Below are 57,373 nucleotides of genomic sequence, written 5' to 3' on the forward strand. Positions count from 1 at the left end.
CGGCGCGGATGGCCATGAGGCCCGGCATCTCGGTCTCGGCAAGGTCGATCTCCTTGCGGCCGAAATCGGCGAGGCTGACGTCCTTGACGATGTATTCGCTGGCAAAGGCCATGGTGCGGCTTCCCTTCTGCCTGACGCAAAGTGGCGCGGATGAGCTGGCCGGGTGATAGCAGCCATGCCCCGCAATTACAATAACGATATAAAGATGTCTTTATATGACAGGCACCGAGGCCGGCGGACGGCTCACTCGCCCTCGCCGAAGCGGTCCGACACCAGCGCGTCGAGCGCGTCGATGGCCGACTGCGCCTGCGGCCCGCTCGCCTCGACGAGGATGGTGGTCCCCGGCGCGGCGGCGAGCATCATCAGCCCCATGATGGAGGTGCCGCCGACCGTCTCGCCGGCGCGGGTGACGCGCACGTCGGCGTCGAAGCGCTCCACCGTCTGCACGAATTTGGCGGAGGCGCGGGCATGCAGGCCGCGCTTGTTGACGATGGCGAGCTCGCGCTGAAGGGCGACGGTCGTCACGCTCATTTCCCGGCCAGCACCCGGCTGGCGATGTTGATGTATTTGCGCCCGGCCTCCTGGGCCTGGGCCACGGCCTCGGCCATCGGCACTTCGCCGCGCACGGTGGCGAGCTTGACCAGCATCGGCAGGTTGATGCCGGCGACCACCTCGATGTCCGGCGAGGTCATCACCGAGATGGCGAGGTTGGAAGGCGTGCCGCCGAACATGTCGGTGAGGATCACCACGCCGCCGCCGCTGTTCACCACGCCGACCGCGTCCACGATGTCCTTGCGACGCTGCTCGATGTCGTCGTCCGGCCCGATCGTGATCGTCTCGATCTGCGATTGCGGCCCCATGACATGTTCGAGTGCAGCGCGGAATTCGCTGGCAAGGCGTCCGTGCGTTACGAGTACGAGACCAATCATCTTGCTCCGCCGCACGCCCGTTCGGCGCGACTGCAATGCTTCTGCCGGGGGCGTCCGAGATAGGGTAGGCCCGCCGTCCCCGTTGCGGGGCGCACATCATCGTTGCGCCGCACACGAATGGCAAGTACCGCTGGGGAAAATCGGCTGCCGGTCCTCCGGCACCACCCCGCGCGCCGCCGCCGGCGTTCAGTCCGGCATGGGCCGGGTCAGCAGCAGCGCCAGCACCTGCTGCACCACGTCGCCGCCGGCAAAAGCCGGCAGCCGCGCCATTTCGACCCCCTCGACCACGGTGCGCAGCGCCGCCGCGTCCGGCAGCCGCGCGGCATCGGTGGCCCCCAGATCGACCACCAGATCGAGGGCCGTCTCGGCGGCGAAGGGCAGGCACCGCGGCCCCACCCCGCGTATCTCGATGAGGCCGGCGAGATTGTGCGGCGCGGTGGCGAAAACCCGGTCTCCGCGCCGTGTCAGCCGCACCCGGTCATCCGCCACCAGCTCGGTCGGCGGCGCGACGCCGCCCCGTCCGGCCAGGATGAGCGCGAAGGCCAGATGCGACTTGCCGGCGCCCGAGGCACCGCGAATCAGCACGCCCTGCGCACCGACGCGGACGCAGGAGGCATGCACCGTGGCGCCGGGGGCATCGGGGGCATCGGCGGCGTCCTCGGCGCGCATGGTCAGCTCGCCGGCAGCCGGACGATGAACCGCGCCCCCGCCGGCTTGGCCGGGGAGACGGCCTCGCCGTCGGCGGCGGCGCTCCGGCTTTTCGAGCGGGGCGCCTTCGCCTTCTTCGGCGGTGCCTCGGAGGGGCGGTTCTCCGCCCAGATGCGCCCGCCATGCGCCTCGATGATCTGCCGCGAGATCGACAGGCCGAGGCCGGAATTCTGGCCGAAGCCCTGTTCTTCCGGGCGGTCGGTGTAGAAGCGCTCGAAGATGCGGCCGAGCGCGTGCGGGGGAATGCCCGGGCCGTCGTCGTCGACGATGATCTCGACCGCGTCCTTCGTCCGCCGGCAGGTGACGCGCACCTCGCCGCCCTTGGCGGAGAAGGAGCGCGCATTGTCGATGAGGTTGTTGATCACCTGGCCGAGGCGGGAATCGTGGCCGGGAACGATGAACGCGGCCGGCGCGCCCGGCGCCGGCTCGAAGGCGAGCGTCACGCTCACGCCGTCGCCGCGCACCACGTCATTGTGCACGCCGGTGACGGTGTTGAGCAGGCGCACCAGATCGACCGGCTCGGCCTCCTGGCGCTGCAGCTCGGCGTCGAGGCGGCTGGCGTCGGAGATGTCGGTGATGAGGCGATCCAGCCGCCTCACATCGTGCTGGATCACCTCCAGCAGGCGGCCGCGGGAATTGTCGGTCTTGGCGAGCGGCAGCGTCTCCACCGCCGAGCGCAGCGAGGTGAGCGGGTTCTTCAGCTCGTGCGAGACGTCGGCGGCGAAGCTCTCGATCGCCTCGATGCGCGAATAGAGCGCGTCGGTCATGTCGCGCAGCGCGCCCGAGAGATGGCCGATCTCGTCCGAGCGGCTGGTGAAGTCGGGAATCTCGACGCGCGAGCGGGTACGCCGGCGCACCCGCTCGGCGGCATCGGCGAGCTTGCGCACCGGGCCGGCGATGGTGCCCGCGAGCAGCAGCGACAGCACCACCATCACCGCCATGGCGACCAGGAAGACGCGCACGATCACCAGCCGTTCGGCCGCCACCGCCTCGTCGATCTCGCCGCCCTGGGTGGAGAGCAGCAGCGCGCCGAGAATGGCGCGGAAGCGCTGCACCGGCACGGCGACCGAAACGATGACCTGGCCGCGGTCATTGACCTGCACCGCGCTCGCCTTCTGCCCCTGCAGCGCGTCGACGACGGCCGTGTAGCCCTTGCCGTTATTGGGGCCCAGCTCCTTGTAGAGCGGCAGGTCGCCGCGCTCGAACCACATCTTCATGCTGTTCCAGCCACGCTCCATCCAGTTCGGCTTGGGCGTGTTGGGGGCGGGCATGTCGAAGCGCAGGATCTCGCCGCGCGAATAGAGCGAGCGCGAATCGAGGAGGAGCGCGCCGTCGCGGTCATAGATGCGGGCGCGCGTCCCGGTGGGCTCGACGAGGCGCTTGAGGACCGGGGCGACGCGCTCGGGATTGATCGGGAATTCGAGCGGCGCGAAGCCTTCCTCGCCCGGGCCATAGCTCTCGCCGGCCTGCAGTTCGAGCAGCCGCTCGGGATCGATGGTGATGGCGTTGGTCTCGACCTGCGCGTTGGCGGCGATGGCGCCGGCGATGATCTCGCCCTGCACCAGCAGGCTCTGCACGCGCGCGTCGATCAGCCCGGCGCGGAACTCGGAAAGGTACAGGATCCCCGACACCAGCACGCACATGCCGACGAGGTTGAGCAGGACGATGCGGCGGGTGAGGCTGGAGAAGCTCTTGAAGGCGACGAAGTTGCGCGCCCGGCGCAGCGACCCGAGCAGGCCGACGCCGCGCAGGCCGGCGCCGAACAGCCCGGCGCCTCGCGCGCCGCGCCGTTCCTCGCCCTCGCCCGTGCCGGATGCTTCCACCATCTCCTCGGCATCCGCCGCGGCCCCGTCGGCGTGCGCGGCCCGGATCGATTCGGGATCGAGCAAGGAGTCGCTACTCCTTGAAGCGGTAGCCGACGCCATAGAGCGTCTCGATCATCTCGAAATTGTCGTCCGTGACCTTGAACTTCTTGCGCAGCCGCTTGATGTGGCTGTCGATGGTGCGGTCGTCGACATAGACCTGGTCGTCATAGGCCGCGTCCATCAGCGCGTTGCGGCTCTTCACCACGCCGGGGCGGGTGGCCAGCGCCTGCAGGATGAGGAACTCGGTCACGGTGAGGGTGACGTTCTCGCCCTTCCAGGTGCAGGTGTGGCGCTCGGGGTCCATGCGCAGCAGGCCGCGCTCCAGCACCTTGGCGCTGTCGGTCTCGCGCGGCAGCGTGCCGTCCTTCGGCGCCACGCGGCGCAGCACCGCCTTGACGCGCTCGACGAGGAGACGCTGCGAGAACGGCTTCTTGATGAAGTCGTCGGCGCCCATCTTGAGGCCGAACAATTCGTCGATCTCGTCGTCCTTCGAGGTCAGGAAGATGACCGGCATGTCGCTCTTCTGCCGGAGGCGGCGCAGCAGTTCCATGCCGTCCATGCGCGGCATCTTGATGTCGAAGATGGCGAGGTCCGGCGGATTGGTCTTGAAGCCGTCCAGGGCCGTCGCGCCATCCGTATACGTCTGAATCCGATAGCCCTCTGATTCGAGGGCGATGGAGACAGAGGTGAGGATGTTGCGATCGTCGTCGACGAGAGCGATGGTCGGCATCTGCACACTTTCCTGTTCGGCGGCGGTACACGAAGCGGTGAACCGCGCCGACGTGGCCACAATGTGACACGCAAACTGATTCAACCGAAAATAGCGCGTTTCAAGACACATAGCCAATCAGACGGCGCGGTGCTTGACGACATGCGGGTTCGCGCGCACCTGTTCAGCATCAGGGTGGAGTGTCTTCCCATGTCACCGACCGCACAGAATCCCGATGAATTCGACGCCGCCGGCACCGTGCGCCGGCTCATCCGCGAGACCCAGACGGGGGCGCTGGCGACCCTCGACGAGGATGGCGGGCCCTATGCCTCGCTGGTGCAGCTCGCGACGCTGCCGGACGGCGCGCCCCTGCTCCTGCTCTCCGGGCTCGCGCGCCACACGCGCAACCTCGCCCGCGATCCGCGCGTGTCGCTGCTGGTCGACGAGCACCGCCACGGCGACGAACTGCAGGGCGCGCGCGCCGGGCTGAGGGGCCGCATCGCGGTGCTCACGGAGACGGACGCGATCGCCACCGCCCGCCATCGCTTCCTCGCCCGTCACCCGGACGCCGCCGGTTTCGCCGGCTTCACCGACTTCGCCTTCTACCGGATCGAGATCGAGAGCGCCCATCTGGTCGCCGGCTTCGGCCGCATCGTCGATGTCGACGGGGAAGCGTTGCGCACCCGGGTGGACGACGCCGCCGAGGTCCTCGCCACCGAGCAGGGCGCGGTCGAGCACATGAATGCCGACCATGGCGACGCCGTGCAGCTCTACGCCATGCATCTGCTGGGCACCGGCCCCGGCCACTGGAAGCTGGTCGGCCTCGACCCCGAGGGCTGCGAGCTGATGGATGCCGGCCATGTGCGCCGGCTCGGCTTCGGCCGGCGCGTCACCACCGCGCGCGAGATGCGCGAGGCGCTCGTCGAACTCGCCAACCGCGCCCGCGCCGCGGTGGTCTGAAGGCAGGGCAGGATCGACGCGCGCGAGATGCGCGAGGCGCTCGTCGAACTCGCCAACCGGGCCCGCGCCGCGGTGGTCTGAAAATACCTCAAGGGTGGGGGCAACCATCGCATCGGCCCGGTTTGGCCACAGAAACGGCCAGAAATCTCAGCCAAAAGGCCCGACTGCCCTCTCATGGTGCCGCCTCTTGTCATGCGTCAGGAGGAGCCGACCTTGAACCAGACCGGCACACGTAACGAGCAACACGGCGCCGAGGCGATCGGGCTTTCCGGCACCGGCCGGGTATTCTGGAATCTCGGCCCGGCCGCGCTTTACGAGCGTGTCGTCGCGCGCGGCGAGGCGCGGCTCTCCGACTCCGGCGCGCTCGTCGTGGCCACCGCCCCGCACACCGGCCTCAGCCTCGACGACCGTTACATCGTCCGCGACGACGCCGACGCCGACGATACCGGGCAGGAAAGCCCCGGCACGCTGTCGCGCGGGCAGTTCGAGGCGCTCAAGGCCGACCTCCTCGCCCATGCCGGCGGCCGTACCCTGTTCGCGCAGGACCTGCATGCCGGCGCCGGCGCGGCCGACCGCATCGGCGTGCGCGTCCTCGCCGAGCATGCCTGGCACGCCCTGTTCATGCGCAACATGCTGCGCGCGCCCGACGCCCCCGAACTCGCCGACTTCGTGCCCGCGCTGACCGTGCTCTGCGTCCCCGGCTTCAAGGCCGATCCCGAAAAGCACGGCGTGCGCACGCCGACCGCCATCGCCTGCGATCTCGCCAACGGCCTCGTTCTCATCGCCGGCACGCTGCATGCCGGCGAGATCAAGGAAGCGGTCTTCGGCCATCTCGCCCATGTGCTGCCCGCGCGCGGCGTGCTGCCGGTGAACGGCGCGGCGAATGTCGGGCCGGAGGGCGACGTCGCCCTGTTCCTCGGCGCCTCCGGCGCCGGCAAGACCACGCTCGCCGGCGACCCGGCGCGCGCGCGGCTCGGCGACGGCGCGCAGGGCTGGAGCGCCGACGGCCTCATCGCCTTCGAGGATGGTTGCTATCCCGGAACCCTCGGCCTGGCGCCGGAGGCCGCTCCCGCCATCCATGCCGCCGCCCGGCGCTTCGGCACCGTGCTGGAGAACGTCTTCATCGATCCCGACACGCGCGTGCCGGACTTCGGCGACGCCTCGCTCACCGACAATCCGCGCGCCGCCTATTCACCCGATGGCGTCGCCGACGGCCGCGTCGAGGCGAATAGCGGCGTGCCGAAGAACATCTTCCTGCTTGCCGCCGACGGCTTCGGCGTCCTGCCGCCGCTCGCCCGCCTCACGCCGGCGCAGGCGCTGTATCACTTCCTCTCCGGCTATTCGGCGCCGCCCGGCGACGGCGAGAGGCCGGCGCGCTTCTCCGCCGGCTTCGCCGCCGCCCCCCTGTCGCGCGCGCCTTCCGAGCATGGCGACCTGCTGCGCGATCTCATCGCCGGGAACGACACCCGGTGCTGGCTGGTCAACACCGGCTGGATCGGCGGGCGCGCCGGCGCCGGGCAGCGCGTTCCGCTGGCGACCACGCGGCGCCTCGTCGCGGCCGTGCTCGGCGGCGAACTCGAGGCCGCCAAATTCCGCACCGACCAGTATTTCGGCTTCGCCGTGCCGGTCGCCGTGGAAGGCGTCGATCCCAGGCTGCTCGACCCGGCCCGCGCCTGGCCGACGCGCATCGACCATGCGATGGCGGCACGCCGGCTGGTGGGCCTGTTCACGGCCAATTTCGCCCGCTTCGAGACGGCGGTCGACGACGAGGTGCGGCGTGCCCAGCCGGGCATGGCCATCGCGGCGGAATAGGGCGACACTCAGCCGTCTTCGCATCGAGCGGAGGGAGACATGACCCGTGCCGCGTATCGCCTGAATCGTGGCTGCGCCGCCCTCGTCCTCGGCGCGGCGCTCCTGCTGCCCGCCGCCGCGCAGGCCGCATCGAGCGTCACCTTCGTCGCGCCGCAGAACTACCGGGACGGCAACCTGTCCTGGGGGCCGGTCGAGCAGCGCCTGACGCTGGAAGGACTGGAACGCATCATCACGCGTCTGGCCGCCAAGCGGCTTCCGGCCGGCTACGAGATCGACGTCGCCGTGCTCGACCTCGATCTCGCCGGCAGGATCAACCCGCTGCGCGCGCGCAGCGGCGAGCTGCGCCTCATGCGGCAGGACACCTGGCCGTCGATGACGCTGCGCTACACGCTGCGCAGGGACGGCCGGGTGGTCGCGCGCGGCGAGGAGACGCTGCGCGCGATGAACTATCTGATGGACCCTGTCGCCGTGCGCTCACGCGAGGCGCTGCGTTTCGAGAAGGCCATGCTCGACCACTGGTTCCGCACCCGATTCGCCAGATTGCCGGCGAGCCGGCCTCTCGGCTGACGGCGGCGCGGCCGGCTCAGAGGAAATAGAGCCAGGTTAGCAGCGCGAAGCAGGGCAGCAGGAAGATGGCCGACCACGCCATGTAGCCGAAGAAGCTCGGCATGGCGACGCCGCGGCTCCGTGCGATAGCCAGCACCATGAAGTTGGGCGCGTTGCCGATATAGGTCAGCGCCCCCATGAACACCGCACCCGCCGAGATCGCCTCCAGCGTCACCGCATATTTCGTCATCAGCTCCTGCGCGTCGCCGCCGGCGAGGTTGAAGAAGACGAGATAGGTCGGCGCGTTGTCGAGGAAGCCGGAAAGCAGGCCGGTCATCCAGAAATAGCCGGCATTCACCGGGCCGCCCGCCTCGTCGGTCACCAGCGCGACCAGCGGCGCCAGCGCGCCGCTCGACCCCGCCTTGAGGATCGCGATCACCGGGATGATGGTGAGGAAGATGGCGGCGAAGAGCTTGGCCACCTCGCGGATCGGCTCCCAGTCGAAGCCGTTGCGCTCGCGGATGAAGGCGGGCGTGATCCAGACCGAGATGCCGGCGAGGACCAGCAGGCTGGCGTCGCGCACGAGCGAGGGCAGCGGCACATGGGTGCCGAGAATGTTGAACTCGATGCCCGGCTTCCACAGCGCGCTCATCAGGATGGCGGCGATGACGCCGGCCAGCAGCGGCAGGTTGCGCAGCCCGCGCAGGCCGAGCCTCTCGGTCTCCGGCGTCGGGTCGGCCTTGTGCGGCAGCGTCTCCTCGCGCGCATAGAAATAGCGGTCGAGCAGATAGAAGACCCCGAGCAGGATGGCCGCCACCACGGTGGTGTCGTGGAACAGGTGCTGCGTCGTCCAGAAGAAGTCGACGCCCTTCAGGAAGCCGAGGAAGAGCGGCGGGTCGCCGAGCGGGGTCAGCGAACCGCCGATGTTCGACACCAGGAAGATGAAGAACACCACGGTGTGGACGTTGTGGCGCCGCTCGTCATTGGCGCGCAGCAGCGGGCGGATCAGCACCATCGAGGCGCCGGTGGTGCCGATGACGCTCGCCAGCACCGTGCCGATCGCCAGCAGGCAGGTATTCACCCCCGGGCTGCCCTTCAGATTGCCGGTCAGCAGGATGCCGCCGGAAATGGTGAAGAGCGAGAACAGCAGGATGATGAAGGGGATGTATTCCAGCTGCGCCGCATGCGCGACCTCATAGACCGCCAGGCCCGGACCGAAGGTCGCGATGAAGGGCACGAGGAAGGCCAGCGCCCAGAACAGCGCCACCTTGCCGTAATGATGGTGCCAGAAGTTCCCCGCCAGCAGCGGGATGACGGCGATCGACAGCAGCATGCCGACGAAGGGGATGCCCCAGAGCAGCGGCAGGGAGGCGCCGTCGATTCCCATGCCCTCCGCCGCCTCGGCGGGCGAGCCGGACGACATCAGCAACAGGATCGTGAGGAACGCGGCGGCATGGGCGGCGGCTTTCGTCGTCGTCATCAGACTCCCCGGCAGTACATTCTTGGCGTGCCTCCGGGTTAGCAATGCCCTACCCCGGTGTCGAGCAAAACCGGGCCGCTCTTGCACCGATGTGACCGGCCACGCCCACCCGCCCCTTGGCGGGTGGTGCGCGCCTGCGCTAGACGAGACGCTGCCGGCCATGCCCGCCGCCGGCCATGAGGAAGCCATGTCCCGCGCCGTCGCCGGCCCCGAGATCGAACGCCTGATCCAGTTGCTCGCCCGTGTGCCGGGGCTCGGCCCGCGCTCGGCGCGCCGCGCCGCGCTGCATCTCATCAAGAAGCGCGAGCAGCTCATGAGCCCGCTCGCCAGCGCCTTCGAGGACGTGCTGGGCAAGATCTCGACCTGCCGGGTCTGCGGCAATATCGACGTGCGCGACCCCTGCTCGATCTGCGTCGACGAGACGCGCGATCCGGCGCTGCTGATCGTGGTGGCGGACGTCGCCGACCTGTGGGCGCTGGAGCGCGCCGGTGCGGTGAATGCGCGCTACCATGTGCTCGGCGGCACGCTCTCCCCGCTCGACGGGGTGGGGCCGGACGACATCAACCTGAAGTCGCTCATCGAACGCGCGCATGACGGCACGATCAAGGAGGTGCTGCTGGCGCTCGGGGCGACCGTCGACGGCCAGACCACCGCGCATTACATCACCGAGCTGCTGCGCGACGCGCAGGTGAAGGTCACCCGCCTCGCCCATGGCGTGCCGGTGGGCGGCGAGCTCGACTATCTCGACGAGGGCACGCTGGCAGCGGCGATCAGGGCGCGAACGTCGCTGTAGGACGCGCCGGCTACCGGGCGGCGCGCGCCAGCCCGTGCGCCACCAGCCGGTCGATGATCTCGGAATAGCTCACCCCGCTGGCCGCCATCGCCTTGGGGTACATGCTGATATTGGTGAAGCCGGGAATGGTGTTGAGCTCGTTGACGAGGATGCGCATGTCGTCGGTCACGAAGAAATCGGCACGCGCCATGCCGTCGCAGCCGAGCGCGCGGAAGGCGTCGGCCGCCATTTTCTGCAGCTGCGCCTCGACCTCCGCCGGCAGCTGCGCCGGCACGATGATCGCCGCGCCGTCGGCGTCGATATATTTGGCGTCGTAGCTGTAGAAGCCGTGGCTCTCCGCCGGGCGGATCTCGCCGGGACGGGAGACGAACAGGCCGCCCTCCGGGTCCTCCAGCACGCTGAGCTCGATCTCGCGGCCGCGGATGAACTCCTCGGCGAGCAGCTTGCGGTCGTGCCGGAAGCCCAGGGCGAGCGCCGCCGCGTAGTCCGCTTCCGTCGCGACCTTGCTCACCCCGACCGACGAGCCCTGCCGCGCCGGCTTGATGAACACCGGCAGGCCCAGCGCATCGGCGAGCGCCGCGAAGCTCGGCTCCGCGCCCGGGCGGATGGTGATGGCGTGGGCGGTCGGCAGGCCGGCCTGGACGCAGAGCCGCTTGGCGATGTCCTTGTCGAGCGCGGTGGCCGAGCCGAGGACGTCGCAGCCGACCAGCGCCACGCCCGCCACATCGGCAAGGCCCTGCACCGAGCCATCCTCGCCGGGCAGGCCGTGCAGCACCGGAAAGAGCAGGTCGATCGCCGGCAGCTCATGCGGCACGCCCTCCGCCGGAATCGCCATGAGCCGCCCCCTGCCGCCCGGAACGAGGCACAGTTCCGTGCCGCTTTCCGGCGTGTCGAGGACGCCGCCTTCGAAGCGGCTGGCAAGCCAGCGCCCGTCGCGGGTGACGAAGATCGGCACCGCGTCGTACTTCTCCGGGTCCAGTGCCCGCATCACATTGGTGCCGGACATGATCGAGACGTCGTGCTCGGCGGAGCGCCCGCCGAAGAGCACCACGATGCGCAGGCGGTTGGAGGAAGCGGTCACGGGAGGCTCCGATGGCAGGCGGAATGGAGACGTCGCAAGAGGACACCGAACCCGCATGGACGGATGGCCCTTTCGGGGCCGCAGATGCGGGTCCGGAGGAACGTTCGAGCCGCATCGGTTAACGCCGGATTAACGCGCCCGCCCGATCGCCAGGGGCGCTACGAGGCGGCCGGCGTCGCCAGCTGGCGGAAATGCCCGCGGGCCTGCAGATAGGCCAGCAGCGCGAGGCCCGGCAGCGCGGCGAAGGCGGTGACAGCGAAGAAGACGAACCATCCGGTCTCTTCCGCCACGAAGCCCGCGCCCGAGGCGAGGAAGGTGCGGCCCACCGCGGCAAGCGCGGTGAGCAGGGCATATTGCGTGGCGGTGTGGGCGCGGTTGCCGCACAGGGCGGAGATGTAGGCGACGAAGATCACCGTGCCGATGGCGCCGGTGAAGTTCTCTACGATGATGGTCAGCGTGAGCGCGCCGAGATCGACGCCCATCCAGGCCTGCCAGGAGAAGACCAGATTGGACGCCATCTGCAGCAGGCCGGCGATCCACAGACTGGTCACCAGCGGCAGCGCGCGGGCGATGAGGCCGCCGGCGAAGCCGCCGAGGATCGCCGCCGCGAAGCCGACGCCCTTGACGATGCCGGCATAGGCCGCCTTGTCGAAGCCGATATCGATGACGAAGGCGCCGGTCAGCACGCCGGCGAAGGCATCGCAGAACTTGAACAGCACGACGAAGCCGAGGATGGCGATGGCGCTGCGGCGCGAGAGGAATTCGCCGAAGGCGCCGACCGCCGTCTCGGCGATGCGCTTGAACACGCTCTCCTCGTGCTGGATCACCGGCTCGCCGGCCGGCTCCTTCGCCATCAGCGAGGCGAACAGCCCGACGCCGACCAGCAGCGCCGCGAAGACATAGCCCCAGCCCCACACCTGATCGCGCGGCACGCCGAGCACCTCGAACCAGGCGACGAGCAGCACCACGCCGGCGCCGGAGGCCAGCATGCCGACGCGATAGGCGGCGACATAGCCGGCCATGCCGGCGGCCTGCTCGCGCGTCTCCAGGCTCTCGACGCGGAAGGCGTCGACCACGATGTCCTGCGTCGCCGAGGCGCAGGCGACGAGGAAGGCGCCGAGCGCCACATGCCAGGGCGACAGCACCGGGTCCTGGAAGCCGAGCCAGACGATGGCGAGCGCCAGCAGGAGCTGCGTGAACACCAGCCAGCCGCGCCGCCGCCCGAGCCAGCGGCCGAGCAGCGGCACGTCGAGCGCGTCGACCAGCGGCGCCCAGACGAACTTGAAATTGTAGGGTACGCCGACCAGCGCGAAGAGGCCGATGGTGGCGAGGTTCACCTTGGCCTCGGCCATCCAGATGGTCAGCGTGGCGCCGGAAAGCGCCAGCGGCAGGCCGGAGGAGAAGCCCAAGAGGATGACGATGAGAACGCGCGGGCGCAGATAGACGGCGAGACTGGCGAGGAAGCCGTCATTGGCGTCGCGGGCATCCGGTCGACGGGCATCGGGGCGGGCGGCGTCGGTCATGTCGGTTGGCTCGGATCATCGCTCGGATCGTGGCGCGATTCGCGCCGGGCATGTCGCTATGTCTAGCCCGCGCGCGACCGCCTGTCGCGAGCGGCTACGCCTTCCTGCCTTCCGCCTCGGACCCGGGCGGGATGGGAATGACGTCGACCTCGACGTTCAGCTTCTGCTTGCCCGAGCCGAGCACCACGCCGCCGATCGGCGCCACGTCGGTGTAGTCGCGCCCCACCGCCAGCACGACATGGTCGGTGGCGACGATGAGCGCGTTGGTGGGATCGAGCCCCTGCCAGCCAATGTCCTCGCCGCACCATACCGCGACCCAGGCATGGGTGGCGTCGGCGCCCTGCAGGCGCTCCTTGCCCGGCGGCGGCTCGGTGCGCAGGAAGCCCGACACATAGGCCGCCGGCAGGCCCAGCCCGCGCAGCCCGGCGATCATGATATGCGCGAAGTCCTGGCAGACGCCGCGCCGCATCCCGAACGCCTCGATGGGCGGGGTCGAGACATCCGTGGCGCGCGGGTCGTAGGTGAACTCTTCGTACAGACGGTTCATCAGGTCGGTGCAGGCGGCCAGCATCGGCCGGTCCGGCGGGAAGCTCTCCGCCGTCCACTCGGTGATCGGCTCGCTCAGCGGCACGGCAGGGCTGGGAAAGAGGAAATGCGCCGGCGAGAGCGGCGACAGGTCGAGGCTCTCATCCGCCGCCTCGCGCACCTCCTCCCAGCTCGGCCCCGACATCGGCTCGACGGCCGGGGGCGCTTCCACCTCCACCCGCGCCCGGGTCTTCACGGTGAAGCTGGTGTGCGGCGTCTCGATGCGGATATGCACCACCTTGTTGCCGAAGAAGTCGCGCGTCTCGGTCCATTCCACCGGCTCAGGCTCGACGACGAAATGGCTGGCGACGACGCGCTGGTTCGGCCGGTCCACCGGCACCATGCGCACCACATGGCGCGCCACCGGCACCGGCGAGGCGTAGGAATAGGCCGTGGTCTGGTGAATGTCGTATTTCATTCCAGCAGATCCCAGGGCGTCTCCACCGGCTGGCGGTGGATGAAGTAACGCTCCGCCACGTCGTTGGAGAGCTCCATGAGCTCGGCTTCGATCTCGCGCAGCCGCGCATCGTCGAATTCGGCGGCGCCGAAAGCCTTCATCGAGGCGGACAGGCGGGCAGCGAGGCGCTCCTCCGGCGGCGGCAGGTCGTTGCCGAGATGGCCGGGAAGCACGTCGAGATGGCCGACGATGGCCTCGATCTGGAAGGCCAGCGAGCGCGGATTGACCGGATCGAGCAGCACGAGGTCGAGCACCGGGGCGCGGCTCTCCACCATCACATAGCGCGAGCGGTAGGTGATCTGGCTGTCGCACAGCTCCAGCAGCACGTCGAGCGTGCCGGCGGTCGGCGCCGCGCCGACCAGGGTGCGGGCGAAATGACAGACGGCGATGCCCCGCTCGATGCGCCGGCCGAGATCGAGGAAGCGCCAGCCGGCCAGCCGGTTCATGTTCTCCGAGGCGAGGCCCGAGAAGGCGGCGAGCGCGCGCAGGGCGCGGTCGGTGCGCTCATAGGCATCGGGCTCGGCGCTCGCCACCGGCACCGGCTCGGCCATCATCAAGGCGAGGTCGGCGAGCGTGCGCCAGGCGTCCGGCGACAGGCGGTCGCGAATGACCGAGGCGGTCTGGCGGGCGGATTCGATGAGATTGGGCAGCGCGCCCGGCAGGTCGCGGCGCGACAGCGCGGCGAGCACATGGCGCACCGGCCGGGCGCGGCTGACATCGTTCGGCGTCGCGCCCCAGGTCTGCAGCAGGTCGAGCAGCTTGGGCACCGAGACGCCGCCGCCGTCGGCGGTCGAGGACAGCCGGCCGGCGAGCGTCCGCAGGAGACGCAGCGTGCTCTCCGCCCGTTCGACATAGCGGCCGAGCCAGAAGAAATTGTCCGCCGCGCGACTCGGCAGCGGCCCCATCTGGCGCTTGATCTCCACCTTGTCGGGAGCGGGCAGCAGCGAGGTCTGATCGACCGGGCCCGCCTCCAGCACCCAGACATCGGCGGAGCGGCCGCCGCCCTGCATGGAGACGGCGCGCGCGTCGAGACTGTCGGAGACCCGGCAGAAGCCGCCGGGCATCACCGTCCAGCCGGATTCGGTCGCCGCCACGAAGATGCGCAGGATGAAGGGGCGCGGCTCCAGCCGCCCGTTGCGCCAGACCGGCATGGTCGACAGGCGCACCGCCTCCTGGCCGACGATGTCGACGCCGCGCGTGCGGATGGCGTTCTCGACTGCCGCGCGCCTGGCCGGGTTGAGATCGGCGCCGATCACCGGCCCCTCGTCCAGCAGGCCCGGCAGGGTGCGCCGGAAGGCCGGCGCGATCACCAGATCATCGAGATCGTCGAGCACGCGCTCGCGCTCGGCCGCCTGCCCGCACCACCAGGTGGCGATGTTGGGCAGGATCGGGCGTTCGCCCAGCACCTGCGCGCCGAGCCGCGGCAGGAAGCCCATCATGACCGGCGCCTCGGCCACGCCGGCGCCGAGCGCGTTCACCATCGCCACGCCGCCGGCACGCACGGACTGCATCAGGCCGGGAATGCCGAGCTGCGAGCCCGGGTTGAGCTCCAGCGGATCGGCATAATCGGCGTCGAGGCGACGCAGCAGCACGTCGACCCGCTTGAGGCCGGCCACGGTGCGCACATAGACGATGTTGTCGCGCACGGTGAGATCCTCGCCCTCGAGCAGCACGAAGCCGAGATAGCGGGCGAGATAGGCGTGCTCGAAATAGGTCTCGTTGAGCGGGCCGGGCGTGAGCAGCCCCACCCGCCCCTCGCCGGAACGGTCCAGCCTGGTGAGACCGGCGCGCAATCCCTGGAAATAGCCGGCCAGGCGCATGACGTTGAGCGAGCGGGCGAGATCCGGCAGGCCGCGGGCGATGGCGATGCGGTTCTCCAGCGCATAGCCGGCGCCGGACGGCGACTGCGTGCGGTCGGAGAGCACCCACCAGCGCCCGTCCGGGCCGCGCCCGATATCGGCGGCGTAGATCTTCAGGAAGCTGCCGCCATGCGGGTCCACCCCGACCATCGGCCGCAGGAAGTCCGGGTTCCCCGCCACCGCGGCCGCCGGCAGCGCGCCCGAGCGCACCAGCCGCGCCTCGCCATAGAGGTCGCCCAGCACCGCCTCCAGCATCTGGGCGCGCTGGATGAGGCCGCGCTCCAGCGCGTGCCATTCGGTGGCGTCGATGACCAGCGGCAGATGCGAGATCGGCCAGGGCCGCTCGCCGCCATTGGGGTCGTCATAGACGCGGTAGAACACGCCGGAGCGATAGAGATGGCGGTCGGCGGCGCGAAAGCGCCGGTTGACCTCGTCGACGCCCATCTCGGCGAGCGCCGCCAGCAGCGCGGTCCAATGCGCGCGCGGACGCCCCTCGGCATCCACAAGCTCGTCATGGACGCCGGGCAGCGGCTGATATTCCGCCAGTAGCGCCTCGACCGCCGCCGCCTGGAAGCGGCGCGTGCGGGCCTGCGGCTCACTGCGACCGGCCATGACTCCCTCTCTGCCTCGCCAAGGGCGGCAGATGCCCCGTGCCTGTCGGCCTCGCACGGCGCCCTGCGCGCCACATGGACGCGCGGGGCGCCGAAGCACCCGACATATCACGAAGATCGGTCATGCGCCGCGTCAGATCCGCGCCGGGCGCCGCAGATCGAGCGTGGCGGGGAATTCGACGGAGGTCTCCTCGGGTGGCACGAACATGTAGCCGGGCGTGTGGCCGTAGTCCTGGAAGCGCGCCAGGCGCCGGGCCTGCGCCTCGTAGGAGTTCACCGGAAACGTCTCGTAGTTCCGGCCGCCCGGATGCGCGACGTGATAGACGCAGCCGCCCAGCGAGCGGTTCGACCACTGGTCGACGATGTCGAAGGTGAGCGGGGCATGCACGGGAATGGTCGGGTGCAGGCCCGAGGCCGGCTGCCAGGCCTTGAAGCGCACGCCGGCGACGAACTCGCCGAAGCGCCCCGTCGGCAGCAGCGGCAGGCGCCGGCCGTTGCAACTGACGATGTGGCGGATCGGGTTCAGCCCCTCGACGCGCACCTGCAGGCGCTCCACCGAGGAATCGACGAAGCGCACGGTGCCGCCGACCGCCCCTTCCTCGCCCATCACATGCCAGGGTTCCAGCGCCTGACGCAGCTCCAGCGTCACCCCGCCGCGCTCGACCTGCCCGAAATAGGGGAAGCGGAACTCGCGCTGCGCCTCGAACCAGAGCGGATCGAAGCGGTAGCCCGCGCTTCCCAGATCGTGCAGCACGTCCATGAAGTCGGCCCAGACGAAGTGCGGCAGCATGAAGCGGTCGGCCAGCGCCGTGCCCCAGCGCGCCAGCGGGCCCTCCTGCGGCTCGCGCCAGAACCAGGCGATGAGCGCGCGCAGCAGCAATTGCTGGGCGAGCGACATGCGCCAGTCCGGCGGCATCTCGAAGGAACGGAACTCGATGAGGCCGAGCCGGCCGGTCGGCCCGTCCGGCGAGAACAGCTTGTCGATGCAGATCTCGGAACGGTGAGTGTTGCCGGTGACGTCGGTCAGCAGGTTGCGGAACAGCCGGTCGACCAGCCAGGGCGGCGGCGCCTGCCCGGTGCCCGGGGCCGGCACGTTCGCCATGGCGATTTCCAGCTCGTAGAGGCTGTCGTGGCGGGCCTCGTCGACCCGCGGCGCCTGGCTGGTCGGGCCGATGAACAGGCCCGAGAACAGGTAGGACAGCGAGGGGTGGCGCTGCCAGTAGGTGACGAGGCTCTTGAGCAGGTCGGGCCGGCGCAGGAAGGGGCTGTCGGCCGGCATGGCGCCGCCGACCACCACATGGTTGCCGCCGCCGGTGCCGGTGTGGCGCCCGTCGATCATGAACTTCTCGGTGCCCAGGCGCGACAGCCGCGCTTCCTCATAGAGGTCGCGGGTGATCTCGACGCAGGTCTTCCAGTTCGCGGCGGGATGGACGTTCACCTCGATGACGCCCGGATCGGGCGCGACGCGGATGACGTTGAGGCGCGGATCGACCGGCGGCGTATAGCCCTCGATATGCACCGGCAGCTTCAGCTCCGCCGCCGTCACCTCGATCGCCGCCAGCAGTTCCAGATAGTCCTCGAGCCGCTCCGTCGGCGGCATGAACACGCACAGACGCCCGCCGCGCGGCTCGACGGTGAGCGCGGTGCGCACCGAGCCGGTGCCGGTGAGCACCTGATCGACCTGCTCCTGCTGGCCCTCGTCGACCGAGGTGCGCCGGTAGAGCTGATGCAGCGCCTCGGCATCCGGCAGGTCGCCGGAGATGGTCATGGGATCGGCGGGATTCACATAGGGGTAGGCGGCGGGCGGCACCCAGGGCAGGCTCGCCAACGGAAGGCGGTAGCCCGCCGGCGAATCGCCCGGCACCAGGAACATCCGGCCGCGCCGGAAGCGCCACTTCTCGCTGACCCAGCCGCGCGAGGAGCGCGCCTGCCAGCGCTGCACCGGCAGCACATAGCCGCTCGGGCGGCCGAGGCCGCGCTCGAAGACGCGGGCCATGCGCGCCCGCGCCTCGGCATCCTCCAGCTTGGAATCGAACGGGTCGACATTCTCCGGCAGCTCGTTCTCCTTGAGAATCCAGTGCGCGGGATCCTCATAGGCCGGCTCGGCGAAACCGGCCCCGACGCCGAGGCGGTCGGCCAGCGTCTCGATGAAGGTGCGCGCCTCCTCCGTCGTCGCATTGGTGAGGTTCTCGGTCGCGACCAGCTCCGGGTCGCGCCAGATCGGCTTGCCGTCCTTGCGCCAGTAGAGCGAGAAGGTCCAGCGCGGCAGGCTCTCGCCCGGATACCACTTGCCCTGGCCGTAATGCATCATGCCGCCCGGCGCGAAGCGCCTGCGCAGCCGGCGGATGAGATCGTCCGCGCGCATGCGCTTGGTCGGGCCGACGGCGGCGGTGTTCCACTCCGCGCCCTGATAGTCGTCGATGGAGATGAAGGTCGGCTCGCCGCCCATGGTCAGGCGCACGTCCTGCGCGGCGAGATCGGCATCGACCCGGTCGCCCAGCGCGTCGAGCGCCGCCCAGGCCTCGTCGGAGAAGGGCAGCGTGACGCGCGGCTTCTCGGCGACCCGGGTCACGCGCATGTCGAAGTCGAACGTGGTCTGCGTGGCCTCCTCCGCCGCGAAGGAGCCGGTGATCGGCGAGGCGGAGGACGGGTTCGGCGTGGCGCAGAGCGGCAGATGGCTCTCGCCGCACAGCAGGCCCGAGGTCGGGTCGAGGCCGATCCAGCCGGCGCCGGGCAGATAGACCTCGCACCAGGCATGCAGGTCGGTGAAATCGACATCCGTGCCGGTCGGCCCATCCAGCGCCTTCACGTCCGGCTTGAGCTGGATGAGATAGCCGGAGACGAAGCGCGCGGCGAGGCCGAGCCGGCGAAGGATCTGCACCAGCAGCCAGCCGGAATCGCGGCAGGAGCCGGAGGCGAGGGAAAGCGTCTGATCGGGCGCCTGCACGCCCGGCTCCATGCGGATGAGATAGCCGACGCGCTGCTGGATCCGCTGGTTGAGGGCGACCAGATAGTCGACGGTCGGCGTTCCCTCGGGTGGGCGGACCTCCTCGACGAAGGCGTCGAGCAGCGGACCGCCCTCCTCCCGCTCGAGATAGGGGATCAGTTCCTTGGCGAGGTCCCGCGGATAGGCGAAGGGCAGCTTCTCCGCATACTCCTCGATGAAGAAGTCGAACGGATTGTAGACCGTCATGTCGGCGATCAGGTCGACCTCGACCCGGAACTCCGTCGCTTTCTCGGGGAAGACGAAGCGGGCCATCCAGTTGCCGAACGGGTCCTGCTGCCAGTTCACGAAGTGGTTCGAGGGGGTGACCTTGAGCGCGTAGCTCTTCACCGGTGTCCGGCAGTGCGGTGCCGGCCGCAGCCTGATGATCTGGGGGCCCAGCGCGACCGGACGGTCATATTTGTAGGCCGTGACGTGATGCAGGCTCGCGAGAATTGTCATAGGCACCAACTGGCAAACGAACAGCCCCCCGCGCGAGCCCGGGACGGGCGGGGCGGAGCGAAACTGCTGGGATGGACGCAGGAATCGTGCCGCGCTGCGATGGCGGATGCGCGGCGCCCGGACCCTGGCGTCGCCGCCCGGCCGCCGGCACACATTGTATCCAGTCTGCGGCGAGCGCCTAGAGAAACGTCACCCCGGTGCCGCGAATTGAGGCGATGGCTCCTCACGCGGGACGACGCGGTTCCGACGCCCGCCTCAGGACGCCGGATGGGCGGCGCCCTCGCCCGCATCCGGGCCGGGAGCGGAGCCGGAAGCCGGGCCGGGAGCCGACTTGTCGCGCGAGCGCCATTCCTCGAAGCGCTGCAGCACCGTGTAGAAGGACGGCACGAACAGCACCGCCAGGCAGGTCGAGGCGAGCATGCCGCTAAACACGGCGATGCCGATCGACTTGCGCGACGCCGCGCCCGCGCCGGTCGCCAGCACAAGCGGCAGAACGCCCAGGATGAAGGCGAAGGAGGTCATCAGGATCGGCCGGAAACGCAGCCGGGCGGCCTCGGTGGCGGCCTCGATGACTTCCATCCCCTCGGCCCGCTTCTCGCGCGCGAACTCGACGATGAGAATGGCGTTCTTCGCCGACAGGGCGATCAGCAGGATGAGGCCGATCTGGGTGTAGAGGTTGTTCGACACCCCGAGCCCGGTCAGCGCCGCGACGGTGCCGAGCAGCGCCAGCGGCACCGCGAGCAGCACCGCGAAGGGCAGGATCCAGCTCTCATACTGGCCGGCGAGCACGAAATAGACGAGCAGGATGGCGAGGCCGAAAACGAAGTAGACCTCGTTGCCGACCACGACCTCCTGATAGGACATCCCGCTCCATTCGTAGCCCATGCCGCTCGGCAGGGACGCCTCGGCGATCTGGTCCATGATGCCCAGCGCCTGGCCGGACGAGAAGCCGGCGGCCGGCGCGCCCTGAATGGTCGTGGCCGGGTAGAGGTTGAAGAGCGTGATCAGCGGCGGGCCGAAGGCGGGCGTCACCTCCGCCAGCGTGCCGAGCGGAACCATGATGCCGTCCGGCGTGCGGATCTTCAGGTTGAGGATTTCCTCCGGCGTGCGGCGGAAGCCGGACTCGGCCTGGATATAGGCCTGGAAGGTCTGGCCGAACTCGTTGAACTGGGTGACGTAGCTCGACCCCACATAGCCCTGCACGGTCTCGAACACCTGGCCGACCGTCACCCCGAGCGTTTCGGCCTTGACGCGGTCGATCTTCAGGTAGAGCTGGGGAACATTGGCGCGGAACGAGGTCGACAGGTGATCGAGCGCCGACTGCGTCGAGGCGTTCGCCATGATCTGCTGCGTCACCGCCTGCAGTTCGGGGAAGTCGAAGCTGCCGTCCTTCTGCTGCACCATCATGGTGAAGCCCGAGGCATTGCCCACGCCCTGGATCGACGGCGGCACCAGCACGAAGGTAAAGGCGCCCTCGACCTGCTGGAGTTCCTTGTTCAGCGTTTCATAGATCCAGCGCAGCCCCTGCCCCGCCTTGTCGCGTTGGTCCCACGGCTCGAGCATGACATAGGCGACGCCGCCATTGGGCAGGGTCGCGTTGTTGTCGAGCACCGAGACGCCGGAGATGGCGATGACGTCCTTCACCCCCGGCGTCTTGCCGGCGATCTCGGAGATCTGGCTCATCACGTCGATGGTGCGCTGCAGCGAGGCCGCGTCGGGAAGCTGCGCGCCGATCAGCACATAGCCCTGGTCCTCGGTCGGCAGGAAGCCGGTCGGCACGCGGGTGATGCCCCAGATGGCGATGCCGATCAGCACGAGGCCCACCGCGACGACGACATAGCTCGCCTTGACCATGTGGTGGATCAGGCCGGCATACCAGTGCTCCGCCCTGTTGTAGACGGCGTTGAAGCCCCGGTAGAAGAAATTGCGCTGATCCTCGGGCACCGGCTTGCGCAGCCAGAGCGCGCACTGGGTCGGCTTCAGCGTCATGGCGTTGATGGCGGAGATCAGCGCGGTGGCGGCGATCACCAGGGCGAACTGCTTGTACATCTGGCCGGTGAGGCCGGGCATGAACGCCGCCGGCACGAACACCGACATCAGCACGAGGGTGATGCCGATGATCGGCCCGAACAGCTCGTCCATCGCCTTTTCGGCGGCCTGGCGGCCCGGCAGCCCGCGCTCGATGTGGCGCGCCACGCCCTCGACGATGACGATGGCGTCGTCGACCACGATGCCGATCGCCAGCACGATGGCGAACAGGGTCGAGAGGTTGACCGTGAAGCCCATCGCCGCCATCGCGGCGAAGGTGCCGATGATGGTCACCGGCACGGTGGTCGCCGGCACCAGCGTCGCCCGCCAGTCCTGCAGGAAGACGAGGATGACGATGAGCACCAGGATGCCGGCCTCGAACAGGGTCTTGTAGACCTCCGTCACCGACGCGTTGACGAACACCGTCGTGTCGAACGGCACGGCATAGGCGAGGCCGGGCGGGAAGCTCTTGGCGAGCTGATCCATCTTGGCCCGCACCTCGGTCGCCACCTGCAGCGAGTTCGCCTCCGGCAGCTGGTAGATGGCGAGCGCCGCCGCCGGCTTGTTGTTGTAGGTGAAGACCTGGCTGTAGGTCTGCGCGCCGATCTCGACGCGCGCCACGTCGCGCAGGCGGGTGATGCGGCCGCCATCGGCGTTCGACACCTTGACGATGATGTTCTCGTAATCGGCGGCATCGTTCAGCCGCCCGTCCATCAGCAGGGTGAACTGGAAGTTCTGCCCCTTCGGCACGGGCGGCATGCCGACGACGCCGGACGCCACTTCCTGGCTCTGCTGCTGGATCGCGTTGATCACGTCCTGCGGGGTGAGCTGGCGGGCCTGCAGCTCGTCCGGATTGAGCCAGACGCGCATGGCGTACTGGCCGGCGCCGAAAACGCTGACATTGCCGATGCCGTCGAGGCGGGCGATCTCGTTCTCGAGGTTGATGACGCCGTAATTGGCCAGGAACAGGCTGTCATAGCGCCCGTCGGGCGAATAGAGGTTCACGAACTGCAGGATCGCCGTCGACTTGATCTGCGTGGTCACGCCCTGGACCTGGACCGCGTCCGGCAGCGAGGCCAGCGCGATGGCGACGCGGTTCTGCACCAGAACCTGCGCCATGTTCGGATCGGTGCCGATGGCGAAGGTCACGGTCAGCGTATAGGTGCCGTCGCTGGCACTGGTCGACTGCATGTAGAGCATGTCCTCGACGCCGTTGACCTGCTGCTCGATGGGCAGGGCGACCGTGTCGACGAGCGTGCGGGCGCTGGCGCCGGGATAGAGCGTGGTGACCTGGATGGTCGGCGGCACCACGTTGGGATATTGCGCGACAGGCAGATTGAACAACGCCACGCCGCCGATCAGCACGATGACCAGCGCCAGGACGTTGGCGAGAACCGGCCGTTCGATGAAGAAGCGTGAGATCATTGTGCGGGCCTTCGGTTCAAGCGGTCCGGGTCGGAAGTCGCGGGATCAGTTGCCGGTCTTCGCCGCAGGCTCGGCGGCGGGCTTCGCCTCGGGCGCGGCCGCGGGCGCCGTGCCAGCCGCCGCGGCCGGAACCGGAGCCGGAGCCGTACTCTCCACCGGTTTGACCTTGGAGCCCGGCGTCGCGCGCTGGATGCCGCCGACCACCACCTGGTCGTCGGCCGACAGCCCGGATTCGATCACGCGATAATTGCCGACCTGCTGGCCGACGGTAACGATCTTCTGCTCGACCTCGTTGTCCTTGTTGACGACGAGCAGGTACTTGCCCTGCTGCGCCGTCCCGATCGCCGTATCGTCGACGAGGAAGGCATCGGCGATCTTCTGGACCGGGATGCGCACGCGAACGAACAGACCCGGCAGGAGCGCCAGCTTCTGGTTCTCGAAGACGCCGCGCACCAGCAGCGTGCCGGTCGAGGGATCGACCTCGGGCGACACGTAGTCGAGCTTGCCCTTGTGCGGAAAGTCCGTCCCCTCGTTCTGCAGGCCGATGTCGATCTCGATCTGCTTGACCTCTTCGATCGTCCGGCCTTCCGCAGCCAGCGCGTCCTTGATGCGCAGGACCTGATTCTCGCTGATGTTGAAGTAGGCGTAGATCGGGTCCATCTGCACGATGGTCGCGAGCTTGGTCGGCTCGTTGTGCCCGACGAGCTGGCCGACATCGGCGAGGTGGCGCGTGACGATGCCGTCGAACGGCGCGATCACGCTGGTGTAGCCCAGATTGATGGTCGAGATCTCGATATTGGCCTTGGCCGCATCGACCGATGCCACGGCCTCCTCCATGGCGGCACGGGCCTTGTCGACCGTCGCCTGCGAGGAGAAGTCCTGCTGGCCGAGCGTCGCCTGACGCTGATATTCGGCCTGGTTGTTGGTGAGCTGGGCGTTGGCCGAGGCGAGCTGCGCCTTCGCCTGGTCGAGATCGGCCTGATAGGTGTCCTGCTGGATGAGGAAGAGGCGGTCGCCCTTCTTCATCACCGCGCCGTCCTTGTAGTCGATCGACATCAGGAAGCCTTCGACGCGGGCGACGAGGTCGACCGTGTTGATCGAGGCGGTGTTGCCGGTGAACTCAAGGTAGCGCGTCACCTCCTGCTGGACCGGCTTGGCGACCGTGACCTGGGGAGGCGGGGGAGGAACATAGGTGTTCTCTTCCGAGCACGCCGCAAGCAGCAGGGCCGCCATCCCGACGCCGAGCGAACCGGCTCCAAAACGACGTCGACCGGCCTGACACACGCTCGGACCCATTCCGTTCCCCCGTGGCACATATTTTCCGTACCCGGAATATACCGGCGGTGATCGACTTGTCTAGCTTGAGCGATTTCCATGTATTTCTGTACGTCACATTGTAAATATAACGAACAACTCGCCCATATGGATCATTTCACCACCCCCGTTTCGATTCCGGACCGTACCTATCTCCGCCCGGCCAGCGTCCGCCGCTAAGAGCTGCAACGCTATACCTCTCCCCTGCACGCCGCTCCGGAAGCAATACGCGCCTGGCGCGCCGGCAGAGCCGCCTTCCGACGAATGGGAGAGTCGATCACTTGCGGGTATTTGCCCTCCTTTGGCCGGCCGCCCCTCGGCCGTAGCGGAACGGCACACAGGCACCGACGCCGTCTCGACTTTTGTCGCGCATGCACTAGGCTACCGGGCACGGCGACCCGAACAGAGACGTCGCGGTCCGGACGCCGTAACGGACCGCGCGGGGCACTCCATGAACCACAAGGCTAACCGGGCATTCGCCCTGCTGGCGGCAATGTCGCTGACCTGCGCGACTGTCGGGGTGGCGACCGCCCAGCCCGCCGATTCCGGTCTCACGCTCACGCAGGGCGACATCTTCACCAACGATGTCGGCACGGTGATCGGCGTTTCCGTCACCAACCGCACCTCCGCGACGGTCGGCTCGGTCGGGGTCACCTGCGCCTTCACCGTCAAGGGCGCGCCGGCCGGCTCGGCCAGCACCACCATCTTCAACATCGTCGCCGGCGAGAAGGGGCAGGACCAGGTCCACCTGATGGGCCCGAAGGCCGATGCCGCGACCTGCTCGATCACCTCGACCGCCCCGCCGCCGCCCTGAGTCGCGCGTGTCGTCCGGCCGGATCCGGCAGAATTCGACGCCCGGCCCGCATGCGGTTCCCCGCCCCGGAAGCCCGCGCGCAGCGCGCCCCGCCGCCGGGCGGGCGCCGTCTTTTCCCCAGCTCCGGACGATCCGCGCGCCGTTCACGCGCGACCGCTTGCCAGAGTGGTGGTCTTCGCTATATTCCGCGCCTCTTCGACGGATCGGCGCCGGCAGGACCGGCACGCGACGTCGGGATCGCCGGGCTTCAGGGCTCGGGGAACGGAGGGGTGGCCGAGTGGTTGAAGGCGCACGCCTGGAAAGTGTGTATACGGGAAACCGTATCGCGGGTTCGAATCCCGCTCCCTCCGCCAGTTCAGTCCAAACCGGGCACGCCGAGCGTAGCCGTTCTCCCTTGTGAGGCGGCGGTCCGCTTTCGCAGCAGGTTTCCCTTCGATCCGACACCGCCTTCTTGCCCTCGATTGATTGCTCATCGGGCGCGCGGAGCACAAATGCCGGCCGGCGGGCGCCGGTCTCGCAACGAGTTATGTTCCCTCACGCGCTGATCATCGCCTTGCGCGTCGACGTAAAATCAAACGCCCCGCCCCTGCGACGGAAGCTTCACCGTCGCCTCGAACCCGGACACCCGGCCCCGGCGCGGCGACGACAGAACGAGCGAACTTCCGATGCGCTCCGCGATGGCGGCGACGATGGCGAGGCCGAGCCCGCTGCCGTCGGCGCCGGCGCGCTCGAAGCGGAGAGGCAGGCGTTTCAGCGTTTCGGACGGCAAGACAGGCGCCTCGTTCGCCACGGTGAAGGTGCCGTCCGCGTTCAACGCCACCTCGACGGGGGCGGTGTCGAGGCCGTAGCGCAGCGCGTTCTCGACGAGGTTCCGGCAAAGGATGCCGAAGGCGTCGGGGTCGAGGTCCGACATCACCGGCTCGTCCGGAAGCGTCAGCGCGATGCGGCCCGGCGCGCCGGTGCGCCCGATATCCTCGACCACCAGGCGCGCGACGGTCCGCAGATCGGCGGTGCGGTCCAGCCGAAGCCTCCCGCCCTCCGCGCGGGCAAGCTGCATGAGGCGCTCGGACAGGCGGGTGAGCCGCTTGAGCGTCGCCTCGATGTCGGTGGCCCGCGCCCGCGCCGCCGGGTCACCGGTCTCCGCGCGCAGACGTTGTGCCTGCGCGATGGCCCCGGCAAGCGGCGTCCGCAGCTCGTGCGCGGCATTGGCAGCGAAGCTGCGTTCGGCGTCGAAGGCTGCCTGCAGCCGCTGCAGAAGGCCGTTCAGCGTCCCGGCGAGGGGGCCGATCTCGGAGGGGAGGTCACCGCCGGGAACGGGCGACAGATCCCTTCCGTCGCGCGCCTGCAGTCTTTCCCGAAACCGGCGCAGCGGCGCCAGACTCGCACGCACCGCAAGGACGATCGCCAGAAGCGCGACCGGGATCACCACGAAAAGAGGCAGTCCAAGACCCATCTGGATCTCGCGGGCGATCGCCGCGCGATGATCCAGCGGCTCGGCCACGGTGATCCGGACGCTGCCCTGCAAGGCTTCGTCGCTGTAGAGCCTGTGGGTCGCGGTCTGGCGGAAGCCGGGTCCGTCATAGGCGGGGAAGATGGCGGGGTCGGCGGCGTGCGACTGCAGCAGGATGCGCCCCTGCGCGTCGCGGACGATGTAGGTGAAGAACTCGTCATGCCCGCGGAGCGCGCCGAGCCGCTGGGTGACGCCGTCATCCTCGCGCCCGACGATGTCCACCACGGCGAGCGGCAGCAGACGCTGCGCGGTTTCCTGCAGCGAGGAATCGAAGACCTCGTCCATCTCGTGCCGGAGGACCACCGCCGTCACGGCGGCGGCGGCGATCCACAGGACCGTCAGCAGGACGCCGATGGACAGCCCCAGCCGGGCCTGCAGGCTGCGCGGCCACCTCATGGTGCCCCCAGCCGGTAGCCGAGGCCACGCTCGGTCTCGATGACGTCGGTCCCGAGCTTCTTGCGCAGCCGGCTGATATGCACCTCGATCGTGTTGCTCTCTATCTCGGCGTTGAAGGCATAGAGCTTTTCTTCCAGCTGCGCCTTGGAGAGAAGCTGGCCGGGGCGCGCCAGAAACGCTTCGAACAGGGACCATTCGCGCGCCGTGAGCGGGATCGGCCTGCCGTCCCGGCGGACGCTGCGCGCCGCGAGATCGATGTCGAGCGCGCCGTGGGTGATGATCGGGTTCGGGTTGCCCGTGTAGCGCCGCCCGACCGAGCCGATCCGGGCCGACAGTTCCGCCAGGTCGAACGGCTTGACGAGGTAGTCGTCGGCGCCGGCGTTCAGCCCCTCGATCCTGTCGGAGACCTGATCGAGCGCGGTCAGGATGATCACCGGCGTCACGTCGCCCCGGGCCCGCAACGCCCTGAGAAATCCGATCCCCCGGCCATCCGGCAGCATGAGGTCGAGCAGGATCAGGTCATAGGTCGCGCTCGTCATCGCGTCGCCCGCCGCATCGAGGCGCGTGACCCAGTCCACCGAATGAGCGTCGCCGGCGATCTGGTCCCTCACGGCGGCACCCAGAACGGTATCGTCCTCGATCAGCAGAATGCGCATGGCTTTCCGTTCCCCCGGTCTTCATGCACGCTTTTGTTCGCTTGGGCTGACGCGAAGCTGACGGGTTGCGGGTCCCGCGCTTCAGGATCCCGTCAGCTTCATCGCGCATGGTTGGCTCAAGATGGCCGTTGCACGGAGTTTGGCCCATGCGGAAAATACTGACAATTCTGGCTTTTCTCACGGCGTTGCCGATGGGACCGGCCTTGGCCGACGACGACTGTTTCGTGCCCATGGCCGATTGGCAGCCGCGCGAGGCCGTGGCCCGGCTGGCCCAGGCGAATGGCTGGACCGTCCGCAGGATCAAGATCGACGATGGCTGCTACCAGATCGACGGCCGGGACGCCGAGGGGCGCCGGATCGAGGTGACCGTCCATCCCGCGACGCTTCAGGTGATCGAGATCGAGCACGAGGGCCGCGACAAGGACTGACATGTCGGCGACTGAAATGCCGGCCGCCCACCCTTTGCCCACCCTTCGCCCCGACAGAGCCCCGCCCGACCGGCGGGGCTTTTTCTTTCCTGACGGCAAGCTGAAGCGGAAATCCTCTCCCTGTCAGGCAGCCCTCAGCTGGCGGCTTCAGGGTGCTCTCCGCAGACAAGGAGATCCTGCCATGAGAAAGATCCTCGCCCTTCTCGTTGCCTCGACGTCCCTGGCAACCGTCTTCGGCCTTCCGGCATGGAGTGCCATGCGCAGCCCCGCGGGAGCCGACGACCGCCCGATCGCGACCGTCCTCGACGACGAACGGGCCGCGCTCCCGCTCATCCTCGCCCGTGACGACGACGATGACGACGATGCCGATCGCCGCCACCCCGGCAACGGCCGCGATGACGACGACGACGATGATGACGACGACGACGATGACGGCGCGGGTCGCGGCGCCGGCAATCCGGCTCCGGCCGGCACCGTCGCCCCGCCGCAGAACGGGCTGTTCGGAAACGGCGCGCCGCCGCAGGTCAAGGTGAACTGAACCCGGCCGCCCGCATCCCCGTTCCGGAAGAAGGTACTCCCGATGAAGTCCATCCTCGCAGCTCTCGCGCTGACCACCGCGCTCACGGTTCCCAGCCTCGCCATGGCGCGTCCCGTCACGCTGACCACGACGCTCACCAATTACGGTGGCAACGGCGCCTACCTCGCCTTCTACGTGACGGACGCGAAAGGCGCCTATGCCGGCAGTCTCTGGATGGCCGGCGGCAAGTCGAAGTACTACCAGCACCTCACCGACTGGTATCGCGCGACCGGGGGCGCCCCGGCCCAGATCAACGGCATCACCGGCGCCAGTGTCGGCGCCGGCCGGACGCTCAAGATCACGCTCGATCTCGCCGACGCCCTGTTCGACGCCGGCTACACGCTGCACGTCGACGCGGCCGCGGAGGACATGCGCGACAGCCCCAACGACGTGTCGGTGCCGCTGACGACGACCGGCGCGGGCAAGCCGGTGCGCGGCCGGCGCTATGTCGCCGACTTCAGCTACGGGCTGTGAGGAGGCCGGGGCCATGATCCGCGCTCTCCACCGCTGGCCGGGTCTGCTGGCTCTGGCGCTCGTCACCGTTCTGGCGCTCAGCGGCGCGGCTCTGTCGGTCTTCCCCGCGGCGGAGCGCCTTGCCGCGCCGCCCGCCGCGGACGGGCTCACCGTGGCCGCTCTCGCCGCCCGCATTCAGGCCGTCCATCCGGGCGTCGAGCAGATCCGGCGCGCGCCGTCGGGCCGGATCACCGCCTACTGGTTCGAAGGCGGCACGCCGGGCGCCGCCGTCATCGACCCCGCCACCGGGCAAGCGATCGCCTCGGCCGACCGCAACCCGGCCGAACGCTGGCTGACCAGCCTGCACCGGTCGCTTCTTCTGGACGATGCGGGCCGGATCGCGATGGCGGCGGGCGCGGCCGCGATGCTCGTCCTGTCGCTCTCCGGCGCGCTGCTGGTGGCGCGGCGGGTCGGCGGATGGCGGCGCTGGTTCGCTCAGCTGCGCGGTCCGCTTGCGGGACGGCTGCATGTCGAGATCGCCCGCGTCGCCGTCGCCGGCCTTGCCCTTTCCTCGGCGACGGCGCTGTGGATGACGGCTTCCACCTTCGACCTGCTGCCCCATGGCGCGGCACTGGCCGTTCCCACCGTGGTCAGCGGGAATAGCGGCATGCCGATCGCCGGGATGGAGCGGCTCGCCGCCACGCCGGTCGCGGAACTGCGCGAGCTGGCCTTTCCCTATCCCGGAGACGCCACCGACGTCTTCACCCTGAAGACCGACCGGGGCACCGGCTATCTCGACCAGGGAACCGGCGCGCTGCTCGCCTGGGCCGATCTGGGCATGTGGGAGCATGTCTCGGAAACGATCTACATGCTGCACACCGGCAAGGGCGCCGCCGTGCTGGGGCTCGTGCTGGGGCTCATGGCCCTGGGTGTGCCGGCGATGGGCGGCACCGGGCTCGCCCTGTGGTGGGCGGGCCGGCGCGGACGGCCGCGTATCCGGAACAATGCCGCTTCCGGCCGCGCCCGGACGATCGTTCTCGTCGGCAGCGAGGGCGGAAGCACCTGGGGCTTTGCCGCGACGCTGCACAAGGCGCTGTCGGAAGCCGGCCAGAGCGTCCATGTGGCGGCGATGTCGAGCTTCGATCCGGCGCGCTACGCCCGCGCCGAGCGCATTCTCATTCTCGCCGCGACCTATGGCGAGGGCGACGCGCCGGCGTCCGCGAAGGGGTTCCTCGACCGGCTGGCGCAGCTCGAAACCGCACCCGCCGCGCGTCTCGCGGTGCTCGGCTTCGGCGATCGCGGCTTCCCGGCCTTCTGCGCCTTCGCGCAGGCGGTGTCGGCGGCGGCGCGGGCGAAGGGCTGGCGGCAGCTTGTGCCCTTCGACACGGTGAATTGCCAGTCGCCGCAGGATTTTGCCCGCTGGGGGCGCGCGCTGGGCGCGGCGACGGGGATTTCGCTGGAGCTCTGCCACCAGCCGGTGCCGCCCGCCTCGCATGCGCTGACGCTGGTCTCGCGCCGCGATTACGGGGCACAGGTGCAGGCGCCGACCGCGATCCTGCGCTTCGCCCTGCCGAGGGTTCCCTTCTGGCGACGCCTGACCGGACGCGGCTTCGGCTCTTTCCGGGCGGGCGACCTGCTGGGCATCCTGCCGGCGGGCTCGGCGGTGCCGCGGTTCTATTCGCTCGCCTCGGGAAGCCGCGACGGCTTCGTCGAGATCGTGGTGAGGAAGCAGCCCGGCGGCCTGTGCTCCGGGCAGCTCGTGGAGCTCGAGCCGGGAGACGCCGTGACCGCCTTCCTGCGGCCGAATCCGGCGTTCCGGGTCGGTCCTGGCCGCACGCCGCTGATCCTGATCGGCGCCGGCACCGGGATCGGCCCGCTCGCCGGCTTCATCCGCGCCAACACGGCGCGGCGCCCCGTGCATCTGTTCTTCGGCATGCGCCATCCCGACAGCGATTTCCTCTATGGCGAGGAACTCCCGGCCTGGCGGAAAACCGGCCGCCTCGCGCGGCTCGTCACCGCGGTCTCGCGCGGGGCACGCCCCCATTACGTGCAGGACGCGCTGCGCACGGAGGGAGCGCAGGTCGCGCGGCTGATCCGGGGCGGGGCCCGCGTGATGGTCTGCGGCGGGCGCGACATGGCGGCCGGGGTGGCGGAGGCGCTGGCCGACATCCTCGCGCCGTCCGGGCTGACGCCGGCCACGCTGAAAGCCGAGGGACGCTATGTCGAAGATGTCTACTGATCGCCTGCGCCACGCCTTGAGCGGCCCCACCATGGGCACGCGCTGGTCGGCCCTGTTCCATGCCGCTCCGGGCCTCGACGTCGCTCCGGTCGAGGCCGCGCTTCAGGCGGCGACCGATGAAGTGGACGCGCAGATGTCCAGCTGGAAGCCGGACAGCGACCTGATGCGCCTCAACGCCGCGCCACCCGACCTCTGGATCGACGTGCCGCCGCGCCTCATGACGGTGCTGGAGAGCGCACTGGCGGTCGGGCGCGCCTCGGACGGGGCCTTCGACATCGGCGTCGGCGATGCCGTCAACGCCTGGGGCTTCGGCCGGACCGAGGCCAGTGCGGCCAGCATCCGCGCGGCCCTCGGCAGGCCGAGACGCCAGACCCATGATGCGCTGGAACTCGACCCGGCGAACGGCCGGGTACGCAAGCATGACCCGTTGACCCTCGACCTGTCGGGCATCGCCAAGGGCTATGGCGTGGACCGGCTGGCCGAGGTGGTGCGCGCATCGGGCATCGCGAGCGCCCTGGTGGCCATAGATGGCGAATTGCGCGCCAGCGGGCTTCAGCCCGACGGGGCCCCGTGGGCCGTGGCCATCGAGCGCCCGGACCACTTCGCACGCGCCCCTCATGCGATCCTCGCCCTGCACGACGCCGCCGTCGCCACCTCGGGCGACTACCGCCACTGGGTCGACGTCGGCGGCCGGCGCCTGTCGCACACCATGGACCCGGCGCGCGGCGGGCCGCTCGCCGCGTCGCCCGCCTCCGTCACCGTCGTCTGCGCGACCTGCATGATCGCCGACGCGTGGGCAACGGCACTGATGGTGCGCGGAAGCCGGGAGGGCGCGGAGCTGGCGCGCCGGCACAATCTCGATGCCCTGTTCATCGAGCGGGACGGCGAGCATCTTCGCGAAACGCCGGTCGGGCGTCTGTTCGAGACCCGCCTGGACCCGGCCCCCGCCCCAGGCCCAAGCCCAAGTCCAAGCCCAGGCCGCGCGGCGTGAGCGCGGGATGCGCGCCGATCGACCGCAGTGTTGCAGGCCGCCCGCCAAGGGCTTCATCAGGTGCCGACGCTCGACTTTTCCGAACGTAATTCTTTAAAAATACGACGATCTTGTAATATCTCCACTAGAGTCGCATATTAATGCAGTCGATAAACGGCAAGATGAACGCCTGTCTCGCGAATGCTTTTTCGGGTCATTTTGTTCTCTTTTCCTGAAAATGCGATTTCGACGGCCTGCGTTTTCGCAGGCAAGCCAGACTTTTAAGTACGAAAGGGTTTCCCATGACCACGGGAACCGTAAAATGGTTCAATGCCCAGAAGGGCTTTGGATTCATCGCCCCGGATGACGGCGGCAGTGACGCGTTCGTTCATATCAGTGCCGTGGAGCGTGCCGGCATGAGTGACCTGCGCGAAGGTCAGAGGGTGGGCTTCGAGCTCGTCACCGACCAGAGAAGCGGCAAGATGTCCGCCGACCGGCTGCAGGCACTGAGCTGACGGCATGATGTCGGCATCTCCGGATTGCGGAGTTTGCCGAGAGCGCATCGCCAGACCGGCCGACCACGGATGTACTGGCGGCCGGGACGGGCGGTGCCGAAGCGATCGGAGGCGCCCGGCGCCTGCCAGCCCCGCGCCTCCCCGAGGTTGCGGGGCTTTTCGTTCCGTCGACCGCAGTCCACGCGACATGGAGGAGACGATCATGGCCAAGAGCCCGCGACGCAGCAACCGGGAAGCGAAGAAGCCGAAGAAGGTCAAGGAGCCCGTGGCCGCCATTCCCACCCTTGGCAGGGGCCTGTCCACGCCGATCGAGCGGCCAGGCAAGAAGGGCTGAGGTGCCGTCATGCCCATCAGGACCCGCGAAACCACGGTCACCTTCAATCATCCGTTCAAACTGAGCGCGACAGACCACCCGCAGCCTGCGGGCACGTATCGCGTGGTGATCGACGAGGAAGAGATTTCGAACATCTCCTTCCTCGCCTATCGGCGCTGCGCGACGATGCTGCACACGCCGGCCATCGGCACGCCCGGCAGTTCCGGCCAGGTCTTCGAGGTCAGCGCCGACGAGCTGGCGAAGGCGCAGGAAGCCGGCCCTCGAACGTAACCCCTCGCCCGACAGGGAGACATCGGCCATGGACTATCTCGGCGGACTTCGCGGGACCGGCCTTCTCCTCTGCGGGAACGCCTCGGTCGCACCGACGCAGTATGATTTCGACGGCTATCTCTCGAACACCGGCCAGGTGACGAGCTGCGGCGAGATTCGCCTGCCGGCATCGACGCTGGAGAAAGTGTTCGGCCGCACGGATGTGCGTCTGCGCACGACGGATGGCCGGCTGCTGAGACTTCGCTTTTCCGAAAAGCGCCTGTCGCGGGAAGGCGATGCCGCGCATGTCGATGTCGACGGCGAGTTGCCGGCGGCGGCCGACTGGCGTCGCCGATCGGGATGGCGGGCGCCTCGGCCCACGGGAGCGGCGCGGTTCGCGGGCCGTCCGACCCATCAGAGCGTCGCGCGGGGATAGCCGGCACGCCGCGGCCGGACCGGCCTCCGGCTCCGAGCCATCGTCCGTTCATGCGCCTCGCGCCACTCCGGACCGGAAGCCCATATGAATCCGATCGCCGATCTCCACCGCCGCTGCGGGGCCAAGCTCTCCAAGCTCTCCTCGTACGGGCTCTCCTCGTGGAGGAACCGCGCGTGGCAGGGTTCCGTCTGGGACGACGCCTCGCCGATCCGCGAGGAGATGTTCGGCGCCGAGCGGCTGGAGCAGCACGCCCGGAGCCTGGCGACGGCCCAGTCGATCACCTTGCGGCCTCCCGCCGTCCCTTCGCTGCATGCCCGGCTCAAGAGCAATGCCGGCGTGCTGCTGGCGGCCTATCGGGCGACCGCCGCCGTCGCCGAAGCCGGGCGCCCCGTGGTGCCCGCCGCCGAATGGCTGCTCGACAATTATCATCTCATCGAGGAGCAGATCCGCGAGATCCGCGACGACCTGCCACCGGGCTACTATCGGCAATTGCCGAAGCTCGCCGGGGGGCCTTTCGCCGGCTATCCCAGGGTGCTGGGCCTCGCCTGGGCCTATGTCGCCCACACCGACAGCCATTTCGATCCCGAGATGCTGCGTCGCTTCATAGCGGCCTATCAGCAGGTCGAGCCGCTGACCATCGGCGAGCTGTGGGCCGTGGCGATCACGCTGCGCATCGTGCTGATCGAGAACCTTCGCCGGCTGGCCGACCAGATCACGGACGGGCGTCGCTCGCGCCAGGAGGCGGACCTGCTGGCCGACCGGCTCCTCGCCTCGGGCGAAGCCCGCGCCGCGCTCGACGCGGACATCCTGATCCGCTCGCCGGAAGCACTGGACGAGGTATTCGCCGCCCAGCTGGCCAAGCGGCTCCGGGACCAGGACCCGCGCGTCACGCCGGCGCTCGGATGGCTGGAAGTGCGGCTGGGCGCCCAGGGCGCCTCGGTCGACGGCGTGGTCCAGCACGCCCAGCAGCGGCTGGGCGCCTCCAATGTCACCGTGCGCAACGTCATCACCAGCATGCGGCTGATCTCCGACATCGACTGGGCCGAACTGTTCGAGAGCGTCAGCCTGGTCGATGACCGGCTGCGGGCGGGCAGCGCCTTCGCCGCGATGGATTTTCCCACCCGCAACCTCTACCGCAGCGCGATCGAGCAGCTCGCGCGCGGCTCCCGAACGTCCGAGCTCGACATCGCCGGGCTGGCGCTGCAGGCCGCGGCCGAGTCTGCCGCCGTGCGCGAGGCCGCGACCGAACCGGCCGCCGATCCCGGCTATTATCTCATCGGCAGCGGCCGGAGCGTGCTGGAGCGGACGATCCATTTCCGCCCGCCGGCCCGGCTCCGCTTCAGCCGCCTCAGCATCCGGCTGGGCATCGGCGGCTATATCGGCACCATCCTCGCCGTCACCCTCGGCCTCATCGCGCTGGCGCTCTGGGCCCTCGGTGCCGCCGGCCTTTCCAGCGGCTGGCTCGCCTTGTTCGCGCTGGCCGGCTTCCTTCCGGCGAGCGAGGTGGCGACCGCCCTGGTGAACCGGGGTGTGGCATGGATGTTCGGCGCCACCAGCCTGCCCGGCCTCGAGCTTGCCGGCGGCGTACCGGGCTCCCTGCGCACCCTCGTCGCCGTGCCGACGCTGCTCACCAGCGAAGCCGATCTTCAGGAACAGATCGAAAGGCTCGAGGTTCACTTCCTTTCCGGGGCGGGCGGCGATCTCACCTTCGCCCTCCTGTCGGACGGCATCGACGCCGATTGCGAGGTCCTGCCGGGCGATGCCGCGCTCTTGCAGTGCGCCGCGGAGGGGATCGAGCACCTGAACCGGCGCTACGGCCCCGGCCCGGCGGGCGCGCGCTTCCTCCTGCTGCACCGCCATCGACGGTTCAATCCGGGCGAGGGCAAATGGATGGGGTGGGAGCGCAAGCGCGGCAAGCTGCACGAGCTCAACCGGCTGCTGCGCGCGGCGGACGATACCTCCTTCATGGCGGTTGACGGGAGCCCTCCGCAGGTCCCGGCGGATGTGCGCTACGTCGTCACGCTCGATGCCGATACCCGCCTGCCGCGCGACGCCGCGCTGCGGCTGGTCGGCAAGATGGCGCATCCGCTGAACCGGCCGAAATTCAGCGCCGCCGAACAGCGCGTGGTCGGTGGCTACGGCATTCTCCAGCCCCGGGTCACGCCCTCGCTGCCGATCGGCCGCGAAGGCTCGTTCTACCAGCGGGTCATTTCCGGCGGAGGCGGTATGGACCCTTACGCCGCGGCGGTTTCCGACGTCTATCAGGACCTGTTCGGCGAAGGCTCCTACACCGGCAAGGGCATCTATGACGTCGACGCCTTCGAGGCCGCGCTGGCCGGGCGCATCCCGGACAACACGCTGCTCAGCCACGATCTTTTCGAGGGCGTGTTCGCCCGTGCCGGCCTCGCCTCGGATATCGAGGTCGTCGAGGAGTTCCCCTCGCGCTACGACGTCGTCGCCAGGCGGCAGCATCGCTGGATGCGCGGCGACTGGCAGCTGCTGCCGTGGATGTTCGGCGAGGGAACCGGACGGCGCGGGCTCACGCCGGTCGGTCGCGGCAAGATGTTCGACAATCTGCGCCGCTCCACGCTCGGCCCGCTCACCTTGCTGGCGCTGGGCCTCTCATGGCTGTTCCCGATGCCGGCGGCGCTGATCGCCACGCTGCTGATCAGCGCCACCATCGCGGTTCCCGCCTTCCTGCCGATCCTCTTCTGCCTGGTTCCCGGCCGCCCCGACATACGCCTGCGCAGCCACCTCGCCCGGCTGCGGGCCGATCTGCGGCTCGCCGCCGCACAGACTTTCCTGTCGCTCACCTTTCTCGCCGATCAGGCCTGGCGGGCCGCCGATGCCGCGATCCGCACCCTGCTGCGTCTGGTCCTGACACGCCGCCATCTGCTGGAATGGACGACGGCGGCGACGTCCTCGGCAGGGCCGCGACTGGGTCATCTCGGCTTCTATCGGCAGATGGCCGGCGGCACCGCGCTCGCCCTCGTGCTCGCGGTGGCCGCACTCGCCCTGGCGCCGTCCTCCTGGCCGCTCGTCCTGCCGTTCGCCCTGCTCTGGCTCGGCGCGCCGCTGATCGCGCAATGGGCGAGCCGTTCGCCCAAGGTCTCGGTGCGCCTTGCGGTCGGGGACGCGGAAGCGCGCGATCTGCGGCTGATCGCCCGGCGCACCTGGCGCTATTTCGAGACCTTCGTCACGCCGGCCGAGAACATGCTGCCGCCGGACAATTTCCAGGAAACGCCGAAGCCGGTCGTCGCGCATCGGACCTCGCCGACCAATATCGGCCTCTATCTGCTCTCGGCCGTCACCGCGCGCGACTTCGGCTGGGCCGGCACGATCGAGACCGTCGAACGGCTGGAGGCGACGTTCGAGACGCTGAAGAAGCTGCCCCGCTTCCACGGACACTTCTTCAACTGGTACGGCACGCAGGACCTCGCGCCGCTGCCGCCCGACTATGTCTCGTCGGTGGACAGCGGCAATCTCGCCGGCCACCTCATCACCCTGGCCAATGCCTGCGAGGAGTGGGCGGACGCTCCTGCCGGCACCAACATTCGCCAGGGCATGGCCGACACACTCGCCCTGGCGCGCGGCGCCATGGAGGAACTGCCCGCCATGGGCAGCCCGCAGGCCCGGGCTCTGGCCGACGCGCTGGACGAGATCGACGCCCAGATGAACGGCGTGCAGGCACTGGAGGCGACGGCGCCGGTGCTGAAGCGGCTGACCGACAAGGCCGGCAGGATCGCACAGGAGATCGTCCCGGCGACCGGCGACGACAGCTCCACCGACGTCACGTTCTGGATCGAGGCGCTCGGCCAGGCGGTGAGCGGACATGAGCGCGACCGCCTCCAGCTCCTGGGGACGCCGGCCGCCGTGACGGACCGGCTGACCGCGCTCGCCGGCACGGCGCGGTCCATGGCGATGGACATGGACTTCGCCTTCCTGATCGATCCCGAGCACAAGCTGCTCTCGATCGGCTTCTCGCTGCTCGACAACGGCCTTGATCCGAGCTGTTACGACCTGCTGGCCTCGGAGGCGCGGCTCGCCAGCCTGTTCGCCATCGCCAAGGGCGACGCGCCGACCCGCCACTGGTTCCGGCTCGGCCGGCTGGCGACGCCGCTCGGCAACGGCTCGGCGCTGATCTCCTGGTCGGGCTCGATGTTCGAATATCTCATGCCGTCGCTGGTGATGCGCGCGCCCGCCGGCAGCGTGCTCGAACAGACCACCCGCCTCGTGGTCGAGCGGCAACGCTCCTATGCCCGCTCGCTGGGCGTGCCGTGGGGCATGTCGGAATCCGCCTACAATGCGCGCGACATCGAATTCACCTACCAGTACGGCAATTTCGGCGTGCCCGGCCTCGGCCTGAAGCGCGGTCTCTCGGAGAACGTCGTGGTCGCCCCCTACGCGACCGGACTCGCCAGCATGGTGGACCCCGACCGCGCGCGGCAGAACTATGCCCGCCTCGCTGAACTAGGTGCGCTGGGGCGCTACGGTTTCTACGAGGCGCTCGACTTCACGCGCGCGCGGGTGCCGGAAGCCGACGACGTCGCGATCGTCCGCAGCTTCATGGCGCATCATCAGGGCATGACCATCGTTGCGATCGCCAACACGCTGCTGGGCGGCGAGATGCGCGCGAGATTCCATCGCGAGCCGATGATCCGGGCGAGCGAGCTGCTGCTGCAGGAACGTTCGCCACGCGACGTCGTCGTGGCGCGCCCGCGTGCCGAGGAGGTTCGCGCCGCCGCCGTCGACAGCCGCGGCGACGGGGCCACGGTGCGCCGCCTGGCGGCACCCACGGCCGGCGCGCCGATCACGCACCTGCTCTCCAATGGCAGCTATGCCGTCATGCTGACGGCGTCCGGCGGCGGCTACAGCCGCTGGCGCGACATCGCGGTGACGCGCTGGCGCGAGGACGCCACGCGCGACGGCTGGGGCTCCTTCATCTTCCTTCGCGACAAGCGCAGCGGCGGCGTCTGGTCCGCCACCACCCAGCCGATGCCCGCCAGCGCCGGCGAAAGCGACGTCGTGTTCGGCGAGGACTACGCCGAGTTCATCCGTCACGATGTCGGCCTGACGACGTCGATGGATGTGATCGTCTCGGGCGAGCACAATGGCGAGGTCCGGCGCGTTTCGCTGACCAATACCGGTCGGCGGACCCGCGAGATCGAGATCACCTCCTATGCCGAGCTCGTCCTCGCCGCGCCCGCTACCGACGATGCCCATCCGGCCTTCGCCAAGATGTTCGTCGAGACCGAGCATCTGCCGGAATTCGGCGCCCTCATCGCCACAAGGCGGCTTCGCGCGCCGGGCGAGCCGCAAATCTGGGCGGCGCATTTCGCGGTGGTGGAAGGCGAGATCGCCGCCGATCCGCAATACGAGACCGCCCGCGCCCACTTCATCGGCCGCGGACGCAGCATCGGCGCGGCGGAGGTCATGTCGGAGGGGCAGCCGCTGTCGAACACCGTGGGCACCGTGCTGGACCCCGTCTTTTCACTGCGCCGGAGCCTGCGCATCGCGCCTGGCAAGGTTGCCCGCGTCGCCTTCTGGACGATGGTCGCGTCGTCGCGGGACGAACTGCTCGACCTCATCGACACCCATCACGACCGCAACGCCTTCGACCGCGCCCGAACCCTGGCGTGGACGCAGGCACAGGTCCAGCTCCGGCACATCGACGTGGACCTGGAGGAGGCCGCCGATTTCCAGCGGCTCGCCGCCCCGCTGCTCTATGCCGACCGCCGTTTCCGGTCGTCCTCCGACATCATCCTGCGCGGCGCCGGCCCGCAATCGGGCCTCTGGCAGCATGCCATCTCCGGCGACCTGCCGATCGTGCTGCTGCGCATCGACGATATCGAGGACATCGCCCAGGTGCGTCAGTTGCTGCGCGCGCGCGAATATTGGCGGATGAAGCGCCTCGCCGTGGACCTCGTCATCATCAACGAGCGCGCCTCCTCCTATGTGCAGGACCTGCAGGTCGCCGTCGAGACGGCGGCGCGGACCAATGCGTCCCGCCCCCTGCACGGCGACGAGCCGGCGATGGGATCGGTCTATGTGCTGCGTGCCGACCTCATGAGCGTTGAGTCGCGGGCGCGGCTGCAGTCGGTCGCGCGCGTCGTGCTGCTGGCGCGCCGTGGATCGCTTGCCGACCAGCTCGCGCGCACCCGCCGCAAGCCGGAGCCTCCCGCAACGCGCCGCCCGATCCGCAGCCTGGCGGCGCTGCAGGCGCCTGCCAGGACGCACGAACCGCCGGTGCTGGAATTCTTCAACGGCCTCGGGGGCTTCGACCGGCATGGGCGTGAATATGTCACCATCCTCGGGCCGGGCCAGGCCACCCCGGCGCCCTGGATCAACGTCGTCGCCAATGCCGGCTTCGGCTTCCAGATATCCGCCGAGGGCTGCGGATACACCTGGGCGCAGAACAGCCGCGAGAACCAGCTCACCCAATGGTCGAACGATCCCGTCTCCGACCCCGTCGGCGAGGCGATCTATGTGCGGGACGAGGTGAGCGGCGATCTGTGGAGCCCGACCGCGCAGCCCATCCGCGACGGCGGCACCTATGTCGCCCGGCACGGCTTCGGCTACAGCCGCTTCGAGCATGAGGCCAACGGCATCGGCCTCGACCTGCTTCACTTCGTGCCGCTCGACGATCCGGTCAGGATCTCCCGCCTGAGGCTGACCAACCTGTCCGGCCGGCCCCGCCGGCTCTCCGTCACCAGCTATGCCGAATGGGTGCTCGGCACCGCGCGCGGCACCTCCGCGCCGTTCATCACCACCGAGATGGACGCGGAAACCGGCGCGCTGCTGGCCCGCAATCCCTGGAGTTCGTCCTTCGCCTCCCGCGTGGCCTTCGCCGATCTCGGCGGGCGGCAAAGCGCCTGGACGGCGGACCGCACCGAGTTCCTCGGCCGCAACGCAGGACCTGCCTCGCCCCTCGGCCTCGCCGGCGGGACGCCGCTCTCCGGCACCACCGGCGCGGGGCTCGACCCCTGCGCCGCCCTGCAGGCGGTGGTCGAACTCGGCATCGGCGAGAGCGTCGAGGTCGTCGCGCTCATGGGCCAGTGCGCCTCCGTCGAGGAAACCCGCGCGCTGATCGCCCGCTACCGGGCGGCCGACCTCGACACCGTTCTCGCCGCGGTGACGGCGCACTGGCAGACGGTGCTCGGCACGGTCCAGGTGAAGACGCCGGACCGGGCGATGGACATCCTGCTGAATGGCTGGCTGCTCTACCAGACGCTCGCCTGCCGCATCACCGCGCGCTCCGCCTTCTACCAGGCCAGCGGCGCCTATGGCTTCCGCGACCAGCTGCAGGACGGCATGGCACTGACGCTGGCGCTGCCGGCGCAGACGCGCGCGCATATAGTGCGCGCCGCCGGGCGGCAGTTCGTCGAGGGCGACGTCCAGCATTGGTGGCTGCCGCAATCGGGACAGGGCGTGCGCACCCGCATCTCCGACGATCCGGTGTGGCTGGCCTTCGCCACCGCGACCTATATCGACAGCTCGGGCGACGCGGCGATCCTCGACGAGATCGTGCCCTATCTGGACGGGCCGCCCTTGCAGCCCGGCGAGCACGACCATTTCTTCCAGCCGATGCCGGCGGACGAGACCGGGTCCCTGTTCGAGCACTGCGCCCGCGGCCTCGATCACACGGTTTCGCTCACCGGCGCGCGCGGCCTTCCGCTCATGGGCACCGGCGACTGGAACGACGGCATGAACCGCGTCGGCGAGGGCGGCAGGGGCGAGAGCGTCTGGCTCGGCTGGCTGCTCATCCGCACCATCGAGCTGTTCGCACCGTTCGCCGATGAACGCGACCCCGACCGCGCCCGCCGCTGGCGCGCCCATGCCGCCTCGGTGCGGCGCGCCATCGAGCGCTCGGCCTGGGACGGCGAGTGGTATCGCCGCGCGACCTTCGACGACGGCACCTGGCTCGGCTCGAAGGACAGCGGGGAATGCCGCATCGATTCGATCGCGCAGTCCTGGGCGGTGCTGTCGGGCGCCGCCGATACGCTGCGCGCCGCCACCGCCATGGCCTCGCTCGAACGCCATCTCATCCGCCCCGACCAGCAGATCGCCGTGCTGTTCACGCCCCCCTTCGACAAGACGCCGCTCGATCCCGGCTACATCAAGGGCTACCCGCCCGGCCTGCGCGAGAATGGCGGGCAATACAGCCACGCCGCCATGTGGGCGGTGCTCGCCTACGCGAATCTGGGCGACGGCGACAGGGCGCACGCCCTGTTCGCCCTGCTCAACCCGATCAACCATGCCCGCACGCCGGAAGACGCCGAGCGCTACAAGGTCGAGCCCTATGTCGTCGCCGCCGACGTCTATTCCGTCGCGCCCCATGCCGGGCGCGGCGGCTGGTCCTGGTACACCGGCTCGGCGGGCTGGATGCACCGGGCCGGGGTCGAGGGCATCCTCGGCATCCGCCGGCAGGGTGACGTCCTCATCGTCGAGCCCTGCCTGCCCCCGGCATGGCCCGGCTTCGAGGCGACGCTGACGCTGGGTGACGCGGTCTGGACGATCGAGGTGCGCGTGCTCGGCGAGGGCGAGGCGGGCGAGCCGCATTGGGTGCTTGACGGGATACGCTCCGCCTCGCCCGGGCGAGCCGCCCGCCTCCCCCTCGATGGCCGGAGCCATGATCTGCTGATGTTCAGCCGCCCGCCAGGGCCTGCTTCAACGGCATCGACGCCGATCGACAGGCCCGGAGCGTAGCTCGCAGCCATCGCCTGTCCGCCCAGGTGTCGGTCGGGGCGTTTTCAAGGCGTGAAGGCCGGTCGACCTTCGCGGAAAAGGTTCTAGGGCTGCCAGTCCGTCATCTGGAGAATGTTGCCGCCCAGCCGCTGGAAGGCCCGCTGGCGGCAGGAGAAGACGATGATCTGCTGGTCGCGCGACTGGCGGTGCAGCGCGTCGAACATCTTCTCGATGCGGTCGTCGTCGGAATAGACCAGCGCGTCGTCGAGGATGACCGGCGCCGGCCGCCCGTCGCGGGCGAGCAGCCGGGCGAAGGCCAGCCGCGTCAGCACCGAGAGCTGCTCGCGCATGCCCCCGCTCAGGCGCTCGACATCCTCCTCATGGCCGTTGCGGCGGATCGTCTGGGGCAGCAGCGTCCTGTCGTCGAAGGTGATCGCGACATCGTCGAACAGCAGGCCGAGCAGCGGGCGCAACTCCGCCATCACCGGCTTGAGATAGAGCTCGCGCGCCTGCGACCGGGCGGCCTCCAGCGCCGATGCCAGCCGCTGCAGCACGCGGACCTCGCCGGCGAAGGCCTCGACGCGGGAATTCGCCGCCGAAAGCGCCTCCCTGGTCTCGCCCAGCGCTTCCTCGACGGCCTCGTCGGAGCGGGCGCGGATCTCCGCATTCAGGCCGGCGACGGTCTCGCGCAGCGTCGCCGCTTCCTTCTCGACCGCGTCCTCGACCGAGCGGGCGCGCTTCAGCGCCGCCTCGGCCGATTCCAGATCGACCACCGCCGCGCGCAGCCGCAGCGCCTGCGCATCGGCCTCGGCGAATGTCCTCTCGACCTCGCCGAGACGGTCCGACAAGGCGCGCTCGCGTGCGCCGCGCGCCTCTTCCGGCCCGAGGATCGCCTCCAGCTGGGCCCGCTCGGCCTTCAGCGACGCCAGCATCGTCTCGGCCGCGACGAAGGCCTCGTCGGCACTCGCCCGCCGGGGCTCCACCGCGCGCAGCGACTGCCGGGCGAGCGTCCGCCGCTCTTCGGCCTGCGCGAGAGACGCACGGACCTGCGCCGGGTCTTCCTTCAGTTCGAGCCCCTCGGCACCGATCGCGTCCTGCGCCGCCACCGCCTCCCGGAGCTTGGGCAGTCCCTCCGGCGCCAGCAGGGTCAGCCGGCCGCGTAGCTCGCGCAGCTCGGCGTCGATCTGCTGCGCCCGCACCTGCCGCGCCCGCGCGGCGGCGAGATCGTCGACCCCCATCGCGGCGAGCAGCGCCCGGCGTTTGCCTTCCGCCTGTTCCAGGCGGTCGTCGCTCCGGGCCGGGCGGTTCGAGCGCAGCGTGATCGTGCCGATGCCGGGAATGACGAGCTGCGCCTGCCCGTCATAGCCGCGCTCCTCGCCCTCGCGCAGCGCGGCGGCGTCCATCGTCACGGCGACAGCCGCATCGGCCGCATAGGCGACCGCCACCGAAGGGCGCGCCGCCTCCTCGACCGCACGCCGCTTCACGATCTCGATGTCGAGCGCCTGGAGCTCGTCGATGGCGCCGGACGCTATCCTCTCGACCGCGAGCGTCGCCTCGCCGGCTTCGAGCGCCCGGCGGGTCGCTTCCGCCTGGGTCAGCCGCTCGTTCAGCGCGGCATGGCGCTCGCGGGCCTCGCGCGCCCTCATGGCGGCATCGAGGCGCGCCAGCAGGTCGCGCGTTTCCTGCTCCCCCGCCTCAGCAGCCACGACCTGCGCCTGCGCCTGCTCGATCGCCGCGATGGCCTCGCGGCGCTGGCCCACGGCCTCGTCCCGGCGCCGCTCGGCCTCCTGCAACGCGGCCCGCTGCGCGATCGATGCCGCCAGGGCGGCCCGGAACGCGATCAACTCCCTGTCGGCGGCCTCGCGCCGCTCGCGCGCCAGCTTCAGTTCCGATTCGGCGGCGCGCAGCGTCTCGCCCTGTGCCTTGGCGGCATCGAAGGCCGCCTGCGCCGCCTCGACCGCCTTGCGCCGCGCCTGCCGGTCCTCGGCCCTCTCAAGCTCGGCGAGGCGCTTCACCGCGACGGCGCGCCCGTCCAGCGCCTCGCGCAGGGTCCGAACGTCGCCCGCCAGCCGCTCTTCCTGCGCCGCCAGCCGGTCGCGCGCCTCGATGGCGGCGGCGTAGCGCCCGTTGGCCTTCGGCTTTCCGCCGGGGGTGACCAGTTCCGCCAGCGCCTCCTGCGCGGCGGCCATGATCTCGGCCATGCGGCGCCCGCCGGTGATCGCCTCGACCTCGCCCTGCACGGATTCGAGCAGGCTGGCGCGCACCTGCTTCTCGCTGTCCTCTTCCGACTTGCTGCGCTTCTCGATGCCGGTGATGCCCTGGCGGACCCAGAGCAGCCCGGCCGGCCCCGCCGTGCCGCCGCGGATGAGGCCGGCGATGAAGTTCTCCGCCTCGTCGGCCTGCGCCACCAACCGGCCGGTCGCGAGATCGGTCACCCGTGCCGAGCGGCCGCCATAATACTGCTTGGTGAGGCGGAAGCGGCCCCCGGCGGTGGCGATGTCGGCCTCCACCAGCGGGTTGCCGCCGCTATAGGGACGCAGCCGCTGCACATCGCCGGGCGTGCCGGAATGGGGCTGGAAGAACAGCGCGTGCAGCGCCTCGAAGCTCGTCGACTTGCCGAACTCGTTGACGGCGCACAGCACGTTGACGCCGTCGCCGATGCCCTCGATCGCCACCCCGCGACCGGCGAAACGCTTCACGTTGAACAGGCGCAGCGCCTCGATCTTCATGGCGCGATTGCCTGTGCGTAGGAATAAAGCCGCGCCAGCGCCGCACCCGCGACCTCGCGCTCGGCGGCCGAGCGGCTCGGGTCCTGCGCTTCGGCGAGCAGCGCGTTCGCGGCATCGCGCAGCGCCCCGCCGCGGTCGATCCGGTCGAGGTCGTCCGGTTCGCAGGCGGTGGCGAGGCCGGTCTCGTCGAGCGCGAGGTAGGCGAAATCCGGCGCCGCGGCGTCGATCGCGCCCGCCAGCGCCGCATGCCCCGCCAGCCGGCTGCGCCCGGAGGCGACCACGCGGGCGAGCGTCTGCCGGCGGTGCCTTGCCTCCGGCAGCAGCGCCTCCAGCGCCGGCACCGGGTCCTCGCCCTCCAGCAGATGCAGTTGCAGCGCGCGCCAGGCGAAGCTCGCCGTGGCCAGCGCCGTCACCTCCGGCAGGGCGGAGGGGCCGGCAAGGCTGACCAGCAGCGCCTCGCCGGGGCGCTCATGCTTGAAGCGGTCGGGCTCGGGCGCGCCGCTGTACCGGGTGCGCGGGTCGACCTCCATCGCGCCGTGCCAGTCGCCCAGCGCGAGATAGCCAAGGCCCGCCCGCCGCGCCCGGTCGGGGGCGATCACGTCGGCGGCGACGGCGTCCTCGGAGAAGCTGCGGATGGCGCCATGGGCGAGGCCGAGGCGCGCCGTGCCCTCGGGAGTTGCCTCGCCGTCCATCCATTCGGTCAGGTCGCGGCCGGGCCGCCGCGTGGTGCAGGGGGCGGGAAGCAGCACCACGTCCGGCGCCAGTTCCACCGGGCGGGCTTCCATGGCGAGGATGACGTTCTCCGGCGCCTCCGCTCTCAGCGTCGCCCAGAGCTGCGCCGCCTGAAGCGAATCATGGTTGCCGGGCAGGATCACCCAGCGCAGGGGCGCGTGATGGCGCATCTCGGCGAGTGCCTGCCGGCGCACATCCGGCGCCGGCGTCTCGGTGTCGAAGGTGTCGCCGGCGAGCAGGACGGTGCCCGCGCCCTGCTCGCGCGCGTGCTGCGCCAGCCGGGCGATCACGCCATGGCGCGCCTCGCGCAGCCGGCTCGGCAGGTCGCCGGAGAAATTGCCGAAGCGCTTGCCCAGATGCAGGTCGCTCGAATGGAGAAAGCGGAACATGGTCAGCCGGCGGCCTGATTCATTGCAGCGTGTTGGCGGGCTCTGGCGAGCGGGATATCGGCGATGGCCCGGCGGGCCGCCTCGCTGCCGGGAGAACGGCGGGCAAGGATGGCGGAATCCATCCGCTTCTTCCAGATGAATTTGCCGCTCATTTCCACCGTCCGGTCCAGGCCGTACAGGGCACCTCGACAGCCGCACGCGAAGGGCCATTCCCGATCGACCCGGAAGCCGGACGGATCGGCGATGCGACAGCCGCGATCATCGAAGCCTCCGGGCGAGCCGGCATCGCGCGCCGGCACGGCGACCGCGCCGGCAGCTTCGGTTTCTGTGCGTTATCGGAAGAACCGCGGCGACAGCCCGCCTAACCGTTGCGCTTCGAAAGGCGCGGGCGACGTTGAATGACGCAGACCTCACATGGGCGATTGCGGCGCTGTGGCAGATTTGGTCGCGTCGGCTTGTGCGCGGCACCGCGCATGGACTCGGGCCTCGCGTGAAAGAAACCCACGTCAGGGCGACCCGGCCTCGACCTCCCGGCCGCCGGCCCTTCATTCACAGGAGCAGACGATGAAGATCGATCTTTCAGGAAAGTCCGCCCTCGTCACCGGCTCGACCGAGGGCATCGGCTTCGCCATCGCGAAGGGGCTGCACGAGGCCGGCGCGCAGGTCGTCGTCAACGGGCGAACCCGGCCGAAGGTGGACGCGGCGGTTGCCCGTCTCGGCGGCGCCGCGCGCGGCCTCGCCGTCGATCTCGGCACGGCGGAAGGCGCCCGCGCGCTTGTCGCGGCGGAACCGGCCTTCGACATCGTCGTCAACAATCTCGGCATATTCGAGCCGTCCGACTTCTTCGAGACCGACGACGCGGTGTGGGAACGGCACTGGCAGATCAATGTCATGTCCGGGGTGCGCCTCGCCCGTGCCTATCTGCCGGGCATGGCGCAGCGCGGCTGGGGGCGGATGCTGTTCCTCGGCTCGGAATCCGCCTTCAACATTCCCGTCGACATGATCCATTACGGGGTGAGCAAGACGGCGGACGTCTCGCTTTCCCGCGGCCTTGCCAAGCGCATGGCCGGCACCGGCGTCACCGTCAATTCCATCCTGCCGGGACCGACCCTCTCCGAGGGCGTGGCGGCGATGCTGAAGGCCGAGGTCGCGGCGGGGAAGACGCTGGAACAGGCCGGCGCCGATTTCGTAAGGGCGCATCGGCCGACCTCCCTCATCGGGCGACCGGCCACGGTGGAAGAGGTCGCCAGCATGGCCGTCTACATCGCCTCGCCGCTCGCCTCCGCCACCACCGGCGCGGCCCTGCGCGTGGATGGCGGCGTCGTCGACTTCATCGTCTGACGCCTCATACATCGGAGTACGGCCATGAGCCCTCGCATCCTCGTCGTCGGCGGCTCGATCGGCGGCCTTTTCGCCGCCGTGCTGCTGCACCGCGCCGGCTTCGACGTCACGGTGACGGAGCGCTCGGTCCACGGGCTGGAGGGGCGCGGCGCGGGGCTCGTCGCCCAGCGCGAGGTCTTCGACATGCTGCGCGCGGTCGGCGTCGAGCATGTCGCCGATGTCGGCGTGATGGCGCGGGAACGGATCTATCTCGACCGCGAGGGCGGTATCATCCACCGCCAGCAATCGCCGCAGACGCAGCTGTCCTGGGATGTCCTGTTCCGGACCTTCCGGGAGTTGCTGCCGGATGCCCGCTACCAGGCCGGACGGCGCGCCGTCGCGGTGGTGAACGAGCCGGGCGGCGCCCGGGTGCGCTATGCCGATGGCGGCGAGGAAAGCGCCGATCTGGTGATCGGCGCCGACGGCATCGGCTCGGCGGTGCGCGCGGCCGTCTCGGGTCCGGCCTCCCTGCCAACCTATGTCGGCTACGCAACCTGGCGCGGCCTCGTTCCCGAGGAACGGCTCCCCCGCCCGGCCGCCGAGCAGCTCGTCGAGCGCTTCGCCTTCTTCGAGATGCCCGGATCGCACATCCTCGGCTATCTCGTCCCGGGGCCGGACGGCTCTACCGACAGCGGCCGGCGTCGCTACAACTGGGTCTGGTACCGCCGCTACGCGCCCGCGCAGCTCGACGCGGTGCTCACGGATGTCGACGGGGTGCGCCGCCCGTTCTCGCTGGCGCCGGGCCGCGTTCGGCCGGAGACGGTCGCGGCGCTGCGGGCCGACGCGGAAGACATCCTGCCCTCTTCCTTCGCGGCGGCGGTGGCGGCCGAGCCCCGGCCCTTCCTCCACGCCATCTTCGACTACGCGCCGGCCCACATGGTGGCGGGGCGGATCGCGCTGATGGGGGATGCCGCCTTCGTGGCGCGGCCGCACACGGCGATGGGGGTCGCCAAGGCCGCGGGCGACGCCTTTGCCCTGCGCAAGGCGCTGCGCGGCATCCCCGACCTCGATGCGGCGTTGGCCGCGTATGAGGCCGAGCGCGGGCCGGCGGACCGCGCCGTCGTCGCCTACGGACAGAGGCTCGGCCGGTCCCTGGGCTGATCCCGCCGGCGCCGAGGCGACGGACAAACGAAGGTACTACCGTCAACGGCCAGCGTATAATTTGACTGCGTGTCCGCGTGTCTATGCTCGGCGCCGACTTCCACGGGGCGAAGGGGCACGACGACGCGATGAATGCGGCATCCGATCTCCATCTCGGGGAAGGGCCGGGCCCGGGTGCCTGGCTGCGGGCGGCGCCGGAGCCGTTCGCCCCGCCGGTGCCGCCCGCGCTATCGGCTATGTGAAGCCGCGTTCGTTGCACCTTTTCGCGAGTTCCTACGTAGTGAATGGGATAAACCCGCCCGAACGGACCAATCTTGCCGGCGCGTGACATCGGCCTATCTGCTGGGTTTCAAGCCGCGGGAGCTGCATTTGAATCGTCGCGAAGTTCCGATCGATCCGCTTTCCGCCCTTTACGAGCCGATACTCCGGCACCGGCGGTCGCCCTTCGTCATGGCCCAGCTGGGTCAGTCGCTCGACGGGCGGATCGCCACGCCGACAGGCAAGTCACGGGACATAAACGGCTTTTCCGGCCTGGACCATCTGCACCGCCTGCGCGCGATGGCCGATGTGGTCGTCGTCGGCGTCGGCACCGTCCTTGCCGACGACCCCCGGCTCACCACGCGGCGCGTTCCCGGCCGCAGCCCGGCGCGGGCGGTGATCGACCGCACCGGCCGCTCGCCGCGCGGCTCGAAATGGCTGCTGGCGGATGGCTGCCGCCGCATCGTTTTCTCGGAAAACACGGCGGGATGGCCGGACGACGTCGAGCGCATCGGCACCGACCACGACCCCGACATCTTCGAGCCGACCCGGCTGATCGAGGCGCTGGCGGCGCGAGGCCACCGGACCATACTGATCGAGGGCGGGCCATCGACGATCTCGCGGTTCATCGACGCCGGGCTGGTCGACCGCCTGCATGTCTGCCTCGCCCCGATCATTCTGGGGTCGGGGCAGCCCGGCCTCAGCCTCAGGCCGATCGACGAACTCGATGACGCGCTGCGCCCGCAGGCCCACGCCTATCTTCTCGACGACGGCAATATCCTCTACGATTGCGACTTCCGCAGCGTCGCCCGGGGGGGCCCACATGTCGGACTCTGACGGCGGCGCGGCACCCGCCCGCTACGGCTTCACCGCCCGGCTGCTGCATTGGGTGATCGCCGCTTTCGTGGTGTGCATGATCCCCCTCGGGCTCTACATGGTCGCCCGCGGCGAGACGACGAATTTCGACGCCGTGACCGGGTCGCTCTACAGCCTGCACAAGCTGCTCGGTTTTCTCGTGCTTTGGCTGATCGTCCTGCGCGTACTGGTGCGCATTCGGCGGGGGGCGCCGCCGCCCGTCGCGACCCTCACCCCGTTCGAGCGCGTGGCCTCGCATGCGGTGCACGCGGCGCTCTACCTTCTCCTGCTCATCGTGCCGCTGCTCGGCTGGGCCGGCATCTCGGCCTATCCGGCCCTGAACGTGTTCGAGCTGTTCGATCTGCCGGCCATCCTGTCGCCCGACGAAGGGCTGGCGAAGCGCATCCTCGGCCTGCACGGGCTGCTGGCGCAGCTTCTCGGCCTTCTCGCCGCTCTGCACATCGCCGCCGCGCTGCGCCACCGCTTCATCAAGCGCGACGGCGTGATGCGGCGGATGTGGCCGCTGAACTGACGGGAACGCTCAGGCGAGAGCGAAGACGTCGCGATGCCCGATCGTGACCGCCTCCGCCTGCAGTTGGGCCGAAGCCCATGTCGCCAGCGCCTCGCGCCACGCCGGTTCGATCTCGCCGGCGGCCTGCGCGTAGCCGGCGGCAAGGGCGGCGACGAGACTTGGCTCCTTCGCGGTGAGCCGCCAGGGGCTCTCGCCCGACCAGGCCGAATAGCCCTGCTGCTGCAGGATCCGCATCAGGGCCTCGCCGGCGGCGGGGCCCAGCGCCGGGCCGAACCCCTTGTCGCCGCGCTGGTGACGGTTGAAGGCGGCGACGATCCGTTCGTCGAGCCGGTCGGCGGGGTGCCAGTGCGCCGCCCCGTCATAGTTCAGCACGGCATAGAGCGGCACATGCCGCGCGGCCAGGGACGCGACAAGGCGTTCCAGCCATGCCTGCGATACCAGGTCGAACAGCGCTGCGGCCGTCACCAGCTCGGCACCGATCCCGTCGAAGGCGAGGTCGCGAACGGTCAGGTCGGCGCATTCGAAGCTCACCTCGATCCGGCGGTGGTCCTTCTCGAGCCGCAGGCCGGTCGCGGTCGGGCTCGCACCGTCGGCCCAGTCGGCGAGGCACTGGCGCGCGCGCGTCAGCAATTCGGCATCGCCGTCGATCAGGTGCCAGTGCTGGCGCGGCGGCAGGGCAGGCGCGAGGGCGCGCAGATTCGAGCCCGTGCCGCAGCCGAGATCGACGATCGTGAGAGATGCGCGGCCGGCGAAATGGCCGTGGACCCGCGCCGCGATCTCGGCGTTTCGCGACACATGGTCGACAGGCTCGCGCAGCGCCAGCCACCCGGCATCGAACCCGCTCATCGGGGCATCGCCTCCAGCGTGGTCATGATGGCCGCCGCCGTCTGCTCCCAGCGCGGAAGGGACTGCGCGTGGCGCCACGCCCCGTCCGCCATCCGGCGCCGCCGGTCCGGCTCGTCCAGCAGCCGGCGGATGGACTCGGCGAGGCCGGCGGAATCGTCCGGCGCCACCAGAACGGAGGCCGCCGCCGGGACCGTGTCGGGAATGGCGCCGGCGCGGGTCGCCACGATGGGGAGCCCCCGGGCAAGCGCTTCGGTCAGGCCCATGCCGAACCCTTCGAACAGCGACGCCGTCACGAAGAGGTCGGCCGCGTCGAACTCCTGCGCCAGCGCCTCCTGCGTGATCGCGCCCGTCAGGCGGATACGTGTCTCCAGCCCATGCGCCGCGATGCGCTGCTGCACGGCGGCCGTCTCTCCCGCGTCGCGATCGGTGGCACCGACGATGTGGCAGGTCCAGTCGCGCGCGGACAGCGACGCCAGCGCGTCGACCAGTACGCCATGGGCCTTGCGCGGGATCACCGCGCCGACGCAGAGCAGGCGCGGAGGGTGCCCGGTGCCGCGGGCGCGGGGGCAGGGATCCGTGCCGGGCTGCGCCACGGCCAGCCGCCCGCCGGCGACCCCATATTCCTGCGCGAGAAGGCGCGCGGTCGCGGGGCTGGTGGCGATCACCGCCATGGCCTCCGCCAGTGCGGCCCGTTCGCCGGTCCGGAACTGCGCCCTTTGCCGGTCGTCCAGCCCCGTCTCCAGCGCCAGCGGATGATGGACGAGGACCGCCAGCGGGCGCCGCAATCCGCGCAGCAGGGGGGCGGGGAGCGCGCCGAAGGCGAGACCGTCGATCAGCACGGGCTCGCCGGGCGGAAGCGAGCCCAGCATCCGTGCGCTTTGCTCAAGCTCTTCCGACGAGGGAAAGGGAAAGCCAGCGGGCAATGCGAGATGGCCGACCGCGCACCCCGCGCGCCGGCACTCGGCGATCACCCGGCGGTCATAGGCATAGCCACCGGTGGCGAGGCCGATGTCGCCCGGGATGGCGAAGGTGAAGCCGGTCACGGCGCGCGCCTCAGCCGAGGCCGGCTTCGTAGCTGGCGCGGGCGAGATCGGTCTCGTGCAGGGTGACGCGGATCTTCGACAGGCCGTCCGCATCCTCGCCCAACGCGCCCGCGCGGGCGGCGGCGGCCATCGCATCGAAAATGTGCCGGGCGAGAAACTCGGTGGTGGTGAGCTGGCCCGCGAACACCGGCAGCGCGTCGAGATTCTGGTAGGCGAGCGGCTGCAGGGTCTTCTTGAGCACATCGAGCGCGGCGCCGATGTCCACCACGACGTTCACCGCCGTCAGCTCCTCGCGGTAGAAGGCGACGTCGACGACGAAGGTCGCGCCGTGCAGGCCCTGGGCCGGGCCGAAGAACGGGTCGGGCAGCGAATGGGCGATCATGATGCGATCGCGGACTTCGACACAGTACATGGCGTCCCTCATCGGTAGTCGAGCAGGATCGCCAGGGCGTCCTCCCCAGTGGTCAGAAGTGGCGGCAGCCGCAATGGCGCCTGTTCGAACGGCACGACATGCGTCACCAGCCGGTCGAAGCGCGCATCGTCCAGCAGCGCGAGGGCTTTTGCGAGCCGGCGCGCATGCGGCCAGCGCGGCCGCCTCGAAGGAGATACGGCGCCGACCTGCGAGCCGATCAATTGCAGGCGGCGGCTGTGGAAACTCTCGCCCAGAGGCACGGCGGGGGCGCGGTCGCCATACCAGCTCACCTCGACGATCCGTGCCTCGAAGCCGCCCGCCGCCAGCGCCGTCTTCAGCCCTGCGGCGCTGGCGCTGGCGTGAAACACGATGTCGGCATCGTCGCCCACGGCGTCCGGCAGGGCGAACCCCGCGCCGAAACTCTGCGCCAGGGCCTCCCGATCCGGGCGCACATCCACCAGCGTGACCTCCGCCCCCGGCAACGCCGCGGAAAGCGCGGTCAGCAGCAGGCCGACCACGCCGCCGCCGACGATGGTGATGCGGTCGCCGGGCCCGGCGCCGGAATCCCACAGGGCGTTGAGCGCGGTCTCCATGTTGGCCGCCAGCGTCGCGCGCTGCGCGGGAATGCCCTCGGGCACCGGCGTCACCGCCGACACGGGGAGCCGATACAGGTCCTGATGCGGATGGAGCGCGAAGACGGTGCGGCCGAGCCAATCCTCCGGACCGGCCTCGACGACCCCCACGCTCTGGTAGCCATGCTGGACGGGAAAGGGGAAGTCGCCGTTCTGGAACGGCGCGCGCATGCTCTGATGTTCGCTCGCGGGAACGCGGCCTTCGAGCACGAGCCGCTCCGTGCCGCGGCTGATGGCGGAAGCGAGCGCTCGCACCACCAGCGATCCGGCCTGTCCTTCATCGAGCGGCGCATCGCGCAGTTCGTAACGCCCCGGCGCCACGCACCAGAGCTGTCGCGCCGCGCTGCGAGACGGGTTTGCCATCGCCGATTGCGCTCCCCTTTGTCGCACCGCACGTCCATAGCAGGCGCGGGAGCATCCGAGATCCCCACTTCCACGTGAACCACGCCCGTTCGGCCGCGTACAAGCTAAGGTAGGACGTGGCGGAGCGCGTCCCGTCTGCGGATCAGAGTACAGGCATGAGTTTGGATGAAAAGACTGCGGAGGGCCTGATGCCCGCCGCCGAGGTCGCGGACGGGGCGACGCCGACCGGCGTGCAATCCCTGCGGCAGCTCTTCCGCCGGCGGGCGTTCGTGCTCGCGCTGAACGCGGCGACCTATGCCGGGCTCGTCGCGCTCTTCTCCCAGCTTCTGGCACATGACGGCTTCACGCTGCTGGACGGATTGCTGCTGCTGGCGTTCTGCCTCTCCACGCCGTGGACCATCCTCGGCTTCTGGAACGCGCTGATCGGCCTGTGGCTGCTGCACGGCCCCGGCGACGCGCGGCGGTCGGTCTATCCCTATGCCGGCCGGGCGGCCGACGATGCGCCCGTCACCGCGCGGGTGGCGATGGTGATGACGCTGCGCAATGAGGACCCCGCGCGCGCCTTTGCCCGCCTGCGGGCGATGCATTTGGAGCTTGAGCGTAGCGGCACCGGCGATCGCTTCGCCTGGTTCGTGCTGTCGGACACCACGGATGCCGCCATCGCCGCGGAGGAAGAAGCCGTCTTCGCGGCATGGCGCTCCTCGCTCGCCCCCGGGGCGCCGCTGCATTACCGCCGCCGCAGCCACAATGCGGGCTTCAAGGCCGGCAATGTCCGCGATTTCCTCGATCGCTGGGGCGGCTCCTACGACCTCATGCTGGTGCTCGACGCCGACAGCTTCCTCGGCGCGTCGAGCCTCCTGCGCATGGTGCGGATCATGCAGGCCAATCCGAGGCTCGGCATCCTGCAGAGCCTCGTGGTCGGGATGCCGTCGCCCTCGCCCTTCGCCCGCATCTTCCAGTTCGGCATGCGCCACGGCATGCGCTCCTACACGATGGGCGCGTCCTGGTGGGCGGGCGATTGCGGGCCGTATTGGGGGCACAACGCGGTGATCCGCGTCGCCCCCTTCAAGGCGCATTGCGCGCTCCCGGTGCTGCCCGGCACGGGCCCGCTCGCCGGGCACGTCCTCTCGCACGACCAGATCGAGGCGGTGCTGATGCGCCGCGCCGGCTACGAGGTGCGGGTGCTGCCGGAGGAGACGGACAGCTTCGAGGAGAACCCGCCGCACCTGACCGAGTTCACCCGCCGAGACCTGCGCTGGTGCCAGGGCAACATGCAGTACTGGCGCCTCATCGCCCTGCCGAGGCTCAAGCCGATGAGCCGTTTCCAGATCGCCTGGGCGATACTGATGTATGTCGGCGCCTTCGCCTGGATCGCCTTCATGATCCTCGCCGCGCTGAAGGTGTTCGACACCGAACGGTTCGACACGCCGTTTCCGGCCGAACTCGGGCTGACCCTGTTCGCCGTGACCTTCCTGATGAGCCTCGCGCCGAAGCTTGCCGGGCTCATCGACATCCTGCTGCGTCCGGGGGAGCGGCGGCGCTATGGCGGCAGCGGCAGGCTGCTCGGCGGCGCGTCCATCGAGTTTTTCTTCTCCGTGCTTCTCGGACCGGTCGTCGCCCTGCGCATCGCGATCTTCATGGTCGGCCTGGCCTTCGGCCGGACGGTGACATGGGAAGCCCAGTCGCGCGATGCCGAGCGCCTGTCCTGGCGCACCGCCATTGCCGGGCTGTGGCCGCAATTCGGGTTCGGGGCGCTGCTCGGCGGCCTGCTTTACGTCCACGCTCCCGCGGCGCTGATCTGGGCGCTGCCGGTGCTGGCCGGCCTGCTGGGCGCCGTGCCCTTCGCCGTGCTGACCTCCGAGCCCGTCCTGGGACGCTGGCTGGGCCGCGCGGGCCTGTGCGCGACGCCCGAAGAGCACGCGCCCACCTCTGGCCTGGCGTCGCTGAATGCCGAGCGGAAGCCGCAGTGAAGGCGCGAAGCCGCGCCGTCACCGTCGCCGCCGGTTCACGACAGGTCGATGAGGATCTTCAGCTCCTGCCCGGCTGGGCTGAGCAACTGCTCGAAGCCGTCCGCCACCACGTCGTCGAGCCGGATACGGCGGGTGACGACCTTCTCGGCCGGCAGGATGCCGGCGCCGATCATCGCGGCGACGCGCGGCCACATCAGCGTCGAGTAGCACCATGAGCCGCGCACATCGATGTCCTTGAAGGTCACGGCGAATCCGTCCACCCCCGGCTTGCCGACATGCAGGCCCACCTGCACCACCGTGCCCTGGCGGCGCACCGCCTCGATGCAGGTCGCCAGCGCCGCTTCCGCCCCCACGCATTCCAGCGCCACGTCGACGCCGACATGGCCCTCCGTCTGGTCGCGGATCGCCTCCACCACATTGTCCGATTTCGGGTTGAGGGTGATGAGGTCGGGCAGGATCTGCCGTGCCATGGCGAGGCGGTTGTCGTTGGTGTCGGAGAGGAAGATCCGGCTCGCCCCCGCCGCGCGGGCCGCCAGCACCTGCAACTGCCCGATCGGGCCGGCACCGGTGACGAGCACGGACGCGCCCGGCCGCACCCCGCCGCGCTCGGCGGCATAGACGACCACGGCGGTCGGCTCGATCAGCGCCGCCTGCTCGTCGCTGACGTTCTCCGGCATGCGGAACACATTGTAGTCGTTGACGACCGAATATTCCGCCATGCCGCCCCACGGCCACATCAGGCCGATGATGCCGAGCTTGTCGCTGAGCTGATAGAGGCCGCGCCGGCCGTAATAGTCGTCGCGCGGCGAGACGAGCGGCTGGATCGACACCTTGTCGCCGGGCGCCACATCGGTGACCTCGGCGCCGATGGCGACGACGGTGCCGCCATATTCATGGCCGAGCACCTGCGGGAGGCTCGCCCCGGTATAGGGATGCGGCTGGGTCGGAATGAAGATCGGGCCGGCGGCGTATTCGTGCAGATCGGTGCCGCAGACGCCGCAATAGCGGTTCTTCACCAGCACGTCGTGCGGACCGAGCCTTGCCGGGTCGGGCGCCGGCACATCCTCGACGCGCACGTCGCGCTTGCCGTGGAAACGGGCAGCTTTCATGGATGGTTCTCCCTGATCACGATTGGCCGGCGGCGAAGGCGTCGAACGCCTCCAGCGCGCGGCCGGCATAGACGGCGCTCGGCCCGCCACCCATCTCGATGGTGACGCCGAGCACCTCGGCCAGTTCCTCGCGGCTGGCGCCGTGGCTGCGTGCATTGGCGACGTGGAAGAGGATGCAGTCGGCGCAGCCCTGATGGACGGCGATGGCGACGGCGATCAGCTCCTTGAACTTAGCCGGCAACACGCCCGCCTTCGACGCCTCCATCATGAGGGAGCGGAAGGCCCCCATGGCCTGCGGCGCCGCCTTGGCCAGCGCGCCGAAGCGCTGGTTCATCTCTTTGAGCTGCTGCGGCAGGTTTTCCGACGATGCCATGGCGCTATCCCCTCAGATGAACACCATGCCGCCGTCGACGAGCAGCGACTGGCCGGTCATGAAGTCGGAATCGGCGCAGGCGAGGAAGCGCGCCACGCCCACGAGGTCGTCCGGCCGCGAGGCCCGCCCCAGCACCGCGCCGGCGGCGAAGGTGTCGAAGGCCTCGTTCTCCTTCTGGGTCAGCCCATTGTCGCGGAAACCCTTGTCGATGGTGTCCCACATCGGCGTGGCGACGACGCCGGGGCAGAAGGCGTTGG

The 57,373-nt window shown here is 69.9% G+C and carries 46 protein-coding genes and 1 tRNA gene (2 of these 47 cut by a window edge); 21 read left to right on the forward strand and 26 right to left on the reverse strand.

Annotated elements, in window-relative coordinates:
- The 6 genes from ahcY to AC1PZ7_RS01055 all read right to left on the reverse strand — a co-directional run.
- Positions 1-112 carry the beginning of an adenosylhomocysteinase gene (gene ahcY / locus AC1PZ7_RS01030; RefSeq protein WP_482357664.1) on the reverse strand. The gene continues 1,295 nt to the left of window position 1, outside the view, so the window shows 112 of its 1,407 coding nt (coding positions 1-112); it begins with the start codon at positions 110-112; its stop codon lies beyond the left edge, outside the window.
- A gap of 131 nt (positions 113-243) precedes the next feature.
- The gene (locus AC1PZ7_RS01035; RefSeq protein WP_482357665.1) at positions 244-531 is read right to left on the reverse strand and encodes an HPr family phosphocarrier protein; all 288 of its coding nucleotides are present in this window, start codon (positions 529-531) and stop codon (positions 244-246) included.
- Positions 528-929 (reverse strand): PTS sugar transporter subunit IIA, encoded by a 402-nt coding sequence (locus AC1PZ7_RS01040; RefSeq protein ID WP_482357666.1) that lies wholly within the window; start codon positions 927-929, stop codon positions 528-530. Before AC1PZ7_RS01040 ends, AC1PZ7_RS01035 begins: the two co-directional genes overlap by 4 nt.
- 186 nt (positions 930-1,115) lie before the next feature.
- Entirely contained in the window at positions 1,116-1,598 is a 483-nt protein-coding gene (locus AC1PZ7_RS01045; protein ID WP_482357667.1) for an HPr kinase/phosphorylase, read from the reverse strand.
- A 2-nt stretch (positions 1,599-1,600) separates the two neighbouring features.
- The gene (locus AC1PZ7_RS01050; RefSeq protein ID WP_482359539.1) at positions 1,601-3,463 is read right to left on the reverse strand and encodes a stimulus-sensing domain-containing protein; all 1,863 of its coding nucleotides are present in this window, start codon (positions 3,461-3,463) and stop codon (positions 1,601-1,603) included.
- A 70-nt stretch (positions 3,464-3,533) separates the two neighbouring features.
- Positions 3,534-4,232 carry a response regulator transcription factor gene (locus AC1PZ7_RS01055; protein WP_423293380.1) on the reverse strand — a complete coding sequence of 233 codons (699 nt, stop codon included), beginning with the start codon at positions 4,230-4,232 and terminating at the stop codon, positions 3,534-3,536.
- Between the two features lie 189 nt (positions 4,233-4,421).
- On the opposite strand from AC1PZ7_RS01055, the gene AC1PZ7_RS01060 reads away from it, so the two are divergent.
- The 3 genes from AC1PZ7_RS01060 (at position 4,422) to AC1PZ7_RS01070 (ending at position 7,550) form a co-directional block, all read left to right on the forward strand.
- On the forward strand, positions 4,422-5,171 hold the full coding sequence (locus AC1PZ7_RS01060; protein ID WP_482357668.1) for a HugZ family pyridoxamine 5'-phosphate oxidase: 750 nt from the start codon (positions 4,422-4,424) through the stop codon (positions 5,169-5,171).
- A 213-nt stretch (positions 5,172-5,384) separates the two neighbouring features.
- Complete coding sequence (locus tag AC1PZ7_RS01065) at positions 5,385-6,983, forward strand: phosphoenolpyruvate carboxykinase (ATP) (RefSeq protein ID WP_482357669.1); 1,599 nt, start codon at positions 5,385-5,387, stop codon at positions 6,981-6,983.
- A gap of 39 nt (positions 6,984-7,022) precedes the next feature.
- The gene (locus tag AC1PZ7_RS01070; protein ID WP_482357670.1) at positions 7,023-7,550 is read left to right on the forward strand and encodes a DUF3016 domain-containing protein; all 528 of its coding nucleotides are present in this window, start codon (positions 7,023-7,025) and stop codon (positions 7,548-7,550) included.
- Positions 7,551-7,566: 16 nt separating this feature from the next.
- Here the strand turns inward: AC1PZ7_RS01070 and AC1PZ7_RS01075 are convergent, their stop codons facing one another.
- Positions 7,567-9,009 (reverse strand): sodium:proton antiporter, encoded by a 1,443-nt coding sequence (locus AC1PZ7_RS01075; RefSeq protein WP_482357671.1) that lies wholly within the window; start codon positions 9,007-9,009, stop codon positions 7,567-7,569.
- Between the two features lie 187 nt (positions 9,010-9,196).
- Between AC1PZ7_RS01075 and recR the strand changes: the two genes are divergently transcribed.
- Positions 9,197-9,802, forward strand: coding sequence for a recombination mediator RecR (recR, locus tag AC1PZ7_RS01080; protein WP_482357672.1), 606 nt, complete (start codon positions 9,197-9,199; stop codon positions 9,800-9,802).
- A gap of 10 nt (positions 9,803-9,812) precedes the next feature.
- On the opposite strand, the gene AC1PZ7_RS01085 is transcribed toward recR, so the two are convergent.
- From AC1PZ7_RS01085 to AC1PZ7_RS01115, 7 genes are all read right to left on the reverse strand, one after another.
- Positions 9,813-10,883 (reverse strand): D-alanine--D-alanine ligase family protein, encoded by a 1,071-nt coding sequence (locus AC1PZ7_RS01085; RefSeq protein WP_482357673.1) that lies wholly within the window; start codon positions 10,881-10,883, stop codon positions 9,813-9,815.
- Between the two features lie 158 nt (positions 10,884-11,041).
- Entirely contained in the window at positions 11,042-12,406 is a 1,365-nt protein-coding gene (locus AC1PZ7_RS01090) for an AmpG family muropeptide MFS transporter (protein ID WP_482357674.1), read from the reverse strand.
- A 94-nt stretch (positions 12,407-12,500) separates the two neighbouring features.
- Positions 12,501-13,409 (reverse strand): transglutaminase family protein, encoded by a 909-nt coding sequence (locus AC1PZ7_RS01095; protein ID WP_482357675.1) that lies wholly within the window; start codon positions 13,407-13,409, stop codon positions 12,501-12,503.
- Positions 13,406-15,919, reverse strand: coding sequence for a circularly permuted type 2 ATP-grasp protein (locus tag AC1PZ7_RS01100; RefSeq protein ID WP_482357676.1), 2,514 nt, complete (start codon positions 15,917-15,919; stop codon positions 13,406-13,408). Before AC1PZ7_RS01100 ends, AC1PZ7_RS01095 begins: the two co-directional genes overlap by 4 nt.
- A gap of 132 nt (positions 15,920-16,051) precedes the next feature.
- Positions 16,052-19,363: a transglutaminase family protein gene (locus AC1PZ7_RS01105; RefSeq protein ID WP_482357677.1), complete on the reverse strand. Its 3,312-nt coding sequence runs from the start codon at positions 19,361-19,363 to the stop codon at positions 16,052-16,054.
- Between the two features lie 255 nt (positions 19,364-19,618).
- Positions 19,619-22,816: an efflux RND transporter permease subunit gene (locus AC1PZ7_RS01110; RefSeq protein ID WP_482357678.1), complete on the reverse strand. Its 3,198-nt coding sequence runs from the start codon at positions 22,814-22,816 to the stop codon at positions 19,619-19,621.
- 45 nt (positions 22,817-22,861) lie between these two features.
- A complete protein-coding gene (locus tag AC1PZ7_RS01115; protein WP_482357679.1) occupies positions 22,862-24,112 on the reverse strand; it encodes an efflux RND transporter periplasmic adaptor subunit in 1,251 nt (416 codons plus the stop codon).
- A gap of 469 nt (positions 24,113-24,581) precedes the next feature.
- On the opposite strand from AC1PZ7_RS01115, the gene AC1PZ7_RS01120 reads away from it, so the two are divergent.
- On the forward strand, positions 24,582-24,944 hold the full coding sequence (locus AC1PZ7_RS01120) for a hypothetical protein (RefSeq protein ID WP_482357680.1): 363 nt from the start codon (positions 24,582-24,584) through the stop codon (positions 24,942-24,944).
- A gap of 263 nt (positions 24,945-25,207) precedes the next feature.
- A tRNA-Ser gene (locus tag AC1PZ7_RS01125) sits at positions 25,208-25,297 on the forward strand.
- A 218-nt stretch (positions 25,298-25,515) separates the two neighbouring features.
- Here the strand turns inward: AC1PZ7_RS01125 and AC1PZ7_RS01130 are convergent.
- Both AC1PZ7_RS01130 and AC1PZ7_RS01135 read right to left on the reverse strand, forming a co-directional pair.
- Positions 25,516-26,850, reverse strand: coding sequence for a histidine kinase dimerization/phospho-acceptor domain-containing protein (locus tag AC1PZ7_RS01130; protein WP_482357681.1), 1,335 nt, complete (start codon positions 26,848-26,850; stop codon positions 25,516-25,518).
- Entirely contained in the window at positions 26,847-27,506 is a 660-nt protein-coding gene (locus tag AC1PZ7_RS01135) for a response regulator transcription factor (RefSeq protein ID WP_482357682.1), read from the reverse strand. The genes AC1PZ7_RS01130 and AC1PZ7_RS01135 overlap by 4 nt, the downstream gene beginning before the upstream one ends.
- 146 nt (positions 27,507-27,652) lie before the next feature.
- On the opposite strand from AC1PZ7_RS01135, the gene AC1PZ7_RS01140 reads away from it, so the two are divergent.
- The 10 genes from AC1PZ7_RS01140 to AC1PZ7_RS01185 all read left to right on the forward strand — a co-directional run bounded on the left by AC1PZ7_RS01140 (position 27,653) and on the right by AC1PZ7_RS01185 (position 42,413).
- Positions 27,653-27,934, forward strand: a complete 282-nt coding sequence (locus tag AC1PZ7_RS01140) for a PepSY domain-containing protein (protein ID WP_482357683.1) — start codon at positions 27,653-27,655, stop codon at positions 27,932-27,934.
- Between the two features lie 181 nt (positions 27,935-28,115).
- Complete coding sequence (locus AC1PZ7_RS01145) at positions 28,116-28,472, forward strand: hypothetical protein (protein WP_482357684.1); 357 nt, start codon at positions 28,116-28,118, stop codon at positions 28,470-28,472.
- 42 nt (positions 28,473-28,514) lie between these two features.
- Entirely contained in the window at positions 28,515-28,985 is a 471-nt protein-coding gene (locus AC1PZ7_RS01150; RefSeq protein ID WP_482357685.1) for a DUF2271 domain-containing protein, read from the forward strand.
- 13 nt (positions 28,986-28,998) lie between these two features.
- Positions 28,999-31,203 carry a PepSY domain-containing protein gene (locus tag AC1PZ7_RS01155; RefSeq protein WP_482357686.1) on the forward strand — a complete coding sequence of 735 codons (2,205 nt, stop codon included), beginning with the start codon at positions 28,999-29,001 and terminating at the stop codon, positions 31,201-31,203.
- Positions 31,184-32,194 carry an FAD:protein FMN transferase gene (locus tag AC1PZ7_RS01160; protein WP_482357687.1) on the forward strand — a complete coding sequence of 337 codons (1,011 nt, stop codon included), beginning with the start codon at positions 31,184-31,186 and terminating at the stop codon, positions 32,192-32,194. The genes AC1PZ7_RS01155 and AC1PZ7_RS01160 overlap by 20 nt, the downstream gene beginning before the upstream one ends.
- A gap of 281 nt (positions 32,195-32,475) precedes the next feature.
- Positions 32,476-32,688 (forward strand): cold-shock protein, encoded by a 213-nt coding sequence (locus AC1PZ7_RS01165; protein WP_482357688.1) that lies wholly within the window; start codon positions 32,476-32,478, stop codon positions 32,686-32,688.
- Between the two features lie 202 nt (positions 32,689-32,890).
- Positions 32,891-33,022, forward strand: a complete 132-nt coding sequence (locus tag AC1PZ7_RS01170) for a hypothetical protein (RefSeq protein ID WP_482357689.1) — start codon at positions 32,891-32,893, stop codon at positions 33,020-33,022.
- Positions 33,023-33,031: 9 nt separating this feature from the next.
- On the forward strand, positions 33,032-33,292 hold the full coding sequence (locus tag AC1PZ7_RS01175; RefSeq protein ID WP_482357690.1) for a hypothetical protein: 261 nt from the start codon (positions 33,032-33,034) through the stop codon (positions 33,290-33,292).
- Positions 33,293-33,320: 28 nt separating this feature from the next.
- Positions 33,321-33,707: a hypothetical protein gene (locus tag AC1PZ7_RS01180; RefSeq protein WP_482357691.1), complete on the forward strand. Its 387-nt coding sequence runs from the start codon at positions 33,321-33,323 to the stop codon at positions 33,705-33,707.
- 84 nt (positions 33,708-33,791) lie between these two features.
- The gene (locus AC1PZ7_RS01185; protein WP_482357692.1) at positions 33,792-42,413 is read left to right on the forward strand and encodes a GH36-type glycosyl hydrolase domain-containing protein; all 8,622 of its coding nucleotides are present in this window, start codon (positions 33,792-33,794) and stop codon (positions 42,411-42,413) included.
- An 83-nt stretch (positions 42,414-42,496) separates the two neighbouring features.
- On the opposite strand, the gene AC1PZ7_RS01190 is transcribed toward AC1PZ7_RS01185, so the two are convergent.
- From AC1PZ7_RS01190 to AC1PZ7_RS01200, 3 genes are read right to left on the reverse strand one after another with little or no spacing between them, the layout of a single operon-like run.
- The gene (locus tag AC1PZ7_RS01190) at positions 42,497-45,121 is read right to left on the reverse strand and encodes an AAA family ATPase (protein WP_482357693.1); all 2,625 of its coding nucleotides are present in this window, start codon (positions 45,119-45,121) and stop codon (positions 42,497-42,499) included.
- The gene (locus AC1PZ7_RS01195; protein WP_482357694.1) at positions 45,118-46,242 is read right to left on the reverse strand and encodes a metallophosphoesterase family protein; all 1,125 of its coding nucleotides are present in this window, start codon (positions 46,240-46,242) and stop codon (positions 45,118-45,120) included. Before AC1PZ7_RS01195 ends, AC1PZ7_RS01190 begins: the two co-directional genes overlap by 4 nt.
- A gap of 2 nt (positions 46,243-46,244) precedes the next feature.
- Positions 46,245-46,541, reverse strand: coding sequence for a hypothetical protein (locus tag AC1PZ7_RS01200; protein WP_482357695.1), 297 nt, complete (start codon positions 46,539-46,541; stop codon positions 46,245-46,247).
- A gap of 265 nt (positions 46,542-46,806) precedes the next feature.
- On the opposite strand from AC1PZ7_RS01200, the gene AC1PZ7_RS01205 reads away from it, so the two are divergent.
- The 4 genes from AC1PZ7_RS01205 (at position 46,807) to AC1PZ7_RS01220 (ending at position 50,368) form a co-directional block, all read left to right on the forward strand.
- Positions 46,807-47,583 carry an SDR family NAD(P)-dependent oxidoreductase gene (locus AC1PZ7_RS01205; protein ID WP_482357696.1) on the forward strand — a complete coding sequence of 259 codons (777 nt, stop codon included), beginning with the start codon at positions 46,807-46,809 and terminating at the stop codon, positions 47,581-47,583.
- A 24-nt stretch (positions 47,584-47,607) separates the two neighbouring features.
- Positions 47,608-48,723 carry an FAD binding domain-containing protein gene (locus tag AC1PZ7_RS01210; protein ID WP_482357697.1) on the forward strand — a complete coding sequence of 372 codons (1,116 nt, stop codon included), beginning with the start codon at positions 47,608-47,610 and terminating at the stop codon, positions 48,721-48,723.
- Between the two features lie 369 nt (positions 48,724-49,092).
- A complete protein-coding gene (locus tag AC1PZ7_RS01215) occupies positions 49,093-49,818 on the forward strand; it encodes a RibD family protein (RefSeq protein ID WP_482357698.1) in 726 nt (241 codons plus the stop codon).
- Positions 49,805-50,368 (forward strand): cytochrome b, encoded by a 564-nt coding sequence (locus AC1PZ7_RS01220; protein ID WP_482357699.1) that lies wholly within the window; start codon positions 49,805-49,807, stop codon positions 50,366-50,368. Before AC1PZ7_RS01215 ends, AC1PZ7_RS01220 begins: the two co-directional genes overlap by 14 nt.
- Before the next feature lie 9 nt (positions 50,369-50,377).
- On the opposite strand, the gene AC1PZ7_RS01225 is transcribed toward AC1PZ7_RS01220, so the two are convergent.
- Genes AC1PZ7_RS01225 through AC1PZ7_RS01240 form a run of 4 tightly spaced genes read right to left on the reverse strand, consistent with a single transcriptional unit; the run spans position 50,378 to position 53,664 of the window.
- Positions 50,378-51,214 (reverse strand): class I SAM-dependent methyltransferase, encoded by an 837-nt coding sequence (locus tag AC1PZ7_RS01225; protein WP_482357700.1) that lies wholly within the window; start codon positions 51,212-51,214, stop codon positions 50,378-50,380.
- Entirely contained in the window at positions 51,211-52,257 is a 1,047-nt protein-coding gene (locus AC1PZ7_RS01230; RefSeq protein ID WP_482357701.1) for a glycosyltransferase family 4 protein, read from the reverse strand. Before AC1PZ7_RS01230 ends, AC1PZ7_RS01225 begins: the two co-directional genes overlap by 4 nt.
- A 10-nt stretch (positions 52,258-52,267) precedes the next feature.
- A complete protein-coding gene (locus tag AC1PZ7_RS01235) occupies positions 52,268-52,669 on the reverse strand; it encodes a 6-pyruvoyl trahydropterin synthase family protein (RefSeq protein ID WP_482357702.1) in 402 nt (133 codons plus the stop codon).
- Between the two features lie 8 nt (positions 52,670-52,677).
- On the reverse strand, positions 52,678-53,664 hold the full coding sequence (locus AC1PZ7_RS01240; RefSeq protein WP_482357703.1) for a zinc-dependent alcohol dehydrogenase: 987 nt from the start codon (positions 53,662-53,664) through the stop codon (positions 52,678-52,680).
- A gap of 155 nt (positions 53,665-53,819) precedes the next feature.
- On the opposite strand from AC1PZ7_RS01240, the gene mdoH reads away from it, so the two are divergent.
- Entirely contained in the window at positions 53,820-55,634 is a 1,815-nt protein-coding gene (gene mdoH, locus AC1PZ7_RS01245; protein ID WP_482357704.1) for a glucans biosynthesis glucosyltransferase MdoH, read from the forward strand.
- A gap of 35 nt (positions 55,635-55,669) precedes the next feature.
- Here the strand turns inward: mdoH and AC1PZ7_RS01250 are convergent, their stop codons facing one another.
- The 3 genes in view from AC1PZ7_RS01250 to AC1PZ7_RS01260 are tightly spaced (at most 16 nt apart) and all read right to left on the reverse strand, a layout consistent with a single transcriptional unit that may run on beyond the window.
- Positions 55,670-56,743, reverse strand: coding sequence for a 2,3-butanediol dehydrogenase (locus AC1PZ7_RS01250; protein WP_482357705.1), 1,074 nt, complete (start codon positions 56,741-56,743; stop codon positions 55,670-55,672).
- A 16-nt stretch (positions 56,744-56,759) separates the two neighbouring features.
- A complete protein-coding gene (locus AC1PZ7_RS01255) occupies positions 56,760-57,116 on the reverse strand; it encodes a carboxymuconolactone decarboxylase family protein (protein WP_482357706.1) in 357 nt (118 codons plus the stop codon).
- Positions 57,117-57,128: 12 nt separating this feature from the next.
- Positions 57,129-57,373: the end of a glucose 1-dehydrogenase gene (locus AC1PZ7_RS01260; RefSeq protein ID WP_482357707.1), read on the reverse strand. Its footprint extends 541 nt past the window's final position; the window shows 245 of its 786 coding nt (coding positions 542-786); its start codon lies off the right edge, out of view; the stop codon is at positions 57,129-57,131.

It is taken from the genome of Ancylobacter sp. TW_SC_1 (genome assembly GCF_056836805.1).

Excerpts from the sequence above, each read along its gene's own strand:
- AC1PZ7_RS01035 (WP_482357665.1), bottom strand. The coding sequence starts at position 531 with ATGAGCGTGACGACCGTCGCCCTTCAGCGCGAGCTCGCCATCGTCAAC.
- AC1PZ7_RS01040 (WP_482357666.1), bottom strand. The coding sequence starts at position 929 with ATGATTGGTCTCGTACTCGTAACGCACGGACGCCTTGCCAGCGAATTC.
- AC1PZ7_RS01045 (WP_482357667.1), bottom strand. The coding sequence starts at position 1,598 with ATGCGCGCCGAGGACGCCGCCGATGCCCCCGATGCCCCCGGCGCCACG.
- AC1PZ7_RS01050 (WP_482359539.1), bottom strand. The coding sequence starts at position 3,463 with ATGGTGGAAGCATCCGGCACGGGCGAGGGCGAGGAACGGCGCGGCGCG.
- AC1PZ7_RS01055 (WP_423293380.1), bottom strand. The coding sequence starts at position 4,232 with ATGCCGACCATCGCTCTCGTCGACGACGATCGCAACATCCTCACCTCT.
- AC1PZ7_RS01060 (WP_482357668.1), top strand. The coding sequence starts at position 4,422 with ATGTCACCGACCGCACAGAATCCCGATGAATTCGACGCCGCCGGCACC.
- AC1PZ7_RS01070 (WP_482357670.1), top strand. The coding sequence starts at position 7,023 with ATGACCCGTGCCGCGTATCGCCTGAATCGTGGCTGCGCCGCCCTCGTC.
- AC1PZ7_RS01075 (WP_482357671.1), bottom strand. The coding sequence starts at position 9,009 with ATGACGACGACGAAAGCCGCCGCCCATGCCGCCGCGTTCCTCACGATC.
- recR (WP_482357672.1), top strand. The coding sequence starts at position 9,197 with ATGTCCCGCGCCGTCGCCGGCCCCGAGATCGAACGCCTGATCCAGTTG.
- AC1PZ7_RS01090 (WP_482357674.1), bottom strand. The coding sequence starts at position 12,406 with ATGACCGACGCCGCCCGCCCCGATGCCCGTCGACCGGATGCCCGCGAC.
- AC1PZ7_RS01095 (WP_482357675.1), bottom strand. The coding sequence starts at position 13,409 with ATGAAATACGACATTCACCAGACCACGGCCTATTCCTACGCCTCGCCG.
- AC1PZ7_RS01100 (WP_482357676.1), bottom strand. The coding sequence starts at position 15,919 with ATGGCCGGTCGCAGTGAGCCGCAGGCCCGCACGCGCCGCTTCCAGGCG.
- AC1PZ7_RS01105 (WP_482357677.1), bottom strand. The coding sequence starts at position 19,363 with ATGACAATTCTCGCGAGCCTGCATCACGTCACGGCCTACAAATATGAC.
- AC1PZ7_RS01110 (WP_482357678.1), bottom strand. The coding sequence starts at position 22,816 with ATGATCTCACGCTTCTTCATCGAACGGCCGGTTCTCGCCAACGTCCTG.
- AC1PZ7_RS01115 (WP_482357679.1), bottom strand. The coding sequence starts at position 24,112 with ATGGGTCCGAGCGTGTGTCAGGCCGGTCGACGTCGTTTTGGAGCCGGT.
- AC1PZ7_RS01120 (WP_482357680.1), top strand. The coding sequence starts at position 24,582 with ATGAACCACAAGGCTAACCGGGCATTCGCCCTGCTGGCGGCAATGTCG.
- AC1PZ7_RS01130 (WP_482357681.1), bottom strand. The coding sequence starts at position 26,850 with ATGAGGTGGCCGCGCAGCCTGCAGGCCCGGCTGGGGCTGTCCATCGGC.
- AC1PZ7_RS01135 (WP_482357682.1), bottom strand. The coding sequence starts at position 27,506 with ATGCGCATTCTGCTGATCGAGGACGATACCGTTCTGGGTGCCGCCGTG.
- AC1PZ7_RS01140 (WP_482357683.1), top strand. The coding sequence starts at position 27,653 with ATGCGGAAAATACTGACAATTCTGGCTTTTCTCACGGCGTTGCCGATG.
- AC1PZ7_RS01145 (WP_482357684.1), top strand. The coding sequence starts at position 28,116 with ATGAGAAAGATCCTCGCCCTTCTCGTTGCCTCGACGTCCCTGGCAACC.
- AC1PZ7_RS01150 (WP_482357685.1), top strand. The coding sequence starts at position 28,515 with ATGAAGTCCATCCTCGCAGCTCTCGCGCTGACCACCGCGCTCACGGTT.
- AC1PZ7_RS01155 (WP_482357686.1), top strand. The coding sequence starts at position 28,999 with ATGATCCGCGCTCTCCACCGCTGGCCGGGTCTGCTGGCTCTGGCGCTC.
- AC1PZ7_RS01160 (WP_482357687.1), top strand. The coding sequence starts at position 31,184 with ATGTCGAAGATGTCTACTGATCGCCTGCGCCACGCCTTGAGCGGCCCC.
- AC1PZ7_RS01165 (WP_482357688.1), top strand. The coding sequence starts at position 32,476 with ATGACCACGGGAACCGTAAAATGGTTCAATGCCCAGAAGGGCTTTGGA.
- AC1PZ7_RS01170 (WP_482357689.1), top strand. The coding sequence starts at position 32,891 with ATGGCCAAGAGCCCGCGACGCAGCAACCGGGAAGCGAAGAAGCCGAAG.
- AC1PZ7_RS01175 (WP_482357690.1), top strand. The coding sequence starts at position 33,032 with ATGCCCATCAGGACCCGCGAAACCACGGTCACCTTCAATCATCCGTTC.
- AC1PZ7_RS01180 (WP_482357691.1), top strand. The coding sequence starts at position 33,321 with ATGGACTATCTCGGCGGACTTCGCGGGACCGGCCTTCTCCTCTGCGGG.
- AC1PZ7_RS01185 (WP_482357692.1), top strand. The coding sequence starts at position 33,792 with ATGAATCCGATCGCCGATCTCCACCGCCGCTGCGGGGCCAAGCTCTCC.
- AC1PZ7_RS01190 (WP_482357693.1), bottom strand. The coding sequence starts at position 45,121 with ATGAAGATCGAGGCGCTGCGCCTGTTCAACGTGAAGCGTTTCGCCGGT.
- AC1PZ7_RS01195 (WP_482357694.1), bottom strand. The coding sequence starts at position 46,242 with ATGTTCCGCTTTCTCCATTCGAGCGACCTGCATCTGGGCAAGCGCTTC.
- AC1PZ7_RS01205 (WP_482357696.1), top strand. The coding sequence starts at position 46,807 with ATGAAGATCGATCTTTCAGGAAAGTCCGCCCTCGTCACCGGCTCGACC.
- AC1PZ7_RS01210 (WP_482357697.1), top strand. The coding sequence starts at position 47,608 with ATGAGCCCTCGCATCCTCGTCGTCGGCGGCTCGATCGGCGGCCTTTTC.
- AC1PZ7_RS01220 (WP_482357699.1), top strand. The coding sequence starts at position 49,805 with ATGTCGGACTCTGACGGCGGCGCGGCACCCGCCCGCTACGGCTTCACC.
- AC1PZ7_RS01225 (WP_482357700.1), bottom strand. The coding sequence starts at position 51,214 with ATGAGCGGGTTCGATGCCGGGTGGCTGGCGCTGCGCGAGCCTGTCGAC.
- AC1PZ7_RS01235 (WP_482357702.1), bottom strand. The coding sequence starts at position 52,669 with ATGTACTGTGTCGAAGTCCGCGATCGCATCATGATCGCCCATTCGCTG.
- AC1PZ7_RS01240 (WP_482357703.1), bottom strand. The coding sequence starts at position 53,664 with ATGGCAAACCCGTCTCGCAGCGCGGCGCGACAGCTCTGGTGCGTGGCG.
- mdoH (WP_482357704.1), top strand. The coding sequence starts at position 53,820 with ATGAGTTTGGATGAAAAGACTGCGGAGGGCCTGATGCCCGCCGCCGAG.
- AC1PZ7_RS01250 (WP_482357705.1), bottom strand. The coding sequence starts at position 56,743 with ATGAAAGCTGCCCGTTTCCACGGCAAGCGCGACGTGCGCGTCGAGGAT.
- AC1PZ7_RS01255 (WP_482357706.1), bottom strand. The coding sequence starts at position 57,116 with ATGGCATCGTCGGAAAACCTGCCGCAGCAGCTCAAAGAGATGAACCAG.